Annotated in this window: 56 protein-coding genes and 1 tRNA gene (1 of these 57 running past the window's edge); 44 read left to right on the top strand and 13 right to left on the bottom strand. The window is 40.5% G+C overall.

Going from position 1 to position 57671, the window contains the following annotated elements:
- Together ACTCNA_RS04755 and ACTCNA_RS04750 are read right to left on the bottom strand one after the other, a co-directional pair.
- A protein-coding gene (locus ACTCNA_RS04755) for a GntP family permease (protein ID WP_462946755.1) crosses the window boundary here: on the bottom strand, nucleotides 1-637 show its 5' end (the start). The gene continues 710 nt to the left of window position 1, outside the view; 637 of the gene's 1347 nt are visible here — the first part of the coding sequence; it begins with the start codon at nucleotides 635-637; its stop codon lies beyond the left edge, outside the window.
- A gap of 11 nt (nucleotides 638-648) precedes the next feature.
- Nucleotides 649-1083 (bottom strand): Nif3-like dinuclear metal center hexameric protein, encoded by a 435-nt coding sequence (locus tag ACTCNA_RS04750; RefSeq protein WP_462946754.1) that lies wholly within the window; start codon nucleotides 1081-1083, stop codon nucleotides 649-651.
- A gap of 197 nt (nucleotides 1084-1280) precedes the next feature.
- On the opposite strand from ACTCNA_RS04750, the gene ACTCNA_RS04745 reads away from it, so the two are divergent.
- A complete protein-coding gene (locus ACTCNA_RS04745) occupies nucleotides 1281-2009 on the top strand; it encodes an RtcB family protein (RefSeq protein ID WP_462946753.1) in 729 nt (242 codons plus the stop codon).
- Between the two features lie 274 nt (nucleotides 2010-2283).
- Here the strand turns inward: ACTCNA_RS04745 and ACTCNA_RS04740 are convergent, their stop codons facing one another.
- Nucleotides 2284-2694: a ThuA domain-containing protein gene (locus ACTCNA_RS04740; protein WP_462946752.1), complete on the bottom strand. Its 411-nt coding sequence runs from the start codon at nucleotides 2692-2694 to the stop codon at nucleotides 2284-2286.
- 20 nt (nucleotides 2695-2714) lie between these two features.
- Here ACTCNA_RS04740 and ACTCNA_RS04735 point away from each other — a divergent pair, with 20 nt between their 5' ends.
- The 11 genes from ACTCNA_RS04735 (at nucleotide 2715) to ACTCNA_RS04685 (ending at nucleotide 11437) form a co-directional block, all read left to right on the top strand.
- On the top strand, nucleotides 2715-3509 hold the full coding sequence (locus ACTCNA_RS04735) for a hypothetical protein (protein WP_462946751.1): 795 nt from the start codon (nucleotides 2715-2717) through the stop codon (nucleotides 3507-3509).
- A 38-nt stretch (nucleotides 3510-3547) separates the two neighbouring features.
- Entirely contained in the window at nucleotides 3548-3946 is a 399-nt protein-coding gene (locus ACTCNA_RS04730) for a T9SS type A sorting domain-containing protein (RefSeq protein WP_462946750.1), read from the top strand.
- A gap of 138 nt (nucleotides 3947-4084) precedes the next feature.
- Nucleotides 4085-4366, top strand: coding sequence for a DUF2683 family protein (locus ACTCNA_RS04725; RefSeq protein WP_462946749.1), 282 nt, complete (start codon nucleotides 4085-4087; stop codon nucleotides 4364-4366).
- A gap of 2 nt (nucleotides 4367-4368) precedes the next feature.
- Nucleotides 4369-4638 carry a Txe/YoeB family addiction module toxin gene (locus tag ACTCNA_RS04720; RefSeq protein ID WP_462946748.1) on the top strand — a complete coding sequence of 90 codons (270 nt, stop codon included), beginning with the start codon at nucleotides 4369-4371 and terminating at the stop codon, nucleotides 4636-4638.
- Between the two features lie 105 nt (nucleotides 4639-4743).
- Complete coding sequence (locus tag ACTCNA_RS04715; RefSeq protein WP_462946747.1) at nucleotides 4744-5982, top strand: M48 family metallopeptidase; 1239 nt, start codon at nucleotides 4744-4746, stop codon at nucleotides 5980-5982.
- Nucleotides 5983-6134: 152 nt separating this feature from the next.
- Entirely contained in the window at nucleotides 6135-6452 is a 318-nt protein-coding gene (locus tag ACTCNA_RS04710) for a nucleotidyltransferase domain-containing protein (RefSeq protein WP_462946746.1), read from the top strand.
- Nucleotides 6449-6847 carry a HEPN domain-containing protein gene (locus tag ACTCNA_RS04705; RefSeq protein WP_462946745.1) on the top strand — a complete coding sequence of 133 codons (399 nt, stop codon included), beginning with the start codon at nucleotides 6449-6451 and terminating at the stop codon, nucleotides 6845-6847. Before ACTCNA_RS04710 ends, ACTCNA_RS04705 begins: the two co-directional genes overlap by 4 nt.
- Nucleotides 6848-6916: 69 nt before the next feature.
- On the top strand, nucleotides 6917-8173 hold the full coding sequence (locus ACTCNA_RS04700; protein ID WP_462946744.1) for a competence/damage-inducible protein A: 1257 nt from the start codon (nucleotides 6917-6919) through the stop codon (nucleotides 8171-8173).
- Nucleotides 8174-8196: 23 nt separating this feature from the next.
- Nucleotides 8197-8430, top strand: a complete 234-nt coding sequence (locus ACTCNA_RS04695) for a hypothetical protein (protein WP_462946743.1) — start codon at nucleotides 8197-8199, stop codon at nucleotides 8428-8430.
- Nucleotides 8415-8807 (top strand): type II toxin-antitoxin system VapC family toxin, encoded by a 393-nt coding sequence (locus tag ACTCNA_RS04690; RefSeq protein ID WP_462946742.1) that lies wholly within the window; start codon nucleotides 8415-8417, stop codon nucleotides 8805-8807. Before ACTCNA_RS04695 ends, ACTCNA_RS04690 begins: the two co-directional genes overlap by 16 nt.
- Nucleotides 8808-8926: 119 nt before the next feature.
- The gene (locus ACTCNA_RS04685; RefSeq protein WP_462946741.1) at nucleotides 8927-11437 is read left to right on the top strand and encodes an AsmA family protein; all 2511 of its coding nucleotides are present in this window, start codon (nucleotides 8927-8929) and stop codon (nucleotides 11435-11437) included.
- A gap of 40 nt (nucleotides 11438-11477) precedes the next feature.
- Here the strand turns inward: ACTCNA_RS04685 and ACTCNA_RS04680 are convergent, their stop codons facing one another.
- Nucleotides 11478-11762, bottom strand: a complete 285-nt coding sequence (locus ACTCNA_RS04680; RefSeq protein ID WP_462946740.1) for a hypothetical protein — start codon at nucleotides 11760-11762, stop codon at nucleotides 11478-11480.
- Nucleotides 11763-12035: 273 nt separating this feature from the next.
- Here ACTCNA_RS04680 and ACTCNA_RS04675 point away from each other — a divergent pair, with 273 nt between their 5' ends.
- The 4 genes from ACTCNA_RS04675 (at nucleotide 12036) to ACTCNA_RS04660 (ending at nucleotide 14863) form a co-directional block, all read left to right on the top strand.
- Nucleotides 12036-12725: an energy transducer TonB gene (locus ACTCNA_RS04675; RefSeq protein WP_462946739.1), complete on the top strand. Its 690-nt coding sequence runs from the start codon at nucleotides 12036-12038 to the stop codon at nucleotides 12723-12725.
- A 108-nt stretch (nucleotides 12726-12833) separates the two neighbouring features.
- On the top strand, nucleotides 12834-13220 hold the full coding sequence (locus tag ACTCNA_RS04670; RefSeq protein ID WP_462946738.1) for a BlaI/MecI/CopY family transcriptional regulator: 387 nt from the start codon (nucleotides 12834-12836) through the stop codon (nucleotides 13218-13220).
- Nucleotides 13213-14637 (top strand): TonB family protein, encoded by a 1425-nt coding sequence (locus ACTCNA_RS04665; RefSeq protein WP_462946737.1) that lies wholly within the window; start codon nucleotides 13213-13215, stop codon nucleotides 14635-14637. The genes ACTCNA_RS04670 and ACTCNA_RS04665 overlap by 8 nt, the downstream gene beginning before the upstream one ends.
- A gap of 55 nt (nucleotides 14638-14692) precedes the next feature.
- Nucleotides 14693-14863, top strand: a complete 171-nt coding sequence (locus ACTCNA_RS04660; protein ID WP_462946736.1) for a hypothetical protein — start codon at nucleotides 14693-14695, stop codon at nucleotides 14861-14863.
- A 7-nt stretch (nucleotides 14864-14870) separates the two neighbouring features.
- Here the strand turns inward: ACTCNA_RS04660 and ACTCNA_RS04655 are convergent, their stop codons facing one another.
- Nucleotides 14871-15827, bottom strand: coding sequence for a helix-turn-helix transcriptional regulator (locus tag ACTCNA_RS04655; RefSeq protein WP_462946735.1), 957 nt, complete (start codon nucleotides 15825-15827; stop codon nucleotides 14871-14873).
- 175 nt (nucleotides 15828-16002) lie between these two features.
- On the opposite strand from ACTCNA_RS04655, the gene ACTCNA_RS04650 reads away from it, so the two are divergent.
- Together ACTCNA_RS04650 and ACTCNA_RS04645 are read left to right on the top strand one after the other, a co-directional pair.
- The gene (locus ACTCNA_RS04650; protein ID WP_462946734.1) at nucleotides 16003-16704 is read left to right on the top strand and encodes a hypothetical protein; all 702 of its coding nucleotides are present in this window, start codon (nucleotides 16003-16005) and stop codon (nucleotides 16702-16704) included.
- Between the two features lie 97 nt (nucleotides 16705-16801).
- The gene (locus tag ACTCNA_RS04645) at nucleotides 16802-19693 is read left to right on the top strand and encodes a TolB family protein (RefSeq protein WP_462946733.1); all 2892 of its coding nucleotides are present in this window, start codon (nucleotides 16802-16804) and stop codon (nucleotides 19691-19693) included.
- Here the strand turns inward: ACTCNA_RS04645 and ACTCNA_RS04640 are convergent.
- Entirely contained in the window at nucleotides 19670-20725 is a 1056-nt protein-coding gene (locus tag ACTCNA_RS04640) for a metallophosphoesterase (protein WP_462946732.1), read from the bottom strand. The two genes, ACTCNA_RS04645 and ACTCNA_RS04640, sit on opposite strands and share 24 nt — an antisense overlap.
- Nucleotides 20726-21650: 925 nt before the next feature.
- Between ACTCNA_RS04640 and ACTCNA_RS04635 the strand changes: the two genes are divergently transcribed.
- From ACTCNA_RS04635 to ACTCNA_RS04590, 10 genes are all read left to right on the top strand, one after another.
- On the top strand, nucleotides 21651-22016 hold the full coding sequence (locus tag ACTCNA_RS04635) for a helix-turn-helix domain-containing protein (protein ID WP_462946731.1): 366 nt from the start codon (nucleotides 21651-21653) through the stop codon (nucleotides 22014-22016).
- Between the two features lie 344 nt (nucleotides 22017-22360).
- On the top strand, nucleotides 22361-23143 hold the full coding sequence (locus tag ACTCNA_RS04630; protein ID WP_462946730.1) for a dihydroorotate dehydrogenase electron transfer subunit: 783 nt from the start codon (nucleotides 22361-22363) through the stop codon (nucleotides 23141-23143).
- On the top strand, nucleotides 23131-24042 hold the full coding sequence (locus tag ACTCNA_RS04625; RefSeq protein WP_462946729.1) for a dihydroorotate dehydrogenase: 912 nt from the start codon (nucleotides 23131-23133) through the stop codon (nucleotides 24040-24042). Before ACTCNA_RS04630 ends, ACTCNA_RS04625 begins: the two co-directional genes overlap by 13 nt.
- Nucleotides 24043-24313: 271 nt before the next feature.
- Entirely contained in the window at nucleotides 24314-25666 is a 1353-nt protein-coding gene (locus ACTCNA_RS04620) for a dihydrolipoamide acetyltransferase family protein (protein ID WP_462946728.1), read from the top strand.
- An 8-nt stretch (nucleotides 25667-25674) separates the two neighbouring features.
- On the top strand, nucleotides 25675-27723 hold the full coding sequence (locus ACTCNA_RS04615; protein ID WP_462946727.1) for an alpha-ketoacid dehydrogenase subunit alpha/beta: 2049 nt from the start codon (nucleotides 25675-25677) through the stop codon (nucleotides 27721-27723).
- Between the two features lie 12 nt (nucleotides 27724-27735).
- Nucleotides 27736-28245: a flavodoxin gene (locus tag ACTCNA_RS04610; protein WP_462946726.1), complete on the top strand. Its 510-nt coding sequence runs from the start codon at nucleotides 27736-27738 to the stop codon at nucleotides 28243-28245.
- A 170-nt stretch (nucleotides 28246-28415) separates the two neighbouring features.
- Nucleotides 28416-28850 carry an energy transducer TonB gene (locus tag ACTCNA_RS04605; protein ID WP_462946725.1) on the top strand — a complete coding sequence of 145 codons (435 nt, stop codon included), beginning with the start codon at nucleotides 28416-28418 and terminating at the stop codon, nucleotides 28848-28850.
- 313 nt (nucleotides 28851-29163) lie between these two features.
- The gene (locus tag ACTCNA_RS04600) at nucleotides 29164-30780 is read left to right on the top strand and encodes a CTP synthase (RefSeq protein WP_462946724.1); all 1617 of its coding nucleotides are present in this window, start codon (nucleotides 29164-29166) and stop codon (nucleotides 30778-30780) included.
- Nucleotides 30773-32707 (top strand): membrane protein insertase YidC, encoded by a 1935-nt coding sequence (yidC, locus tag ACTCNA_RS04595; protein ID WP_462946723.1) that lies wholly within the window; start codon nucleotides 30773-30775, stop codon nucleotides 32705-32707. The genes ACTCNA_RS04600 and yidC overlap by 8 nt, the downstream gene beginning before the upstream one ends.
- Before the next feature lie 289 nt (nucleotides 32708-32996).
- A complete protein-coding gene (locus ACTCNA_RS04590) occupies nucleotides 32997-33380 on the top strand; it encodes a hypothetical protein (protein ID WP_462946722.1) in 384 nt (127 codons plus the stop codon).
- 68 nt (nucleotides 33381-33448) lie between these two features.
- Here the strand turns inward: ACTCNA_RS04590 and ribH are convergent, their stop codons facing one another.
- Together ribH and ACTCNA_RS04580 are read right to left on the bottom strand one after the other, a co-directional pair.
- A complete protein-coding gene (gene ribH, locus ACTCNA_RS04585) occupies nucleotides 33449-33958 on the bottom strand; it encodes a 6,7-dimethyl-8-ribityllumazine synthase (protein ID WP_462946721.1) in 510 nt (169 codons plus the stop codon).
- Between the two features lie 60 nt (nucleotides 33959-34018).
- A complete protein-coding gene (locus ACTCNA_RS04580; protein ID WP_462946720.1) occupies nucleotides 34019-34705 on the bottom strand; it encodes a tetratricopeptide repeat protein in 687 nt (228 codons plus the stop codon).
- A gap of 177 nt (nucleotides 34706-34882) precedes the next feature.
- Here ACTCNA_RS04580 and recF point away from each other — a divergent pair, with 177 nt between their 5' ends.
- Together recF and ACTCNA_RS04570 are read left to right on the top strand one after the other, a co-directional pair.
- The gene (recF, locus tag ACTCNA_RS04575) at nucleotides 34883-35992 is read left to right on the top strand and encodes a DNA replication/repair protein RecF (protein WP_462946719.1); all 1110 of its coding nucleotides are present in this window, start codon (nucleotides 34883-34885) and stop codon (nucleotides 35990-35992) included.
- On the top strand, nucleotides 35989-36279 hold the full coding sequence (locus ACTCNA_RS04570) for a DciA family protein (RefSeq protein ID WP_462946718.1): 291 nt from the start codon (nucleotides 35989-35991) through the stop codon (nucleotides 36277-36279). Before recF ends, ACTCNA_RS04570 begins: the two co-directional genes overlap by 4 nt.
- 90 nt (nucleotides 36280-36369) lie before the next feature.
- On the opposite strand, the gene ACTCNA_RS04565 is transcribed toward ACTCNA_RS04570, so the two are convergent.
- The gene (locus ACTCNA_RS04565; RefSeq protein WP_462946717.1) at nucleotides 36370-36789 is read right to left on the bottom strand and encodes a nucleoside-diphosphate kinase; all 420 of its coding nucleotides are present in this window, start codon (nucleotides 36787-36789) and stop codon (nucleotides 36370-36372) included.
- A gap of 113 nt (nucleotides 36790-36902) precedes the next feature.
- Between ACTCNA_RS04565 and ACTCNA_RS04560 the strand changes: the two genes are divergently transcribed.
- Genes ACTCNA_RS04560 through ACTCNA_RS04545 form a run of 4 tightly spaced genes read left to right on the top strand, consistent with a single transcriptional unit; the run spans nucleotide 36903 to nucleotide 40106 of the window.
- Nucleotides 36903-37937, top strand: a complete 1035-nt coding sequence (locus tag ACTCNA_RS04560; RefSeq protein ID WP_462946716.1) for a DHH family phosphoesterase — start codon at nucleotides 36903-36905, stop codon at nucleotides 37935-37937.
- Between the two features lie 12 nt (nucleotides 37938-37949).
- Nucleotides 37950-38465: an FKBP-type peptidyl-prolyl cis-trans isomerase gene (locus tag ACTCNA_RS04555; protein ID WP_462946715.1), complete on the top strand. Its 516-nt coding sequence runs from the start codon at nucleotides 37950-37952 to the stop codon at nucleotides 38463-38465.
- A gap of 27 nt (nucleotides 38466-38492) precedes the next feature.
- On the top strand, nucleotides 38493-39008 hold the full coding sequence (locus tag ACTCNA_RS04550; RefSeq protein WP_462946714.1) for an FKBP-type peptidyl-prolyl cis-trans isomerase: 516 nt from the start codon (nucleotides 38493-38495) through the stop codon (nucleotides 39006-39008).
- A gap of 30 nt (nucleotides 39009-39038) precedes the next feature.
- Complete coding sequence (locus ACTCNA_RS04545; protein ID WP_462946713.1) at nucleotides 39039-40106, top strand: NUDIX domain-containing protein; 1068 nt, start codon at nucleotides 39039-39041, stop codon at nucleotides 40104-40106.
- A 24-nt stretch (nucleotides 40107-40130) separates the two neighbouring features.
- Here the strand turns inward: ACTCNA_RS04545 and ACTCNA_RS04540 are convergent, their stop codons facing one another.
- Complete coding sequence (locus tag ACTCNA_RS04540) at nucleotides 40131-40832, bottom strand: SAM-dependent methyltransferase (RefSeq protein WP_462946712.1); 702 nt, start codon at nucleotides 40830-40832, stop codon at nucleotides 40131-40133.
- Between the two features lie 66 nt (nucleotides 40833-40898).
- Here ACTCNA_RS04540 and ACTCNA_RS04535 point away from each other — a divergent pair, with 66 nt between their 5' ends.
- The 7 genes from ACTCNA_RS04535 (at nucleotide 40899) to ACTCNA_RS04505 (ending at nucleotide 49569) form a co-directional block, all read left to right on the top strand.
- Complete coding sequence (locus tag ACTCNA_RS04535; RefSeq protein ID WP_462946711.1) at nucleotides 40899-41678, top strand: MBL fold metallo-hydrolase; 780 nt, start codon at nucleotides 40899-40901, stop codon at nucleotides 41676-41678.
- Nucleotides 41679-41937: 259 nt separating this feature from the next.
- On the top strand, nucleotides 41938-42972 hold the full coding sequence (asnA, locus tag ACTCNA_RS04530) for an aspartate--ammonia ligase (protein WP_462946710.1): 1035 nt from the start codon (nucleotides 41938-41940) through the stop codon (nucleotides 42970-42972).
- A gap of 210 nt (nucleotides 42973-43182) precedes the next feature.
- Nucleotides 43183-43256 (top strand) — tRNA-Arg (locus ACTCNA_RS04525).
- A gap of 791 nt (nucleotides 43257-44047) precedes the next feature.
- On the top strand, nucleotides 44048-45688 hold the full coding sequence (locus ACTCNA_RS04520; protein ID WP_462946709.1) for a dipeptidyl-peptidase 3 family protein: 1641 nt from the start codon (nucleotides 44048-44050) through the stop codon (nucleotides 45686-45688).
- A 179-nt stretch (nucleotides 45689-45867) separates the two neighbouring features.
- On the top strand, nucleotides 45868-47214 hold the full coding sequence (locus tag ACTCNA_RS04515; protein ID WP_462946708.1) for an MFS transporter: 1347 nt from the start codon (nucleotides 45868-45870) through the stop codon (nucleotides 47212-47214).
- Between the two features lie 31 nt (nucleotides 47215-47245).
- Nucleotides 47246-48715, top strand: coding sequence for a 3-keto-alpha-glucoside-1,2-lyase-like domain-containing protein (locus tag ACTCNA_RS04510; RefSeq protein ID WP_462946707.1), 1470 nt, complete (start codon nucleotides 47246-47248; stop codon nucleotides 48713-48715).
- 92 nt (nucleotides 48716-48807) lie between these two features.
- Entirely contained in the window at nucleotides 48808-49569 is a 762-nt protein-coding gene (locus tag ACTCNA_RS04505) for a uracil-DNA glycosylase (protein WP_462946706.1), read from the top strand.
- On the opposite strand, the gene ACTCNA_RS04500 is transcribed toward ACTCNA_RS04505, so the two are convergent.
- A complete protein-coding gene (locus tag ACTCNA_RS04500) occupies nucleotides 49566-50282 on the bottom strand; it encodes a cytidylate kinase-like family protein (protein WP_462946705.1) in 717 nt (238 codons plus the stop codon). The two genes, ACTCNA_RS04505 and ACTCNA_RS04500, sit on opposite strands and share 4 nt — an antisense overlap.
- A gap of 164 nt (nucleotides 50283-50446) precedes the next feature.
- On the opposite strand from ACTCNA_RS04500, the gene ACTCNA_RS04495 reads away from it, so the two are divergent.
- Nucleotides 50447-51835, top strand: coding sequence for an aminopeptidase P family protein (locus ACTCNA_RS04495; protein ID WP_462946704.1), 1389 nt, complete (start codon nucleotides 50447-50449; stop codon nucleotides 51833-51835).
- Between the two features lie 12 nt (nucleotides 51836-51847).
- Here ACTCNA_RS04495 and ACTCNA_RS04490 read toward each other — a convergent pair whose 3' ends face one another.
- Nucleotides 51848-52285 carry an arsenate reductase ArsC gene (locus ACTCNA_RS04490; RefSeq protein WP_462946703.1) on the bottom strand — a complete coding sequence of 146 codons (438 nt, stop codon included), beginning with the start codon at nucleotides 52283-52285 and terminating at the stop codon, nucleotides 51848-51850.
- 423 nt (nucleotides 52286-52708) lie between these two features.
- On the opposite strand from ACTCNA_RS04490, the gene ACTCNA_RS04485 reads away from it, so the two are divergent.
- A complete protein-coding gene (locus ACTCNA_RS04485; RefSeq protein WP_462946702.1) occupies nucleotides 52709-54799 on the top strand; it encodes a DUF349 domain-containing protein in 2091 nt (696 codons plus the stop codon).
- A gap of 60 nt (nucleotides 54800-54859) precedes the next feature.
- Nucleotides 54860-56974 (top strand): M3 family metallopeptidase, encoded by a 2115-nt coding sequence (locus ACTCNA_RS04480; RefSeq protein WP_462946701.1) that lies wholly within the window; start codon nucleotides 54860-54862, stop codon nucleotides 56972-56974.
- A 100-nt stretch (nucleotides 56975-57074) separates the two neighbouring features.
- Here the strand turns inward: ACTCNA_RS04480 and ACTCNA_RS04475 are convergent.
- The coding region (locus ACTCNA_RS04475; RefSeq protein WP_462946700.1) for a mechanosensitive ion channel family protein at nucleotides 57075-57671 on the bottom strand (597 nt) is incomplete at its 5' end.

Genomic DNA, 57671 nt, shown 5'->3' with positions numbered 1-57671 from the left:
CATCCTCGCTGGTTTTGTGTTTTTTGCCAATATACGAAGCCCACAACCAGCCAGTGAGCATGGCAAAAATGGCGGTTGCTGATCCGAACAGAATGACCAGTCCCAATTGATCGTTGAGTCCCAGGTTGCCTGCAGCGGCAATCGGTCCCGGAGTGGGAGGTACAAAAGTGTGGGTGGCATAAAGCCCGGTTGCCAGCGCAATAGAAAGCGTTACCGAGGGTTTCCCGGTTTTCTGTACCAGCGATTTTTTTAGCGACGAAAGAATTACATACGCCGAATCGCAAAAAACAGGAATGGAAACAATGTAGCCAATAATGGACATGGCCAGCCCCGGGAAACGTTTGCCTACCAGTTTAAGCACAAGTTCTGCCAGTTTGATGGCTGCATTCGATTTTTCGAGAATGGTACCGATTATGGTTCCCAAAACAATTACAATTCCAATGTAGGCCATAATGCTGCCAAATCCATCGGCAATAGTGAGCGCAATTTGTTCAACGGGCAATCCGGCGAGTGCCCCGGCAATATACGAAGCCAATAGCAACACGATAAACGGGTGCATTTTCAAACGGGTGGTCCCCAGGATGATAAATAGAACAGAAACAAGCAGAACGATTGTCAGCCAAAGTCCTTCAGGCATTTTTCAGATTTTTATAAGGTATTGAAATTGGCTTGGTTTTCTATGAAATGAATTGGAATGTCTTTTACAAATGTTCGCAGCCATTTGGCGCAATATTTCATTCCGGCCTCTTCCAATTTAATATGGCCGAGAAAAATGATTGCCTTCCTTTTATCTTGCTGAACCACATCGTTGGCATAAAGATAAGTTTCCCATTCGCTGGCTTCACCTGCAATCAAAACTTCAACATTTTCATTCTGAAGCATATTAATTTGCCGTTGTTCGCCCGGTGCCCCGGCCATAAAAGCTGTTTTGCTGAATTTCATTTCAGTATTGCCAATTACCCGAACAGTTGCCATGTTTAACCGGGTTTTCAGTTCGGTGGCAAATTCAGCAATCGTTGTTTCCGGAATTTCGGAAAACGTAAAAACAACCAAAAGAAGAAAACCAGGAAATTTTATTTTCATTTGCATAATCAGACAGTATTGCTTAAGGAATAAAAATAGTTGTTTTTTTACGGCTTCAAACTATTTGCAATGAAAAAAATAAAACTGCGCGGGAAAGAGTTGAAAAGGATTGGATTTACCAACGACCAGGCCATTTCGCTGGCCATTAATTTGGTAAGCAAAAAATAAAACGCAACGATAAGCTTGAAGTTCTGGAGTTGCTGGAAAAAATAAATATTGAACCCGAAAGTTACCTGGCGTATCCTGTTTTTGGAGATCTGGCCAAATTTCTTTCGGGTAAAAAATTGCTACAAAAGAAGAAAAAGAAGCCGGTACTCAACAAAACTGCTCTTGATTTTAAAATTTACGGAGAGGAGAATATCGATCCTGTGGCCATCCAACAGATGCAAACCGCCATAAAACTGCCCATTTCAGTAAAAGGCGCATTAATGCCCGATGCACATGTGGGTTACGGGCTGCCAATTGGCGGTGTGTTGGCCACATACAATTCGGTTATTCCTTACGGTGTGGGAATGGACATTGGCTGCCGGATGTGCCTTTCTGTTTTTCCGGCTTCGCCTAAAAAAATCAACGGTGAACGCGGCCGCATTAAAAATATCCTGATGAACGATACCCGCTTCGGACTGGCTGAATTCAACGATTTGGAAGAGGTTGAAATCCTTGATCGCAAGGAGTTTTCGGAGATAAAATTTCTGAAATCGTTACGCGGAAAATTTGCAAAACAGCTGGGCACTTCCGGGCACGGAAATCATTTTGTTGATGTGGGGATTGTTGAGATAAAAGCTTTTTCTGAATTGATTAATCTGCAGCCCGGAGAATATTTTGCGGTGTTGAGCCACTCCGGCTCCCGGAATTTTGGGGCAGAAATTTGCAAATACTATACGCAAATTGCCAAAGATAAACTGGATGGGGTGTTTTGTTGTTGAGGAACAGCATCAGTAACTGCAATTTCAGCATTAACTTTATTTTTCTCAGTAATTGATTTCTTGTTTGGGTGGGGGCTGCAGCTGGCAGCTATAATGAAAAGTAGGCACAGTAATAAATTCTTGATTTTCATTGCTAAAATTGTAGATATAAGTACATTTTATTCTTTTTTTCTTTTCAAAAAAACGAAAAACTTATGAAAAAGAAAAGTGGTTCAGTAATCGTTGGAAGATTTTTCTGGTTCAATCACTTTCTTTTTGAACCAGTTTTTAGGGTTTATTTGTTTTTTGTACCGGGTAAATAATTCTTTTCCAACCAGTAATACCACTCGTCGAATGTTGTGTAGGAATCCATCCCTTTAAAAGGCTTCATTGCAGGATGATTGTGGTCTTCAAAAATTACAGTGCCTTCCTGGGCTGGCGGATGCGTTTTAAAATAAGTTCCAACCAGGTTGCCATAAAATGACCATTCATATTCATGGTCGGCTGCAGCATGAATGCCAACAAATCCTTTACCTGATTTCATGAAATTTTCAAAAGCTTTTTGCTCCTGATCTTCAATCGCATCGCCGGTAGGATTCAGAAATACAGAGATATCAAAATTATTCAGAAACTTTTCATTAAAAAGAGAAGGGTCTTCGGTAGCCGTAATCACCCAGTTTTGTTTCGGACTTAAATCATACAACATTTTTAGACCCGAAGAAACTGATGCATGACAGACAGATTAGAAAAAAGGGAAAACGGAAAACAGAAATCCGCACGAATTCTGTTTCAGAGAACTTTTTTAAAAATGCAACTACCGGGTTAGTTACTTTTCTTTTTGTACTATTTTCATTGCCGCAAGTTTATGCGCAATCAAATAATCCGAATGAAGCTAAATGGAACGGCCAGGGTTATTCTCTAAAAAAAGTAGTGAGTAATCCTGCTGTTCCGAATAGTTGTTGCGCACAGTTTGTTTCAGAGTGCGAAACCGACTCGGTTGTGGTGAGTATAAGCAACGGAACGTTTGCTTCGGCAACTTTGAACGGCGCATCGCTTTCATCAGGATTTGCCGGACAAAGCAGCTTTACATTTGATACCAATTCAACATCCCCTAATTTAATTACCTGCGTAACACCCGATTCAACAGGAGTTGTGGTTATCAATTATACAGCCTATTTCTCCAATGGAGAAAAATGTGAGGAAAAAGTTGAAATGGATTGCGTAGCGCCGGAACCAACTTCCGACTGCTGCCCGGTTGTCGATTTCAAATTGCGGTGCTCATGGCCGTTCTTTAACAAGTATGTAGGTACTTTTGAGATTATCAATCCTGATCCATCCAACCCGATTTGTTCGGTTCAGATAAGTTCTTCATCGGCAGGGAGTTTTAATACTGGTAACTTGATAATTGACGGAACTGCATCAGGTCAGAGCTGGAATTCGACATCTATTCCTGCTTCAGGTACATTAAGTCCGCAGGCCGTAAATGATATGTGTCGAGGCACAATGCTTTCTTCGAACTGACTTGTCCTTACACTCCGGGAACGGATGATAAGGCTCCGATGTTTAATCTTGTATTAAAAGGCGGACTTCCGAAACTGGGTATGGCCCTGATAAGTGAAGAAGGAAATGTAATTTTCGATGCTGAAATCGATCTTGCAAATCCCGATTCTATCAATACTTCGGCTATTGATCCGGGCGAAGTTTCAGGCAAAATGTTTGAATTTATCAATCTTTATCCAAATCCGACAAATGGCTCTTTCCGCGTAACTTATGCGACAAGCGACCAACAAGATGTGGAAATCAGGGTTGTTAATCCATTAGGACAGGCCATTAAAGTGTTGAATCCCGAAGGCAATTTTACGGGGGGTCACCACAAAGATATAGATGCCCGTGATTTGGCAGGCGGAGTGTACCGGGTATTTTTTTTTCAGAAGGAGAAGTCCGAAGTAAATCAGTAGTGATTGACCGGTAAAATAAGTTTCGTCATAATCTCACTCAAAGTGAGGCTATGACTGGTTCATAGGAAAATAATTGATTCACAGTAAATAGTGTCTTTTAAAAACATATATGATTTCAGACTGGCAATTTATAGTATAATGTTAGCAGGAGTTGCACCACTTTTTTTAAATTTGTATTTAAGTAAAGAGTTCGATATTTTGAAAAACATGGAAACAATAAAAATACATCCGAAAAATAAAGAGCAACTGATTGCAATTAAGGCAATGTTAAAAGCTTTTAAAATTCCGTTTGAAAGGGCTGAAAAAGAGTCTTATAACCCTGAATTTGTTGAGAAAATAAAAGAATCGGAGAAAAATGAGGATGGGTCTGTTCTCTTAAATTCAGAAAAAGATATTGAAGATTATTTCACTAATCTTTAGAGATGGGCTACCATGTAAAAATATTACCGCAAGCACAAAGAGACATTGCCTTTTATAAAAACACCGGGAAAATAGCTTCATTCAAAAAAGTCAAAAAACTCATTTTAGAATTACGCGATCATCCAACCACCGGAACCGGGCAACCTGAAAAACTAAAATATAACCTTGCAGGTTATTGGTCGAGAAGAATTGATAAGAAAAACAGGTTAATTTATCGGATTGAAGAGGATAAAGTAATCGTGGTTGTTGTTTCTGCATTGGGGCATTATTAAAATCATTAACATAATATATAGGTGAGCGAATCTCCAAAAAGTAATCGCTTTCCGAAAAATCGCGCCGCCCAATTATTATCTTTGCACCTCACGAAAATTTAGTTTATGCACGAAATAATTTTTTGGATCATCATAGCCATTATCGTTCTCGATTTTGTTTTTGAGAATTACCTCGATTATCTGAACACTACCCGGATGAGCAAAAAACTGCCGGACGAGGTAAAAGATATTTACGATGAAGAAAAGTACAAAAAACAGCAGGCTTATCAAAAAGAGAATCAGCGTTTTGGAATGATAACCGGCACGTTCAGTTTTGTGCTGATTTTGGCCATGTTTCTTTTTTATGGTTTTGCTTATGTCGATAGTTTGGTGTGGAGCGTCACTTCAAACGCTATTTGGGCTGCTTTGCTTTTTTTCGGAATTTTAATGTTTGCTTCCGATATTCTGAATATCCCATTTTCGATTTACGACACATTTGTGATTGAAGAAAAATACGGATTCAACAAAACCACCCCCAAAACATTTGTTTTCGATAAAATAAAAGGCTGGCTGCTGGGAGCCATAATTGGCGGCGGATTGCTGGCGCTGGTAATTTTTATTTACCAGAAAACACAAAACATGTTCTGGATTTATGCCTGGCTGGTGGTAGCAGTGTTCAGCATTTTTATGTCGATGTTTTACTCCAACCTGATTGTCCCGCTTTTTAATAAACAAACCCCGCTGAAAGAAGGAGAATTGCGAAGTTCAATCGAGGATTTTGCTCAAAAAGTGGGTTTTAAACTCGACAATATTTTTGTGATTGACGGCTCCAAACGCTCTGCAAAAGCCAATGCCTATTTTACCGGTCTCGGGCCAAAAAAGCGAATTGTTTTGTACGATACATTAATCAACGACATGGAAACCGACGAACTGGTGGCTGTTCTGGCACACGAAATCGGACACTACAAAAAGAACCACATCATTCAGGGATTGATTATTTCGCTGATTCAAACCGGGATTGTGCTGTTCATTTTCTCGCTGCTAATCGACAGTCCACTGTTGAGCAAGGCACTGGGAGTGGAAGAACCAAACTTCCACATCGGGTTGATTGCTTTTGGAATTTTGTATTCACCGGTTTCGTTTGTTTTGGGAATTTTTATGAATATGCTTTCGCGGAAAAATGAATACCAGGCCGATGCGTTTGCAGCCAAAAACTACAGGCCCGAAGCGCTCGCTTCAGCGTTGAAAAAACTGTCGGTAAAAAACCTGAGCAACCTGACACCACATCCGAAATATGTTTTTTTCAACTATTCGCATCCCCCGTTGTTGGAACGATTGAATCATTTAAAAACCTTTGAAGAATAGCTTTTTAAAAGTGAAATAAATTTCATGCAATTCTACTTTTTATGTCAAACTACTGATTAAGGAGAGAATTCGATTTTTTTTGGGTTTGAACAAAAATGAACCTTATTGCATGCATGAATTTTTATATCTTTGAAATGATTTAAGTTGAAACAGTGAAAAAGGATAAAGAAAATATATTAAATAAAGTAAAAGGCATTTTAAGATCAAATGTGCCTGATGCGCGAGTTTTGCTTTACGGTTCCCGTGCAAGGGGCGATGAAAACCCCGATTCAGACTGGGATATCCTTGTAATTTTGGATAAGTCTAAAATTGAGCCATCTGATTATGAATTAATTTCTTATCCTGTTTATGAGTTAGCTTGGGAAACAGATGAACAATTCTCAGTAAAACTCTATACAAAAGATGAATGGCAAAAAAGAAGCTTTACTACATTTTATAAAAATGTTGAAAAGGAGGCTGTTATTCTATGAGTTTGTCTAATGATGAAAGAAATGCAATAGTTTCCTTTCGGGTTCAGAAAGGAAAAGATACCCTAAAAGAGGCAGAAGGAATAGCTACTTTGGAGTATTGGAATGCTGTAGCAAACAGGTTGTATTATGCTTGTTATTATGTAACAACTGCACTTCTTATTAAAAATAAGTATGCTGCTCAAACTCATCGGGGGGTAATTCATCTTTTAGGTATGCATTTTATTAAACCAGGTATAGTTACACAAGATGCCGGTAAATTTTTTTCAAAATTATATGAACTCAGGCAAACCGGTGACTATGATGATCTTTTCAATTTAACTAAAGAAGATGTTAAACCGATGATTGCTTCTGCACGAAAATATCTCAACGAATTAATCCAGCTTATTGAAGAATAAATTCCTGAAAATGAGCATTACTTTTGGATTTAAATTCCCCTTAGAACAAAATCTTAAGAAACTAAAAAAATGAAAGCAGAAATTATAACCATTGGCGATGAAATACTCATTGGCCAGATTGTGGATACCAATTCGGCTTGGATTGCCGAACAATTTAATTTGCATGGTATTGAAATCTACCAGATTACATCAGTACACGACGATAAAGAGCATATTCTTGAAGCATTAAAAAATGCAGAAGAAAAAGTTGACCTGGTTATTCTCACCGGTGGATTGGGGCCCACAAAAGACGATATTACCAAAAACGTGTTGTGTGACTATTTTAATACAAAACTGATTTTTCATGAACCGACATTTGAGCATATCAAAGAGCGATTCAAAAATCGTAAAATTGACCTGAATAAACTGAACCGCGACCAGGCGCTGATTCCTGAAAGTTGCACGGTGATTCCGAATAATGTTGGCACTGCACCCGGAATGTGGTTCGAAAAAAACGATACTATTTTTGTATCTGTGCCGGGTGTACCTTTTGAAATGAAAAACCTGGTAGAAACTGAAATTTTGCCGAGACTGGAAAGTAACGGTAAAACAAAAGCAATTTATCACAAAACGTTGCTAACACAGGGGTTACCCGAATCTATGCTGGCTCAAAAAATAGAAAAATGGGAAGACGCACTTCCGGAAAACATTAAACTGGCTTATCTTCCAAACCCAATGGCAATCAGGTTGCGGCTTTCTGCAATCGGAAAAAATAAAGAACTGCTTGAAAAACAAGTTGAAACGGAAATTGAAAAATTGAAAAAAATCATTCCGGAAAATATTTTCGGATACGATAACGAAACCTTAGCCGGGGTAATTGGTGGAATTTTGAAAAAGAACGGTAAAACTTTAGCTGTTGCTGAAAGTTGCACCGGTGGCTACATTTCGCACCTTATTACTTCTGTACCCGGCAGCTCGGAGTGGTACAAAGGTGGTGTTACTGCCTACTCCAACGAGTTGAAGCAGAATCTGCTGGGTGTTTCGGCAAATTCACTTGAAAAATTCGGCGCTGTCAGCGAACGGGTTGTCCGGGAGATGGCCGAAGGTGCCCGCCGCAACCTGAATGCGCACTTTTCAGTTGCAACCAGTGGTATTGCAGGTCCAACCGGCGGAACCACAGAAAAACCAGTAGGAACTATTTGGATTGCAGTTGCTGGCCCGGATAAAACCGTTGCCAAAAAATTTGTGTTTGGCGACAACCGCGAACGGAACATCATCCGGTCGAGCCAAACAGCTTTGCAACTTTTACGAAGGACAATACTGAACCTGCAATACAAATATTTTTGATAAATTTGTAAAAATTTGTGATAATGCAATTAACAGTGGATTTAAATATTGAGCAGTTAATTCAGATTTTAAAAAATTTGCCGGCAGATCAAAAAAGAAGAATAAAAGCTGAATTACTGGATACAGAGACAAGGAAAAATCAGATTGAGAAATCTGAATTTCAAAACTTTTTGCTGAAAGGTCCCATAATGTCTGATTCGCAATATCAGCAGTTTAAAGAAAACAGAAAAAGGATGAATCAATGGAGAACACAATAATTTGTCTTGACACATCTGTCCTAATTGATTATTATCGAAAAAAAGATAAATCAAAAAGTTTCTTTTTTGAGTTGGCTGGCAAGTATGACGAATTTGCTGTTTCAACAATTACTGAGTTTGAAGTTTATTGTGGAAGTGACGAGGAAAAGGATCTGTTTTGGGATAATTTTTTTAGAAAAGTAAATTCACTCCCTTTTGATTCTATGGCAAATAAAAAAGCAATTGAGATTGACAGACAATTAAAAAAAATCAGTAAACAGATTGATACTCCTGATTTGATGATTGCTGCAGCTGCGATTTCCAATGGATTAAAATTAGCTACACTTAATTTTAAACATTTTGGCAGAATTGAAGAATTGGAAATTGTCAGCCGATAATTCAGGATTATCACTCTTTAACACTTATTCCTATTAATTACATCCGGATTTCTCTAATTTTGAAATTGGCATCATTTTAGAAGTATGCCTGCGTTTATTTTTATAAATATGACAATAACATGAAAAAAACACTTATCATCATTGGAATAGTTGTGGTTTTGCTTATTGCATCACTGGCTGCCATCCCATTGTTTTTTAAAGAAACACTGATGGAAAAAACCAAAACCACTATCAATAAAAATGTAAATGCTGAAGTGGAATTTGCGGATCTTAAACTTTCGTTATTCCGTAATTTTCCAAAACTTACACTCGAATTGAAAGATGTTCTGGTTACTGGCAAAGGTGAATTTCGAACTGATACATTGCTGGCTATGCCTTCGTTACAGGCAAATACTCCATTGGGGAGTTTATTTAACCGGGAACAAATTGGCATTGAAGAAATTATTTTAGTGAGCCCGCAGATGAAACTTGTTGTGGGGAAAACCGGAAATGCCAACTGGGATATTGCAAAAGAAACCGGAGAAGCACCAGAACCTGCTGCAGAAGGAGGAATGAACCTTCAGCTTGAAATGATTGAAATTACCGGCGCAAATTTCATTTACGACGACCGTGATCTGAATATGCTTCTGCAGCTCGAAAACATTGATATCAATATTTCAGGAGAAATGTACGGAACAGCGGCCCAACTGCTCGCCGAGGGAACATCCGAACGACTTTCGCTGAATTATGAAGGCTCGAATTATATTTCGAACCTGGCCATTGAAACCCGCACCGTACTGAATATGGATTACGATAAAATGGATATCGAAATCCAGGAGAATGAACTGCTTGTTAACCGCCTTCCGCTGGAAGTGCTTGGCCTGATTCAGATGCCCAACGACAGCATGTTTTTCGATTTGCAGCTGAAAACAAAAGAGTCGGGGTTTGATAACTTCCTGGCTTTGGTTCCCCCCGATTACAAATCGTACCTGGAGGATATTGAAACCAGCGGAACGGCAACAATATCGGGAACGGTAAAAGGATTTTACCTCGGCGACGATTATCCTGCTCTTGACATTAAATTGGATGTGGCGGATGGCAATGTGCATTATGCCGATCTTCCCGAAGAAATCAAAAATATTTCGGCAGATGTGTCAATTGTTAAACCGCAGGGAGTGCTCGATTTAACCGAGGTAAACGTTAAAAAAGCACATACCGAAGTGAAAAACAGCCCGGTGGATTTGTCACTTGTATTGAAAAACCTGGTTAGTGATCCCTATTTCGACGGGAACTTCACAGGAAAAGTCAATTTTGATGAATTGAAAGATGCTTTGCCGCTCGACAGCGTAAATATTGCCGGATTGATAGATGCCAACCTGGTGGTGAAAGGCAACTATTCGGCCATTGAAAACGAGCAGTACGATAAAATCCGGTCAGACGGAACTGTTTTGCTCAATCAGTTCGTTTACGAATCGCCGTCACTTACCCAAAGAATTCTGGTGCCGGAAGGTAAATTTGATTTCACACCACAAACCGTTACGCTAAGCGGATTAAACATGAACATTGGACAGAGCGATTTCCGGCTGGCAGGGAATGTAACCAATTACCTGAATTATGTTTTGAAAGACGGAACCCTGGCCGGAAACCTGCAACTGAATTCTTCGCTGGTTAATTTGAATGAACTGCTTCGCCTTCAGGTAGCTGATGATTCCAGCGCGGAAGAAGTCCCGCAAACTGATGAATCAAATGAGGATACAGTTGAAGATAATGAAGAAGTTTTGGTTTTTGATGTGCCCAAAAACATTGATTTCACTTTTCAGTCTAACATTCAGCGCGTAATTTTTGAGCAGCTGCCCATCACCGACGTAAATGGCCTGATAACTGCCCGAAACGGAAAGCTTATACTCGACGGGCTGAACATGCACATGCTCAACGGCCAGCTCCAATTAACCGGTTCTTATGAAAACACACCGGAAAATCAACCGCTGTTCGATTTTGGTTTCGATTTGGCTGATATTGACATTCCTGTGGCGTTTCAAACGCTTACCAGTGTGCAAAAAATGTTTCCTATTGCCCGGCAAAGCCAGGGAAAATTCAACACCAGCCTGCAGGTTAATGGTCAGTTAAGTTCCGGCTTTGGTTTGATTGCGCCTACCATTAATGGAACCGGTGGATTCAGTACAGAAAACCTGCGGATTATTGAATCGCCCCTGTTTGACCAATTAAAAGGATTGCTCAAATCGGAACGGCTCCAGAATGTAAAGGTTGATGATTTCCAGGCTTCTGTTGAAGTAAATGACGGAACCATTCAGCTGAAACCTTTTACAACGCGTGTGGCAGGGCAGGAGACAACCATCTCCGGAAATCTTAATACGCAGAATTTACTTGATTTGAGGTTGGGTTTTAATGTTCAGCGCGAGGCATTCGGCCCCGATATTGAAAATATCCTGAAAGTATTACCCGGAGAGGAGCGCATACAATTACTGCCAGCATCAGTGCTTTTGAGTGGCCCTGTGGGAAACCCGGAAGTTAAAATCGACCTGGATGATGCCCGGGAAAAGATTACTGAGGAGATCCGGAAATCTACAAAAGACGATTTACAGAAATCGTTGAACAAGATAGGAGAAGGGCTTAAGGATTTATTTAAATAGCCAGAAATCGCACGTATTTGCTTGCTTCTGGTATGCCCGTTTACCTTCCGGCTTTCTTTATCGTTTTTGAAATATACTTCCAGTATTTTTCATGAAATTTTCTGCCTTCTTTTCCAATAATTTTGTGATAAGTCCGGGGCTCATCATCGGGCTTGAATTTTAATTCTTCCGAAAATATATTGTATTCAAACAACCTGTTTTCATTCAGGTTGCCCCTGAACTCATGCAGTTTGAAATGATGGTAACCGTTTTCTTCGATGAATTCCCGGCTTTTTTCAAAATCGTAATTTTGGTTTTCATACTCGAAAACTGAATGCTGCTTCAAATATAGATTTATGCTCAAAACATTACAATAATGAACCTAAAACATTTTCGTTAAACTAAAAAATTAGTTTTGGTTATAGTTGATAATGAGCTATTTGCGATAAAATATTTCAATAAACTAACAATTTAGTTTGAAAACTAAAATATTAGTTTTATATTTGAAACAAGAAAATAAAAGCTGGTTGACCACAAGGAGTAGAGGAGAGAAACAATCCGAATTGCATTGAAAGTAGAAATGTACTTCAGTTTAAATGATTTTTTAAAACTAAGAATTATGGAAACAAAAAAATCGAACAAAGCAGACCTCGAAAGCAAGCGGAACACCTTTTTTTTAACCGGGCTTGTAATAGCATTGTCGCTGACCATGCTGGCCTTTAACTGGAAAGTTAACCCCGGCAAAGTAGAATCGCTCGGCATTTTGGTGTCAGAGGAAGTGGAGGAGGAGATTGTACCAATAACGCGTGCACCCGAGGTGAAACCACCGCCACCTCCGCCACCGCCAAAAGTTGTGGAGGTGCTGAATATTGTGGAAGATGATGTGGAAATAGAAGATGATCTTGTGATTCAGGATTCGGAAGCCGACGATAAAACAATTGTCGATATTCAACCGGTTTTGGAAACGCATGAAGAGGAGGAGGATGAAGAGGAGGAAATTTTCTATTTCGCAGAGGATCCGGCGGAATTTCCGGGAGGTGACAGAGCACTGTACAAATACATTAATGATGCAGTTAACTATCCTATAATAGCCCAGGAGAACGGCATTCAGGGGAAAGTGTATGTGAAATTTGTAGTGAACGAGCAGGGTGCCGTAAGCAATGCCGAAATTTTACGAGGAGTTGACCAGTCGCTAAATGAGGAGGCCCTGCGGGTTATAAACAGTTTGCCCAATTTTAAACCCGGTAAACAGCGTGGAAAACCGGTTAAGGTTTATTACAACGCGGTGATTAATTTTCAATTACAATAACATTTTACATGGTGATTGAAAATTATTTCCGGGTCAACTAATTTTTTAGTTTGCAGGCACAATTTTTGTGGCCAATAGTTTAGATTTAAAATTGGTAATCAGAATAAAATGAAAGAACTTACAAAAGCGGAAGAACAGGTGATGCAGTTGCTTTGGCAAAAAGAAAAGGCGTTTGTAAAAGATTTGGTTGGAGAAATGCCAGAGCCGAAGCCGGCATACAACACGGTTTCTACCATTGTTCGCATTTTGGAGAAAAAAGGGTTTGTGGGGCACACAGCCTACGGAAAAACCCATGAATACCATCCGCTTGTCTCAAAAAAAGAGTACACCCGCTCGTTTATGAAAAACTTTATGCGTAACTATTTCAGCGGTTCGTTTAAAGAGATGGTTTCATTTTTTGCCAAACAGGATAACATGAGCCTTTCGGATTTAAATGAACTGATGGACGACGTGAAGCGCGATTTGGAAAACGAAAATTCAGAAAAAAATGAATAGCACAGTTAATTTTATACTGGAATCCGGTATTAGCCTCTCGTTGCTGGCCACTATTTACGTAATTTTTCTGCGTAAAGAGACGTTTTTCAGGTTGAACCGCTTGTTTTTGCTGGGCTCGCTTTTATTTTCTGTAGTGTTGCCATTTCTCAAATTCAGGGTGTACGAACCACAACCGGTAATGCTTTCGGAAATAACAGTTACGCCGTATCGTAACGTGCTGGAATCAGTTACCATTTACGGACAGGATTTATCGGTAACCGTTGAACAGGCCGTGCTTTCAACCACTTTGCTGATTTGGATATACCTTGCGGGCGTGGCCTTTTTCCTCGGAAGGTTTCTATTTCGCGTGGCTCAAATTGTAGTTGTCATTCTTAAAAATCAGGTTCAAAAGCACGACCGTTTTAACCTGGTAATTCTGGAAAAAGAGTGCAGCCCGTTTTCTTTCATGAACTATGTTTTCGTGAGCCGCCCGTTACAAAACAGCGAAGGCTACGACCGCATGATGGCGCACGAAATGGAACACATTAAACAGGGGCATTCGCTCGATGTATTAATCCTTGAACTGCTCACTGCCTTTCAGTGGTTTAATCCGTTTATGTGGATGTTGCGCCGCGCCATTCGCGAGAACCACGAGTTTCTGGCCGATCAGGCGGTGCTTGGCTCCGGTGTAAAACGCGGCTATTACAAAAAACTTTTATTGAACCAGTTTGCCGGTGGCCAGCTGGTTTTAACCAATAATTTCAATTATTCACTAATTAAAAACCGAATTAAAATGATGTCAAAAATGAAATCTTCGAAAATAGCTAACGTGAAAATTATTTTGGGCGTTTTTACCGCCCTTGCATTGATAGTATTTTTTGCCTGCGAGCAGAAAGAAACAATGGAGCTGGAGGAACCAATAGTTGATGAAAATGTAGTTACAATAAAATCTACGCTCCTGGAGGATGGCCGAATGAAAATTGAGGGGACTGCGGAAAACATGGAGGAGTTTACAAAACGCTACTCCGACGTAAACAGTTTTAAAATTGAAACCGATAGCCTGGGAAATGTCTTTTTGGTTCAGAAAGAAGAAGAAACACCGAAATCACTCGACACCGATGCTGATGTATTCTTCATCGTGGAAGAAATGCCGGAGTTTCCTGGTGGAGAAATGGCTTTGCGTAAGTACATTGCAAATAATATTGAGTACCCGAAGGTAGCCCAGGATAATGGTATTCAGGGAAAAGTATATGTTACTTTCGTGGTTTCAAAAGATGGCAGCGTGGCCAATGCCAGAATTGCCCGCGGGGTTGATCCTGCACTCGACAAAGAAGCTTTGCGCGTGGTAAACAGCCTGCCCAAATGGATGCCCGGTAAACAGCGTGGAGAGAATGTGAACGTGAGCTACACCGTACCGATAAATTTTGCGCTTCAATAAAGATAAATTTTGCGCTTCAATAAAGTTGAAAGGTTGAGTTGCCCTTCCCGTGAAAGTGATGAGTCTGCAAATGAAACTGGTTTTCTCTTTCACAGGAAGGGCAATTCAGTTTAACCTCAACTATTACCAGATTTATTTGAAAGAGGGCGGGGAAGAAGCAAAGAATGTGACCTATGCCCTCACCCGTATTGAGCGCATTAAAGAAGATATGTTTTTTGAAGATTGATCCGCGGTTAAAAATCGTTTAATCCGGTTTTGTCGCGTACCAGATTGGCCAGCTGAACACGGCTTTTTACGTCGGTTTTCGTATATATTCTATGCGTGTGATCTTTAACGGTTTGAAGCGTTATAAAAAGTTTTCCGGCGATGGCTTTGTTGGTTTTCCCGGTACAAATTTCCCGAACAATTTCTGCTTCCCGCTTCGAAATTTCATATTTCAAGCAAAACGATTCAAAATCAATGTTTTTAGTTTCCGTGGCATTTACATGAGCCAGGTATTTCAATCTGACCGGGAAAACAACACTGGCACCAAATAATGCCAGCAAAGCTAAGTTTGTTGAAACAAAACCGAAAGCATCGAAAAAGATCAGCAAAAAAGTATAAAGGACTACACCGGAAAAATAGATAAAAAAAGTTTTCTGCAATTCTTTCTTTGGAAAAGGGGTATTTGCACTCTTGTTGGGTTTCACAAAAGGCAAAATCAACACAGTATGCACAATAAAGTTAAAACCAGCCAATGCCCAAACAATTGATATGTCAGGCTCTCCCGGAAGCTGAATGTAATTATTCTGAATAGCAAATGTGAGCAAGAGCAAAGTTCCGATAAATCCGATGAAATAAACATAACCAACCGTTTTCGGAATTTTATAATTATTCAGGTTGAAGCCGAATTTCAGCAACATGTACCAGCTCACAATTAAAAACGGGGTGCCCAAAACAGGCACGTAAAATGCAAGTTTGCTGGTTAGTTCGGTGCTCAAATTAATATCGGCAATAATTTCCCGGATGGCCAGGTTGCCCCATATTCCGTAAAGAAAGAAAGAGAAAAGAAAAATTTGGTGGTACAGTAAAATTTGCAGCACTGGTTTTTTCAGTCTGTGAAAACACTGGTACGAAACAAGCGTGCCAATAACTGCCAATCCGGTAGTTGCGATAAAAGTGGCCAGGTACGAAAAATACTCAATAAACATTTTATGGTTTACTACTTTGGTAGTGGATACAAATCTAACGAATTGCCGCTGTTGTTGCTGCCTACCAAAGTAGTGAATATTTAAAATCCAACCAAAGTAGGAAGGATATTTTTTAGAGAAGGCCTACATTTGAATCAACAATGCGGGAAAACAGAAAATTTTAAAATCTTGGAAAATGGAAAAAGAAAAACATTACAATTTAGTGCCTTCGGTTGGTGGGAGTTTTAGTTACGGCTGGCGTACCATGTTCGGAAAACCGTTTTTGCCCCTTTTACTGGCCGTAATTATTGCCGTACTTTTGAACGGACCGTTGAGTGTAAATTACCAGGTTGACAACGGAAACTGGATGGATTTTGTGTGGGTAATGCCCGCTGCAATATTCGGCTTGGCCTACGGATTCCTTTTTCTTCCGGTAATTACTTACGGAGAGAAATACATGTTTTTGAAAGGTATGCGCGACGAAGAAACAAAAATAAAAGTTTTGTTTGACGGATTTAGAAGCAAATACCTGCAAATTGTTTTGGCCAATTTGATTGTAGTTGCACTAACAGTAATTGGGTTAGTACTATTAATTGTACCGGGAATAATTGTTGGCTGCCGCCTGGCATTTGTGCCCTACTTGGTAATGGACAAAGATTTGGAAGCCATGCAGGCCGTGGAAAAAAGCTGGCAAATGACCAGGGGCCACGGCTGGAAAGTATTCTGGATAGCAATTGTGTCCATCTTTGTTATTATTGCCGGGTTAATTGCGTTTGTTGTTGGGGTTGTTATTTCAAAAATGTGGATTCATGCGGCTTTTGCAACACTTTATCAATCGGTTTTAAACCAGAGCGATGATGAAAATCCAATTCCGATTCTGGGGGTGAATGAAGTATAAACAAAGAAATATTAATAATGAAGAAGCCCGGAATTTTCCGGGCTTTTTGTTTTATGTGAATTTCTTTGTTCGTATTTTGGAAGCCTAATTTTTAGGAATGAAGAAAACGTTATTACTGATATTTTTTTATTGGATTTCGAACCTGGCATTTGCCCAGTACTTCCAAACGGGACAGGACCCGGCTTCCATAAAATGGCGACAGATTAATACAGAAAATTTTCAGCTCATTTATCCTGATTATTATGAAGAACAGGCACAGGAGCTGGCCGGAAAACTGGAAGCTGTTTACAATTATGGTTCTTATTCGCTAAACCATAAACCACGGAAAATATCGGTAATACTTCACACACAAACGGTTAAATCGAACGGGCTGGTAGCCTGGGCACCCAAACGTGCTGAGTTTTATACCACGCCACATCAGGAAATTTATCCGCAGGACTGGCTCGAACAACTGGCACTGCACGAATTCCGTCATGTTGTTCAGGTAGATAAGGTGAACAGTCTGCTACCCGGAATTGTAAAAGCTGTACTTGGGCAGCAAGGAACTGCGCTGATTTTTGGCGGGTATCTGCCCTGGTGGCTTATTGAAGGCGATGCAGTTGTTACTGAAACAGCATTAAGTGACTATGGCCGCGGCCGATTCCCTTCATTTTTGATGGAACACCGCGCACAAGTGGTTGAGAAAGGCGTGTTTAGTTACGACAAAGCCTATCTCGGTTCGTATCGCGATTTTGTGCCCAACCATTACAAACTGGGTTACTACATGGTGGGAAGTGCACGCGCAAAATATGGCACTGGCCTGTGGGAGAAAGTTTTAAACAGAGTGGGAAACAAGCCATTTTCTGTTTTTCCGGTAAACCAGGCACTTAAAAAAGAAACCGGGTTGAAAAAGAAAACGCTCTACAAATCGGTTTTCAACTATCTGCAATCGGATTGGATTGCTTCTGATGAGCGTTACGAACCATCCGAATTTGAGCCTGTAACTTCTCTGCCAAAATATTTTGCAAGTTATAACTACAATCATTGGTTAAATGATTCAACGTTGTTAACCTATAAAACTTCTTATGATGAAATTCCTTCTTTCAACAAAATTGATCTGAACGGCAACGAAGAAAAAATTTTCAAACCCGGGCCAATTTTTAATGAATCGGTTTCGTACTCCGGTGAATGGATTCTTTGGTCGGAGCAAATACCGGATTTGAGGTGGGAACACAGCGGAAAATCGCTATTGAGGTTGTATAATTCAAAAACAGGCAGGCTGCTCGAAATAAAACCTGAATTTAAGAGTTTCAGTCCGGCACTTTCAAAAGATAAAAAGAAACTTGTGGTGGTGGAAACCGATTTCTCAAACAACTATTACCTTTCGGTTTATTCCGTTCCGCAAGGCAAACTAATTGAGCGTTTTCAGTCCAGTGAAAATAACTACTTTTTTTCGCCGGTGTGGCTAAACGACAATGAAGTTGCTGCCATAACACTTTCAACAAAAGGAAAACGACTGGCAAAAGTTAATTTTCAAAATAATGAAATGGAGCAACTGCTGGATGAAGATTTGGGAGATTTGAAACATTTGGTTCCTGCTGGTGATTACTTGTATTTCGTCAGTTCCTATTCAGCAAAAAACAGTTTGTACAGGTATAACTTTTCAACCCGGTTGGTTGAACAAGTTTATGAGCCGCGCTTTGGGATTGAATCGCCGGCTGTTTCGGCAGATGGTTCAAAAATAGTTTTAAGCGATTACACTGCTGATGGTTTTCGTTTGATTTCAATTCCTGCCGAATCAGATAATACAATTCCGCTTTCAGAAATAAAAAAAGGTCAATATCCGCTGGCAGAAGCATTATCGGAGCAGGAAAGCGGGAAACCCGATTTTAGTGGAACAGACGCGGTCAAATATAATTCAAAGAAATACAGCAAACCGGCACATTTGTTTAATTTTCACAGTTGGGCCCCGCTGTTCATCGATGCCGGAGCGTACGATATTTCGCCGGGAGTCAGCCTGATGTCGCAAAACAAACTGGGAACCGCCGAAACGGTTTTGGGCTATAAATGGGATATTGCTGAAAAATCTGGTCAGTTTTACGGAAATTACACGTTTCAGGGCTGGTACCCAAAATTTGATTTTGAACTGACCAGCGGAAACAGAAGATCAAAATATTTACAAATTGAACAAACCACCGACCGGAATGGAAATATCATCAGCCAGGATACAACCCGTCAGGAATTTACGTGGGGGGAATTGCAGGCAGGTTCAGGAATCCGTTTTCCTTTTAATTTAAGTAAAGGCAAGTTTAACCGGTATTTTCAGCCTGAAGTACAATACAATTTTACATCGTATAAAAGGCACAATTCAACTCCCGACAGATTTACCAACGGAAATTTCCACACGTTAAGTTACCGGTTTTACTACCACCAGTTTTTACGAAAAAGTTACCATGACATGTATCCTGATTTTGGCTTTGTGCTCGATGGTGCTTACCGGCATTCAGTGGCTGGCTCACTAAATCCGGGAAATATGTGGGCTTTGCAATCGGTAATTTATGTGCCGGGATTATTAAACTCACATGGAATAAAATTGTATGGCGGAACGCAAAAAACAAGTAATGACGGTACGCTTGGGTTTTCCGACATGATCAGGTATGCACGCAACTGGGGAAAAATAAATACCACGGGCTTGTCAACTGTGGGCATTGATTATAAATTTCCGCTTTTTTATCCCGATTGGAACCTGGGTAGTTTATTGTATGTCCGTCGGGTAAAAATGGCGTTATTTGGCGACTTCTCGCGGCTAAAAGGAAATTTTTATCACAATGGGGAAATTTCCGGAACTTTTGTGAAAGACATCTCCTCCTTTGGTACCGAAATTACTTCGGATGTTAATTTCCTCCGGTTTTATGCTCCGGCAGATATCGGGTTGCGGGCGGCATGGATTCCCGAAATGAAAGATGTTTATTTCGATTTTCTCTTTTCAATCGACCTCACCTCTTTTTAATGTGAAAACCGTTATTTCAGGCCGCATGTCGAGCCGCCAGGGAATTCCCACCGAACCTAATCCCGTGTTTACATACAAAACCGATGAACCTTTGCGATACAACCCGCCCCAGTATTTACTTGTGAGACATGCCAGGCTGAAAGGAATTCCTGCTGGTTTTAAGCCCCATTGCCATCCGTGCGTGTGTCCCGACAATGTTAATTCTATACTTTTTTTGCCTTCAACCTGGCTTTCCCAGTGGGCCGGATCGTGTGTCATTAAAATTGTGAAGGCTTCTTCCGGTACTCCCTGCAGTGCTTTTCCCAGATCGGCATACTGCGGAAACGGCGGATGCCCCCAGTTTTCAACCCCTACCAGAAAAATGGAGTCATTTCCCGCTTTAATCACCGTATGCTGATTATTTAAAAGCGTGAAACCGGTTTCATTCAAAACCGAAATAATTCCTTCGAGGTTGGCTTGCTTTTCTTTGGGGCTTTCCCAATCGGTATAGTCCCCATAATCATGATTTCCCAATATAGAATAGGAAAGGCTGAGGTCACCCATATCCTTTAAAACCGGCAAAAAACCATTGGTCTCCGTTTGGAAATTGTTAACCAAATCCCCTGTAAACAGGAGTAGGTCTGTATCCATTTCATCAATTTTTGCTTTAGTTTTTTCCAGGAGTTTATTCGATTTTAACATTCCTCCAATGTGCAAATCCGAAAATTGGACGATACGGTAATTATCAAAATTTTCCGGCAGGTTTTGATAATTCAAAGTAATTTCTTTTACAGTTATTCTTTGTTTTCCAATTATAATACCATAAAGTAAACTAATCCCCAATCCTGCAGAAATTACAACACCTGCCAGCGAAATTATTATTGATTTCTTGTCAAAAAACCAATGCAAAACAAAAGCCAGTGCATTTGGAAAATTGAAAATGAAAAAGGTAAACAGGATAGCATTAAAGTAAAAATAAATGGGGTAGTTGGTAGCATTTCGGGGTTGGTTCGGGTAGATATACAAAGAAATAAATCCTAAAATAATTATCACATTTAAAAACCATAATGAACGCTTGAGCAATCTTTTGTTATTCTGCAAAAAAATTACAGTTAGATTTTTTATTGATCCTCCGGCTAACAATAAATAAAAAATGATAAAAAATAGAATATAGAGTATTTGAAATGATCGCATGCTGTTTAAAACTAAATTTTACTTTTGAACGAATTTCCTTTCACCTATTACTGTATTGTGTATCAACTATTTTAACTCAAAAAAGAGTACTTTTAAATTCGTGAGAATTGAATATTTCAATTTAATCGTACAAATATACGTAAACAGGCCAAAGAAAAATGATGATAGGGCATTGAAATAACCATTCCGGATATTTTTATAAATTGAATTATATAAGAATTACCCTGATTCTTTTATTCTCCAGGTTAACATTTCTAAAAGAAACATGAAGCTGACAAGTGGGAGCGTGTGTTTAATTGTAAACTTATTATTGGTCAGAAAGCAGTATTGAAGTGATACAAATGTACATTCAAAAATTCATATTTAGTTTTTTAGAAAAATGAGCAAGCTCGAGGCCCAAACTCATTTTTATCTCAAATGTAATTAAATATAATCTAAATATAATCATTAAATAAAAAATTATAAAGTTCATAATTCCAATGATTTAAACATATTTGTTTAAAGTGGTTTGTAGGTTTCTGGTATTTACGAATGCTCATAACGGTTAATTCATTTTAAACAACGACTTAAATTGTTGTAACCCAGCTGAAAGCAAAGATTTTATTAAAGTAAATTATAGATTTCATTATTTGTATTTACTATCTGTATATCAGCAAGTTAGTTAAATGTAAAAAAGCGAGGGAAAATATTTAATCCGACAGCATTTATTAAATATTCTGAAAAATTTTAGGAAATAAAAATATATGTAATTACATTTGTATAGATTAAATGTGTATTTGTTGAAATGAAAGATCGCATAAAAAAGGTAATTGATTACAAAGGCATATCAGCTGGTGAATTAGCTGATTTACTTGATGTTCAGCGTTCGAATATTTCGCATATACTAAATGGCAGAAACAAACCAGGGGCTGTTTTTATCGAAAGATTTCTGCTTACATTTCCAGATGTAAACGCCCGCTGGCTGCTTACAGGCAAAGAAGATATGCTCAACACAACATCTAACAGTACAGTTAAGGCTACTTCCGCCACGACTGATAACACTTCAAATAAAATTGATGCTGAAATCACTGGTAATCAAATTGAAAATAAGGTTGAAAAGGTAATACTACTTTATTCTGACGGTACTTTTACATCTTATACCTCCAATTAATTACTCTTAATTATTCACATTTATATTTCTTACTTTGATTTATGATTTATGGTAACAGGGTCCTTTTTTACATTTGTAGAATCATGTTGCAGAACATAAAATAAATTGTTACAAAAATGAACAGTAATTTAAAATATTGTTTTACATTTGTATTGTTCTTAAACAATGACGAGATGATAATTTAAATATATTGATTTCTCGATTTACAAGCCCTAAGATTTTTAATTACAATTACAGAAGAGGGATCGTTACCAGTTAGCGGTCCTTTTTTTTTATTAAGTTTCTTCAATTTCAAATTTCCTGAAAATAAAATAAAGCTATCTTTGCAGGTAAATATTTAGGATATGGGCAAAAAGGCAGTAGGTGATTTTACTGTAATTTCAAATAGAAAGCTAAATCAATCAAATTTTCTCATAAGGCTTGCAGCTCCAAGTAGTTTGCCAGATATTTTACCGGGTCAGTTTGTCAATGTTGATATCAAAAATGCGAAAGAAATATTCCTGCGCCGTCCGTTTTCCGTTTTCGAAATAGATTATTCCAATAACACGTTATCTCTTATTGTAAAAATCCTGGGCAGAGGTTCAAAAGTACTTACTGAAATTAAAGAAGGGGATAAAATCAGTCTTATTTATCCGCTGGGGAAAAATTTTACAATTCCGTCAGCTAATGAGAGAATACTTGCTGTTGGAGGGGGCAGCGGAGTGGCACCTTTGCTGTTTCTGGCAAAAGAATCAAAATTAAAACCAGAAAATGTTGATATAATCCTGGGAGCCCGCAGCGCTGAAGATCACATCCAGGTTGACGAGTATCAAAAATATGCAAATTTACATTTTACAACCGAAGATGGTACGCTGGGAGCGAAAGGTTTTGTTACCCATCATCCTGTTTTCCTGGAAAAACTGAATTTATACGATAAAATTTATGCCTGCGGCCCTGATGCAATGATGAAAGCAGTTGCCAAAGCAGCAAAAGCTGCAGGTGTTTTTTGTGAAGTGTCGCTCGAAAACCTGATGGCTTGTGGCTTTGGCGTTTGCTTGTGCTGTATTGAACCAACCCAACATGGTAACAAATGTGTATGCACTGACGGTCCGGTGTTTAATATTAATGATTTGAAATGGCAGATTTAAGTGTAAAAATACATGAACTGAATTTAAAAAATCCGGTAATGCTCGCTTCAGGAACATGCGGATTTGCTGAAGAAATTAATGATTTTTATGATGTTTCGCAGGTGGGAGGTATTTTCCTGAAGGGAACAACTTTGCGCAATCGCGATGGCAACGAATATCCCCGAATGGCTGAAACAGCTTCAGGAATGTTAAATGCTGTTGGCCTGCAAAATAAAGGAGTTGATTATTTCATCGAAACTACTTACCCCAAAATAAAGGATTACAACACGCCGCTTATTGTAAACGTGAACGGCTCTACCGTAGAAGAATACATTGAATTAACTGAAAAGATTAATGAGCTGGACAAAATTCCGGCTATTGAATTAAATATTTCATGCCCCAATGTTAAGGAAGGCGGAATGGCATTTGGGATTACCTGTCCGGGAGCTGAAGCTGTTACCAGGGAAGTGCGAAGGGTATATAACAAAACTTTAATAGTTAAGCTTTCGCCCAACGTGACAGATATAGCTGAAATAGCTAAAGCCGTGGAAGGTCAGGGAGCAGACAGTGTGTCGCTGGTAAATACTTTTCTGGGAATGGCAATTGATTCGGCAACACGTAAACCTCTTCTTTCAACCGTAACAGGAGGACTTTCTGGGCCTGCAATTAAACCAATTGCCCTGCGAATGGTTTGGCAGGTTGCGCAGGCTGTAAAAATTCCGGTAATTGGTATTGGCGGTATTATGAACACTGCCGATGCCATCGAATTCATGCTGGCCGGTGCATCGGCTGTTCAGGTTGGAACCGGATTATTTAAAAATCCGTTCATCCCTCTTGAAATTATTGAAGGCATGAAAAAATACCTGGAAGAGCATAAATTAAACAACATCACCGACTTAACTGGTAGTTTACAAATGTAAACACCCTTGTTTTCATTTTTTTTCAAAACTTTTTAAATATACATTCTCAGACAAATATTCGGTTTCAATAAACATTTTCAGGGTTAATTATACCATTGTTTATATAGTAGCAATTTCTGTATTGTTGTTTTTCTTTCAGATTGTCACTTTCTTTTTGTATTTTCAGAGGTTCAATAAATGAAGGATAACGAATTAAATTGCAATGTGAACATTTCAATTTATATCATGTTTAATAAAGCGAATATTACAATAAATAAAAAACTAAAACAATATGTCGAAATTTGAAATAGTAATGCCAAAACTTGGAGAAAGCATCCAGGAAGGCACCATTACCAAATGGTTTGTAAAGGAAGGTGATACTATCGAGGAGGATGATATGCTTTTTGAGGTAGCTACCGACAAAGTAGATTCAGAAATACCTTCCCCTGTGGATGGTGTTATATCTAAAATTTTTCATGAAACGGACAGTCTTGTACCAGTAGGTGAGGTGGTTGCAATAGTGGAAATGGAAGGTGAAGACGGCGATGATGATGAAATGGACGAAAAAGCTGATAAACAGCCTGTAAAAGAAGAAGCCGCTGAAGAAGATAAAAAAGAGGATAAATCAGCCGATGAAAGTAAAAAAGATACTTGGGATTCAGAAAAAGCTTCGGGGGAATCAGTTGACAAAAGCAGGGAAAAATCAAATCGGTTTTATTCACCCCTTGTAAAAACAATAGCAAAAGAGGAGAATATTTCGCTCGACGAACTGGAAACGATTGAAGGTTCAGGAGCAAACGGAAGGGTGCAGAAAAAAGACCTTCTGGATTATATTGAAAACAAGAAAAAATCGAAACCTTCAGAAGCAAAAACGGAGGAAAAAGCTGCAGCTCCGGCACCGGAGAAAAAAGCCGCTCCACCGGTTACAGTAAACGAGGGGGATGAAGTAGTTGAGATGGACCGTGTGCGGAAGATGATTGCTGACCACATGGTGATGTCAAAACAGGTTTCACCACATGTTACATCTGTAATTGAAGCTGACGTTACTGACATCGTTCAGTGGAGAAACAAAAATAAAGAGGCTTTCCAGAAGAAACACGGTGAGAAAATTACTTTCATGCCGTTTTTCATTGAAGCAGCCGCCGCTGCCCTGGCCGAATTTCCGCAGGTTAATTCATCGGTTGACGGTGATAAAATTATTTTACGAAAACATATAAATATTGGAATTGCAGTTGCAAAACCCGATGGAAACCTTATTGTACCTGTAGTTAGGGATGCCGAGCAGAAAAACCTGGTGGGGTTGACCAAAGAGTTGAACCGCCTGGCCGATGCCGCACGCAATAATAAACTGAAACCGGAAGAAATCCAGGGGGGCACATTCTCCATTACCAATTTTGGCACATTTAAAAATATAATTGGCACGCCAATTATAAACCAGCCGCAGGCAGCGATTCTGGCAACCGGAAACATCGAGAAAAAACCGGCCGTACTTGAAACACCGTCGGGAGATGTAATTGCAATAAGGCACAAAATGTTCCTCTCGCTGTCATACGACCACCGTGTGGTTGACGGAGCACTTGGAGGCGCATTTTTGCACAAAATTGCTGAAACCCTTGAAAAATTTGATATTAATCGTTCAATCTGAGAAATAATATGCAAGATTTAAAAGTACCCAAAAATCATACTATTAAAAAAACGCCGAAGAAAACACTTGAAAAGTGGTATCGGTTAATGACCATTGGCCGCGCTATCGACGACAAAGCACCCAATTATCTGAAACAGGCCATTGGCTGGTCGTACCATGCTCCCTATGCGGGACATGATGGCATTCAACTGGCAGTGGGACAGGTTTTCGAGCAGAAAAAAGACCACATGTTCCTCTACTACCGCGACATGCTTACCGCTTTATCTTCGGGGTTGACAACCGAAGAGGTAATCCTGAACGGTATTTCCAAAGCAACGGATCCCTCCAGCGGGGGCCGGCACATGTCGAATCACTTTGCCAAGCCCGAGTGGAACATACACAGTGTATCGTCACTCACCGGAAACCATACGCTGCATGCAGTTGGTGTGGCCAGGGCCATAAAATACTACGGTGAAAAAGCTGTTGCAATCAGCAACCAGGGCGAATCTTCAGTAAGTGAAGGGTTTGTTTATGAAGCTTATAACGGGGCTGATAAAGAAGAACTCCCTGTGATTTTTGTTATCCAGGATAATGGTTACGGAATTTCAGTTCCCAAAAAAGACCAGACAGCCCAGCGGAAAGTGGCCAATAATTTTTCCGGATTTAAACATCTCCGGATTATGCACTGCAACGGAAAAGATGTATTCGACTCGATGAATACGATGGAAGAAGCGAAAAAGTATGCCATCGAAAACAGCAGGCCGGTAATTGTACAGGCCAACTGCGTGCGCATTCATTCGCATTCCAATTCCGATAACCATCAACTTTACAGAAGTGATACGGAAAGAAACTATGTGGTAAAGTACGATCCGCTGGAAAAATTCAGGAGGATGCTCCTCCGTTACGAAAGGTTTACAGAAGAGGAGTTGCAGGAAATAGAAGAAGCCACTAAACAGGAAATTAAAAAAGCGCATAAATCGGCTTTAAAAGCACCGGATCCCAAACCCGAATCAATTTACGATTTTGTTTTGCCGGAGCCTTACAAAGCCGAAAGATACCCTGACGGCACCCATAATGAAGAAGGGGAAAAGAAAAAAATGATTACAGCACTCAACGAAACCCTGAAAGCTGAATTCAAAGAAAATCCGGATACTTTCCTTTACGGCCAGGACATGGCCAATAAAGATAAAGGTGGAATTTTCAATGTATCAAAAGGATTGCAACAGGAATTTGGTAAAAAACGTGTTTTTAATGCACCAATCGCTGAAGATTTCATTGTTGGCACAGCCAACGGTATGTCAAGATACAATAAAAAAATCAGGGTAGTTGTTGAAGGTGCTGAATTTGCCGATTACTTCTGGCCGGCAATGGAACAGTATGTTGAAGCAAGTCACGATTACTGGAGGTCGAACGGGAAATTTGCCCCTAACATTGTCATTCGTCTTGCCTCGGGAGGCTACATCGGCGGTGGTTTGTATCATTCACAAAGCATTGAAGGATCCCTGGTTTCTATACCTGGTGTGCGTATTGTTTATCCGTCCTTTGCCGACGATGCAGCAGGCCTGCTGCGCACGGCAATCCGCTCAGAAGGCCCCACTATGTTTATGGAGCCCAAAGCACTGTACCAAAACCCAAAAGCCGCAACAGTTGTGCCCGAAGATTTCGAGGTGCCTTTCGGTAAGGCACGCGTTCGCAGAAAAGGGAAAGATCTCACTATTATCACTTACGGAAACGCAACTCATTTTAGCCTCGAAACAGCTGAAAAACTAAGCGAAGATGGTTATGATGTGGAAGTGCTTGACCTGCGTTCGCTCATTCCGCTCGACGAAGAGGCAGTTTTAGAATCAGTAAGTAAAACCAACAAAGTGCTGATTGCACACGAAGACAAAGTATTTGGCGGGTTCGGAGGTGAAATCAGCGCGCTGATAACCGAGAAAGCATTTGAATACCTGGATGCACCCGTGCGAAGGGTAGGTTCTACTTTTACACCTGTGGGCTTCCATAAAGCATTGGAAAAGGCAATTTTGCCCGATACACAAAGGATTTATGATGCAGCTAAAAAATTGTTAGAATATTAAAACAGATTAATAATGAGTAAAAAAACAGCCATAATTTATAGCTTTCATACCCAAAAATCGAAGAAAGTATCAGAAAAAATTATCGATGCTTTTGGTAAATCGAAGATAGAAGAAGTTAATGCCGAGGAAGTTAATAAAGAAGTACTCGAAAAATACGATAATTTTATTTTGAGCGCACCTACCTGGTTCGACGGTGAACTGCCCAATTACTGGGATGAGTTTGTACCTGACATGGAAGAGATGGATTTGAAAGATAAAAAATTTGCTATTTTCGGGTTGGGCGACCAAAAAGGATATCCCGAGAATTTTTGCGATGCTATCGGTATTTTAGCCGAAATCATTGAAGATTGCGGAGGTAAAGTAATTGGACACACTCCGGTGGAAGGTTACACTTTTGAATCATCAAAAGCCCAGCGTGGCGACACATTTGTTGGATTGCCCATCGACCAGGAAAACCAGGCGAGGATGACCTCTAATCGCATAAAAAAATGGGTGGAACAGCTTAATAAGGAATTCGGGTAATTTCCACAAACAACATTAAAATGAGGCTGTTTGCACTTCTCGCAGGCAGCCTTTTTTTATCTTCCTCAGCCAACGGCTTAACGGAATTCAAAATTTCGAAAAAATCTAATGCGATAATCCGCAGGCCTTTTCATCTGATTTTTTGTTACTTTGATAAAAATAGTATTGAAATGAACCAGCATCAACGAAAAAAGAAGTTCTTAAAATTCCCCGAGTACCCGGGGGGTAAAGAAGCATTCAAAAAATACATAAAAGAAACCCTGAAGTATCCTGAAGAAGCCTTGCAGGAAAAGGTGGAAGGGATTGTGCAGCTTTCCGCCGCGATTGATGATAACGGCAATGTATTGGATGTTACGGTTGAAAAAGGACTTGGTTCAGGTTGCGACGAAGAGGCCGTAAGACTGATTGAAAACGTTCAGTTTGGCGGTGTGAAAAATCGTGGGGTCAGACTAAAAACAAGGAAAAAGTTCAGGATTGAATTCAAACTTCCCAAAGGCAAAAGTTTGAAATACACCGTTAAAAAATCGCCAAAAAATAAGGAAGCCCAAAATCCAAAATCAAAAGGATATACCTATTCAATTAATTTAAAATCACCATTTAATTAACTGAATAACAGGATAGTTTACATTTGTATCGAGTATAATTCACATTTGTTTACAGTATTCTTTCTTTAGGTTTAGGTAATTTTTGAAACGAAGCTATCCTTGGTTAAACATTGAGTCGGATATTCCGAATTAGTTGTTTATAGTTTTAGAATATTCAAAAGAAATCAAATTGATTATTGTTAATCAGTTTTTGATAAAAATGTGTGTTGTGTTACTTTATTTAAACCATAATCCAATTTCATCAGGGTTTAGTTTTCAGATAAGTTTTATTCATTAATTTTGTGGCTTTTGAAAAACGTTAAAACTTTTAAAATTGTCTGATACAAGATACATATTCGTAACCGGAGGGGTAACTTCTTCGCTGGGCAAAGGAATTTTAGCCTCTTCACTGGCAAAATTACTCCAATCGAGGGGCTACAGTGTAACCATCCAGAAACTTGATCCTTATATCAATATCGATCCGGGAACCCTTAATCCGTATGAACATGGCGAATGTTTTGTTACTGAGGACGGTGCAGAAACCGATTTGGATTTGGGGCATTATGAGCGGTTCTTAAACGAAGCGACATCACAGGCGAACAATGTTACCACCGGAAGGATTTATCAGTCGGTAATCAGTAAAGAAAGGCACGGCGACTATCTGGGCAAAACGGTCCAGATTATTCCGCATATTACTGATGAAATTAAACGTCGGATAAAAATTCTCGGGCAAAAAAAGAAATACGATATTGTTATCACCGAAATTGGTGGTACTGTTGGCGACATCGAGTCGCTGCCCTACATTGAGGCAGTCAGGCAGTTAAAACGCGAACTGGGTTCCAGGGCACTGGTGATTCATCTCACGCTGGTTCCTTACCTGGCAGCAACCGGAGAGCTGAAAACAAAACCGACTCAGCATTCTGTAAAACTGTTGCTCGAAGCCGGTATTCAGCCAGATATCCTGGTACTTCGCACCGAACATGAAATTGATACCACAATACGTGAGAAAGTGGCTTTATTCTGCAACGTAGATATGGATGCAGTTGTGCAGTCGGTAAATGTACCTACCATCTATGAGGTGCCGCTTAAAATGCTTGCAGAAAAGCTCGATATTACTGCGCTGAAAAAACTTGGACTAACCATAAATGAAGAAATTGATTTAAGCGCATGGAACGATTTCCTGGATAAATTAAAAAACCTGAAATATTCAGTTACCATTGGTTTAATCGGAAAATACGTGGAATTGCGCGATGCATATAAATCAATAGCCGAAGCCCTGGTACACGCCGGAGCTGTTAATTATTGCGATGTAAATATTGAATGGATCCATTCCGAATCGCTTCAGGCTGATAACCTGGAAGAATCACTTTCCGGTTTAAACGGAATAATTGTTGCCCCGGGGTTTGGGCACCGCGGAATGGACGGTAAAATCCATGCCGCCAGTTATGCCCGCGAAAATAACATTCCATATCTGGGAATTTGCCTCGGCATGCAGGTTGCGGTTATTGAATTTGCCCAAAATGTATTGAACCTGAACGGGGCCGATTCAACAGAAATGAACCCCAAAACGCCTTTTCCGGTTATTGACTTGATGGAACACCAAAAAGGTATTACCGATTATGGCGGAACAATGCGATTGGGAGCGTATGAATGCCGGATTATTGAACCCGATTCGAATGCCGGAAGAGCATACAATAAATTAACGGTTTACGAGCGGCACCGCCACCGTTATGAATTTAACGATGCGTTCAGGGAACAATTCCGGGAAGCTGGCATGATTCCGGTTGGTATAAACCCTGAAACCGATTTGGTAGAGATTGTTGAAATTCCAAAACACAAATGGTTTGTGGGCGTTCAGTTTCACCCCGAATATAAAAGCACCGTGCTAAACCCGCATCCGCTTTTTGTTGACTTTATTAAAAATTCGTTAGTTAAAGAAAAAAATGGATAAAAATTCTATAATTGGCATCATTCTCATTTTTGGGATACTGATCATATTTTCAATCATGAACCAACCCTCGGAAGAGGATATTGAAGCTGCCAAACGACGACGCGATTCCATTGCCCAGGTTGAAGCTGAAAAAAAGGCATTGGAACAGCAACAAGCCGAACAGCAGAGTGAAGAAACACTATCAGAAACCGCTTTGCCTGATGCGATTAATGCTGATGCTGATGCTGAATTGCAACAAAAAATTGATGAATTTGGCGTTTTTGGTAAAGCAGCTATTGGCGAACAGGAATTTTATACCATTGAAAATAACCTGCTGAAAATAACCTTAACCAACAAAGGCGGAAGGATTTATTCCGTAGAACTGAAAGATTACCAGACGCACGATTCGCTTCCACTCATTCTTTTTGATGGCGACGAGACACTATTCGGGTTAAGCTTTTTTGCCCAAAACCGAAGTATCCAAACCGATCAGTTATTTTTCGAACCTTCGTTTAACCAGCAATCCATCGTTGTTTCAGGACCGGAAGTTCCAACCGGAAACGAAGGCCGCCTGAAATTTAACAACGAAAATCCCGGCGAAGAAAAATCGGCGGTTTTTCGGCTGGAAGTGGCACCAGGCAGGTACATGGAATATGTTTACACACTGAAACACAACTCTTTTATGATTGATTTTGATGTGAACCTGCAGGGAATGGAGCAGTACATTGCAGCCAATCAATCGTACCTGAATTTCACCTGGTCGTTTGATGTGCCGCGCCAGGAACGTCCCTCGCGATTTGGGGAGGACCGCTATACCAACATCAACTACAAGTTTTTTGAGGATGATGTGGATGAATTGTCAAAAAACAAATCGGACGAAGAAGACCTGACAACACGCGTGAAATGGATTGGATTCAAACAGCTCTTTTTCAATTCAACAATCATTGCGGAAGAGGCGTTTCCAAATGCATACGTTCGTTCCGAAAAATATGAGGAGGACCCTGAATACCTGGCCAATTTTCATGCTGATATTGCCTTTCCGTACCAGGGTACACCAAACGAAAGCATGGACATGCAAATATATTTTGGCCCCAACCACTACCAGACACTTCGCCAGTACGATATGGATCTCGAGCGACTGGTTTACCTGGGATATGCCATTGTGAGACCGGTTAATAAATACATTATTATTCCCATATTTAACTTCCTGCGGAAATACATTTCCAATTTCGGTATAATTATTTTAGTGCTTACCGTATTGATTAAAACGGTTCTCTTCCCGTTCACTTACAAATCCTACGTATCGCAGGCAAAAATGCGGGTACTGAAACCTGAAATTGACGAAATCAATAAGAAAATTCCCAAGGATAAGGCCATGGAAAGGCAGCAGGCAACCATGAACCTCTACAAAAAAGCGGGAGTAAATCCCATGGGGGGATGTTTACCAATGCTGTTGCAGTTTCCAATCCTTATTGCCATGTTCTTTTTCTATCCGAACTCAATTGAGCTGCGGCAGGAGAGTTTCCTTTGGGCCCATGATTTATCTACATACGATTCAATAATGAATCTCCCGTTTGAGATTCCGTTTTACGGCGATCATGTCAGTCTCTTCTGCTTGCTGATGACAGTAACCACAATTATATCAACAAGACTGAACCAGCAGGCTACCTCCTCGCAGGGAATGCCCGGAATGAAAACAATGATGTACATTATGCCGGTAATGTTCCTCTTCATTCTGAATAACTATTCATCAGGGTTGAGCTATTACTATTTCCTGGCCAACGTAATTACAATCGGTCAAACCTACATTATTCGCTCAACTATCGATGAGAGTAAAATCAGGGCGCAGTTACAGGTGAATAAAAAGAAACCGGTGAAAAAATCGAAATTTCAAAAACGACTGGAAGAAGTGGCCAAACAAAAAGGAATGCAGCCACCTAAAAAATAAAAATATCATTTTCATAAATTAATGCCGGTTTAGCAGATTACTGAACCGGCATTCTTTTTATATCAACAATTCATTAAGGTAGTGTTTGAAACCAGGCAGTTTAAAGCCTGTGTTTCAATCTTTTGTTTATATTGGGCATTTCTGCTAATTGTAAAATTTAGTCAAGGTTATTTCAAGGGTTTTGGTATTGGTTTTATTTCTGCTGTCCTTTTTTCATTTATTCTGGTTCAGTATTAAACTATTTTCTTCCGGGGGAGTCATAACACTATAAATATTAAAAAATCAAGAGATGAAAAAGTTTGGAATTATATTGTTGTCGATTATGCTGGTTTCCCTGGCGGGAATAGCTCAGCCCCGTGGCCAACGGAATTTTGACCCTGAACAAATGGCCAGGCATCAGACCGATATGTTGAAAGACACGCTTGCATTGAACGAGGAACAGGAACAAAAGGTTTATGAACTAAATCTTGAAGCCGGGCAAAAAATGAGTGCCCTTCGCGATGAGATTCAGGGTAGTGACGCTGGAGCAATTCGCGAAAAAATGGGTGAGATTAGAGCGGAGCAAAATGAAAAAATGAAAGAAATCCTCACCGAAGAGCAATGGGCAAAATATGAAAAATACCTTGAAAACATGAGAGCACGCTGGCAACAGCGCAGGGATGGAAGGCGATAGTTTTTTTATAATAGTTTAGTTTGGTTTAAAGAGGATTTGTGAATGCAGATCCTCTTTTTTTGCAAAAATCAGAAACCAGCCCTTTTGGCTTTTTTCCTGAATTGTTGTTTCAAATCAACCATTTTAATGGCTGTAACTGCTGCTTCGTCGCCTTTGTTGCCATGTTTGCCCCCGGCACGGTCCAGCGCCTGTTGCTGGGTATTGGTGGTTAAAACACCAAACACAAAAGGTTTGTTGAATTTCAGGTTTAAATCAACGGTGCCTTTGGTAACGCCCTCGCATATAAAGTCGAAATGACGGGTTTCACCCTGGGTAACGCATCCGAGCAAAAGTACGGCATCAATGTTATCCATTTCGGCAAAATACTGTGCCCCCAGCGGCAATTCAAAACTTCCGGGAACAAATTTTACTTTAATGTTTTCATCACTCGCCCCGTGCTTTTTCAGGGTATTAACTGCACCTTCGGCCAGTGCCGATGTAACTTCAAGGTTCCACTCGGCCACAACAATTCCAAACCGCATATTTTCTGCTGAAGGAACCGATTTTGTATCGTATTGCGAAAGATCTTTTGTTGCCATTTCTTATAAATAAAAAACCTCTCAAAATAGAGGGGCTGAAAATTATCTTATCAAAATAACTTAACCCAGCTTTACTTCAACCCGTGAAATATATTTTTCAATATTCCGGCCTTCTGTCGAATCCGGGTATTTCTGTTTAATTTCTTTATAAAGCGCCAGCGCGTCTTCCAGTTCATCCATCGACTCAAGCAAATTGGCAGCTTTCATCATGTAAATGGGCGAAGTCAGCTCATTATCATTCATTGAATACGCTTTTTGGTAATGTTTCAGCGCTTCATCGGTCATCCCCAGTTCCAGCTTGGCATCGCCTTTGGCACCTTCTGCAATAGGCCCAAGCAATAAATCTTTGGTTTCGAAATCATTCAGGTAATCCAGTGCATCTTCATACTGCCCCAGGTGCAGGTACGAAATACCTGTGTAGTATTTTGCCAGGTTGGCCGACTTGGTCATTCCGTAATCGTCAATGATATCCAGAAAACCGAGGTAGTTGCCATCACCGTTTATGGCCAGGTTAAACGAGTCTTTTTCAAAATAGCTCTCGGCCATGAACATTTGCGACTGTGCTTCCTCCTGGCGTGGCTGCAAATAAAATTTACTGAAACTTAAATAAGCAACAACCAGTAAAATAATTGCACCAACCGCGTAAGTAATGGGCTTTTGGTTTTCTTCAATAAAACGTTCAGTTTTCGTTAACGCGCTCTCAAGTTCCTGTAAATTGTCATCTTGCTGAGCTTTCTTCTTTGCCATGTCCTTCTTTTTCAAATTGTGCCGCAAAAATAGCTTTTTTTTATAAACCACATGGAAAATGGGAGTATAAATTTGAATATTAATCGACAGGAAATTGTTAATAACACGAATTTGTTATTTGTTCTCAAAAACCTTCGAAAATTCGTTAGTTTTGTCCTTTTGATACCAGGAGGTTTAATGATGTACATTGAAGAGATTTCAATTGTAAATTTTAAGAACCTGAAAGATGTTCAGGTTGTATTTTCGCCCAGGCTAAATTGCTTGATAGGGAATAACGGGGCAGGTAAAACCAACCTGATGGATGCCGTTTATTACCTTTCGTTTTGCAAAAGTTTTTTTACTGCCGTGGATCAGTTTAATATTAACCACGATGAGCAGTTTTTTATGCTCAACGGAAACTACAAACGGCTGAGTTCGAGCGAAAATATTACCTGCGGTTTGAAAAAAGGCCAGAAAAAACAGTTTAAACGTAACTCGAAAATTTACAAACGGCTGGCCGAACACATTGGCTTGCTGCCGCTGGTGATGATTACCCCTTCGGATGTGAACCTGATTTTGGGTGGCAGCGACGAACGCCGAAAATTCATGGACGGCGTGATTTCCCAGTTTAACCAGAATTACCTCGACGATTTGCTGAAGTATAACCGCGCTTTGCAGCAAAGAAATAACCTGTTGAAGCAGTTTGCTGCCGAGCGCTATTTTGAGGATGAACTGCTCTCGGTGTGGGACAACCAGCTAATTGAATACGGAACGCGAATTCACGCCGAGCGACAAAAATTCGTTAAAAAATTAATACCGGTTTTTCAGCAGTATTATTCCTACATTTCGCAGGGAAATGAAAAAGTGGGGCTAACGCACCAGTCTGATTTGTACGAGCACGATTTTGAAAAACTACTCAACGATTCGTTGCCCAAAGATCGGTTGGTGCAATACACATCGGCAGGTGTTCACAAAGATGATCTGGTATTCAATATTGATGAATTTCCGATTAAAAAACTGGGGTCGCAGGGGCAGAAAAAAACTTACCTCGTGGCGCTTAAGCTGGCCCAATTCGATTTCATAAAAGAAATTTCGGGAATGCACCCGATTTTGCTGCTCGACGATATTTTCGATAAACTCGACAGCAACCGGGTGGAACAAATTGTAAAACTAGTGTCTGACAAACAGTTCGGGCAGATTTTTATCACTGACACCAACCGCGAACACCTCGATGTAATTCTGGAAAAAATTAATACCGGATACCGTATTTTTCAGGTCAACGCTGGAAAAATTGAACTGAAACAATGAGAAGAAGCAATACACAATCACTGGCCGAAGCACTGCACAGCTACATCAAAGAAATGAGGATGGAGCGCAAACTGAAAGAGGTGGACGTTGTGCAGTCGTGGGAAGAAGCCCTGGGGAAAACCATTGCAAGGTACACGCGCAATATTTATTTGTCAAAAGGTATTTTATTTGTTGAAGTAAGTTCGCCTGTTGTAAAAAACGAGTTGCTGATGATGCGTGAAGACATCAGAAAACGTTTGAATGACTTAGCAGGAGAGGAGATGGTTACCAAAATTGTATTCAAATAAAATTTCAAAAAAAAGAGATGCACAACTGCACATCTCTTCGTATTTCTGAATTAATTGTTTCTTGAGAAATTTCAGGGAATTTACGGGCTTTTAAAATCTTTCCAGTTTCGAAAAGAAAAATTCAGCTTCAACTTTTGCATTTTCATCGCTGTCGGAACCGTGTACGGCATTTTGCTGAAGGCTGGTCCCATACAGTTTCCTGATGGTCCCCTCTTCGGCATTTTCAGGGTTGGTAGCACCAATAAAATTCCGGAATGCCTCCACTGCGTTTTCTTTTTCAAGCAACATCGCCACTATGGGGCCCGAACTCATAAAGTTAACCAGCGATTCGTAAAACGGTTTTCCCTTGTGCACAGCATAAAAAGTACCGGCTTGTTGCGGGGAAAGTTGCGTTAACTTCATGGCTTTAATGGTAAAGCCTGCTTCGTTTATCATTTTTAAAATTGCCCCGGTGTAATTTTTTTTGAATGCCGTGGGTTTAATCATTGTCAGTGTCAGGTTTCCTGCCATATTGCTATCGTTTTTAAATTTCTAATAGTTCGCAATATTAACAAAAATTGGGAAGAATAGCCTTTGCGCCCGATTGAGTTTTTTTATCTTTGTCAATTCAAATTTTGATGATTTTGGAAAATACTGGAAATGAGATTTTTACATCAATCGGGGAGGTTTTGAAATCAAAGCCTGGAAACGTGGTAATTGTACCACACGAAAACCCCGATGGTGATGCAATTGGCTCGGCAATAGGACTGGGTGAAATACTGTGCAATTTTGGGCACAGCGTGAAAATCATTAGTCCGAATGACTATCCCGCCTTTTTGAAATGGTTTTCAACCGAAATTGAAATCCTGATTTATGAGCGTAAAAAGAAACGGGCCAAAAGCATTATTGAAAATGCCGGAATACTGATTTGCGTTGATTTTAACGAACCCAAACGCGCTGCCAAAATGGAGGATATCCTCACCGGTTTTTCAAAACCTTCCATAATGATAGATCATCATCCGAACCCGGGCAACTGTGCTGATTATCTCGTTTCCGAGCCCAAATACAGCTCAACCGCTGAATTGATTTTCGACTTGATGAAAAAAATTGGACTGGACAATTACATCAACCAGGCATCAGCCGAGGCGCTTTTTACAGGAATAATGACCGATACCGGTTCGTTTAGTCACAATATTTCAAATCCCAATACTTTTGAAGTCATTGCAAAATTGATTGGAAAAGGAATTAATCCGGAAAAAATTCAGGCCAATATTTACCATAATTATTCGGCCAAGCGCATGAAACTGCTTGGGTATTGCCTGAATGAAAAAATGGAAATATTTCCGGAACACCGGGCGGCCTTGATTTATATATCGCAAAAAGAACTGGAAGAATTTGAATTTCAGCCAGGTGATACCGAGGGATTTGTAAATTATCCGCTGTCGGTAAATAATATTGTTTTCAGTGCGTTGTTTATTGAAAAGAAGGATTACGTCAAAGCTTCGTTCCGGTCGAAAGGAGATTTTCCGGCCAACTCTTTTTCAGAAAAATATTTTAATGGCGGAGGCCACCTGAACGCGGCTGGCGGAGAATCAAAACAAACTTTGCAGGAAACAATTGAAAAGTTCAGGCAACTTTTAGATGAGTATAAGCATCTGTTATTGAAAACGGAAATTTAAAGACAAACAAAAATGAAGACAAAAGTACTATTTATGCTTATTGCCGGGGTGTTTTCAACACTCTTCATGTCGTCGTGCCTCGACACTAAAGACGAAAGAGAAGTAAACACAGCAGCTATTGAAAAAGAAAAGTTAAAAACCTATCTCGATTCCCTGGTTGCACAGGGACACGATATCGATACCACCGAAATGGGAATTTATTATGTGAGAATTGAAGAAGGCGAAGGTGATTTTGCCCAGCCGGGCGATACTCTCACTGTGGGATATGCCGGTTATTTTATCGGCGGAACCATGTTCGATTCCTCTGAAATAAACTCGGAAGATGGTAAAATGGAATTTGTTTTGGAAAATCCGCCGTTCATTGCCGGCTGGGACGATGTGATGAAAGTGATGAACGAAGGCGCGAAAATTCAGGCTATGGTTCCTTCTGAATTTGCTTACGGGAGCGAAGGATATGGAATTATTCCTCCTTACGAAACACTGGTTTTTGTAATTGAACTGTTTGATATAAAACCTTCACAAGAATAATTTAGAATTTTTTAAAACTAAAAGTTAATGAAACGCATAGTAACCGGATTGATTTTGACATTTTTTGCCGTTGCTTTTTTTGCTTGCAAAGAGAATGATTTTGAAAAGCAAAGAGAAAATGAATTGAAGAAACTGGATGAATTTATCCGGAGCACTTATCCTGAATTGGAACCTAACGCTACAGGTTTGTACTACAAAGAGCTGGAACAGGGGACAGGGGATACAATAAAAATTGGCGACGAGGTGCAGATATTTTTTGATATATGGACCCTCGACAGTACGCATGTTACAGGCACAGGTCGTTACGAGCCTCTGGAAATGATAGTCCAGCATCCCAACAACCTAAGTTCCGGAGCTCAATATATTGAGCAAATGAGAAGTTTGAATGAAGCGCTTACCTACATGCAAACGGGTACCAAATCATTACTGATTTTTGACTCACAGCTTGGGTTTGGCCAATATGGAGCGTCGGGAGTTGGCGGTTTTACGCCACTAATTATGGAAGTGGAAGTTTATAAAGTGTACCCTGCGGAAATTCCGTAAGAAGAATAACCATCCAAACCTTTTTTCCTGATGTCCAGGGCCGAATTTCTTAAAAAACTACTTCCGGGATTTATTCCGCTTTTTGTTTTTATTGCAGCGGACGAAATCTGGGGCACCAAAACCGGGCTTTTTGTTGCAGTGGGAGTGGGTGTACTGCAAATGGCCTGGGTGGGCTTCAAAGAAAAAAAGTTCGATAAGTTTATTCTTTTCGATACATTGTTGTTGGTGATTCTCGGCGGTGTTTCTGTTTTACTCGAAAACGATCTGTTTTTCAAACTCAAACCCGGGCTGATTGAACTCATTCTGGTTGCAATTCTTGGAGTTTCAGCATTTTCACAATTAAATATTATTGGGTTAATGGGCAAACGCTACATGAAAGGCGTGCAATATACCGAAGCCCAGTTGGCACAAATGCGGAAAAGCCTGAAATCGTTGTTCTTTATTTTTGCTGCCCATACGCTGCTGGTTTTTTACGCAACCTTTTTCATGAGCAAAGAGGCCTGGGCATTTATTAGCGGTGGACTTTTTTACATTCTGTTTGCGGTTTACTTTTTTTATGAGTTTTTAAATCAGAAGAAGAAACTGAAAAAAGCAGAAGATGAAGAGTGGGTTCCGTTGGTGGACGAGAAAGGCAAAATTACCGGACAGGCACCACGCAGCCAGGTGCATAATGGAAGCAAAATGTTACATCCGGTTGTGCACATGCAGGTTATAAACCCGAAGCGAGCGATTCTGCTCCAAAAACGCCCCCATTCAAAACTCATTCAACCCGGGAAATGGGATACTGCCGTTGGAGGCCACATTTCAGCAGGCGAAACACTTGAAAAGGCATTGGAGAGGGAGGCTTTTGAAGAAATAGGGTTGAAAGGTTTTTCGGCCAGTTTAAAGAAAGTGTACAAATGGGAATCGGAGGTGGAAGCCGAACTCGTTTATCTTTTTTATACACATGATTTCAAAAATTACCGGGTTCATTCTGACGAAGTGGAAGAAGCCAGGTTCTGGACACCCGGACAGATTGAGAAACAGCTCGGAAATGGAGTTTTTACCCCCAATTTTGAGTATGAATTTCAACTGCTAAAAGATGCCCGTCTCATCTGATTACCACATAATTTTTATTTCCTCTCAATAACCAATTAAAAAGATAGCCGGCTGTTTATGCAAATCGGGCACACCCTTTTTCCATTCGCCAATTGGCCTGGTGGCAATAAATTCATTTTCGCCCGTAAGGTTGGCGGCAATGCAGAGCAATGTGGCAGACGAACACATTTTCATTAAATCTTTTATCAACTGATTGTTGCGGTAAGGAGTTTCAATAAAAATTTGCGTTTGTTGTTCAATTTTGGCTTTGTTCTCGAGAACTTTTACTGCCTTACAACGCTCGGAAGATTTAACCGGCAAATAGCCGTTAAATGCAAAATTCTGGCCATTGAGCCCCGATGCCATTAGTGAAAGGATTATTGACGAGGGGCCGGTTAACGGCACCACTTCCATTCTTTTTTGGTGTGCAATTTTCACAATTTCTGCTCCGGGGTCGGCCACACCCGGGCACCCGGCTTCCGAAATTACCGCAATATCTTCGCCTTTTTCCAGGGGATTTAAAAAGGAAGGAATTTCGCTGGATGATGTGTGTTTGTTGAGTTCGAAAAAGGTAAGTTCATCAATTTCAAGGTCCTGGTTCACCTGCTTCATAAACCTGCGGGCAGTGCGGATATTTTCAACTATAAAATACCGGGTTTGGGTTAATACCGGTAAAACACGTGCAGGCAGCACATTCTGCCAGTCGCCTTCGCTAAGTAAATTGGGAATGAGATACAGTTTTGCCATACAATAACTTTTTTGTAAAAATAAGGATAATCACGGTTTAGCCACAGCAATTATTAAATTTGCAGGATGCGCCATCAAAATTTAAAAATTGAAGCAACATTTCTGGGCACCGGAACTTCGCAAGGGGTGCCGGTCATTGCCTGCGATTGCCCGGTTTGCAGTTCAACAGACGAAAAGGATAAAAGGTTACGTTCCTCGTTGCTACTGAAAATAAACGGCCACAATTTTGTTATCGATGCCGGCCCAGATTTCAGGCAACAAATGTTACGCGAGAGAATAAAAACCCTGCGTGCCATACTGATAACGCACGAACATGCCGATCACATCCTGGGACTGGACGACATTCGCTCCTTTAACTGGGTGCAAAAACATCCTACCGATATTTATGCCGAAAAGCGGGTGCAGGAATCCATTAAACGAATTTTCGACTACGTATTTTCAGAAAATAAATACCCGGGAATTCCTGAAATGAAGCTTCATTCAATTGGAGAAACCCCCTTTGAAATAGAAAATATCCGGTTTACACCTATTCGTTGTTACCACCACAAATTGCCTGTTTTAGGCTTTAGGGTAGGGGATTTAACTTATGTGACCGACACAAATTATATTCCGGAAAAAGAAATGGAAAAAATTGCAGGTTCACGCATTTTTATTGTGAATGCGCTGCGTAAAGAGAAACACTTGTCGCATTTTAATTTGGAGCAGGCCCTTGAAGTCATCGAAACCATTCAACCCGAAAAAGCTTTTCTCACTCATGCAAGCCACGGTTTTGGCAAGCACCGTGATATTCAGGCCCAGCTACCTGAAAATGTGTTTATGGGATACGACGGGTTAAAAATAATATAATTACAGGCATTACCAGGTTAAACCACTTCGAAATTTTAACCAAATATAAACGCGGAATATTTCTTTTTAGCCCTACTATAAAATGAAGCCACAAAAATAGCAATCCGTTTCAATCTGATTATTTTTATATTTTACGATAACATTATTTTTTATTTCAAATTAAAATCAATTATTATGAAAGTTTATTGGTTTATTTTCTTTCAAAATGAAACCAAAATGCTATTTTTGCAAACTTTAGTTAGAAGAAAAATTAATAAGTATGAAACTTTTTATTCCAAAAGATTACCAGTCAGTGTTGAATGTTGCCCAAACAGAGCAGGCCATTAAAATGCTTAAAGACTTTTTCCAGTTGAACCTGGCTTCGGAATTGCGGTTGCGCCGTGTTACCGCGCCGCTTTTTGTAAAGCAGGGCACTGGCATTAACGACGATCTGAACGGCATTGAACGCCCGGTCTCTTTCCCGATGAAAGAGTTGAACGACCAGGTAGCTGAGATTGTGCAATCGCTGGCTAAATGGAAACGCCTGGCGCTGGCCGACCTTGAAATAAAAGAAGGTTACGGGTTGTACACCGATATGAATGCCATCCGCCCCGATGAAGAACTGACCAATATCCACTCGCTGTATGTGGACCAGTGGGATTGGGAACGGGTAATTTCAAAAGAAGAGCGCAACCTTGATTTTTTGAAAAAAATTGTGCGAAAAATTTATTCTGTGATTGTGCGTACTGAGTTTCAGGTATCGGACAGTTACCCGGAGATAAAACCTGAATTGCCCGAAGAAATTACATTTATTCACACGGAAGAGCTGGCCCAAAAATATCCGGATTTGACACCTTTTGAGCGTGAAAAAAAGGCTGCTAATGAGTACGGGGCAATATTTGTAATCGGTATCGGCGGTGAGCTGCCCGATGGCAAAATTCACGACGGTCGCGCACCCGATTATGACGACTGGAACTCGCCAACTGTAAACGGCTACAAGGGACTGAACGGTGATATTATTTTATGGAACAATGTCCTCGAACGTGCTTTCGAGATTTCCTCAATGGGCATCCGTGTTGACCCGGAAACACTGCTTGAACAATTAAAAATAAGAGGCCAGGAAGAACGCAAAGAGCTGATGTGGCACAAAATGCTGCTCAACGACAAATTGCCCCTCACCATTGGTGGTGGAATAGGGCAGTCGCGCCTGTGCATGTATTTCCTGCGAAAAGCCCATATCGGTGAAATTCAGTCGAGTATCTGGCCCAATGAAATGATTGAAAAATGTAAAGCAAACGGGATACACCTGTTGTGATGCCCAAAGTACAAATTTCAAAAGACAATTAAATTCCAAAACTCAAGAATTCCAAATTTTAATATTTTTCATTTTGAAATTTATTGTGATTTGTTATTTGTTATTTGTGATTTGTTATTTGTTATTTGCAATTCGAATCATGTTTTTTGTGGTTTGCTATTTGCTATTTGGAGTTTGAATCCTATCTTTGTCCCCGCTAAAATAAAGGCTGCCCCGGTAGCTCAGTTGGATAGAGCAACTGCCTTCTAAGCAGTAGGTCATGGGTTCGAATCCCGTCCGGGGTACAGTGTAAAGCAAAGAAAAACCGCTACAGTCAAAAGATGCAGCGGTTTTTTAATGTTCGATTCGGACAGTTTCAGGATTTTTATCATTTTGTCTGCCTTTTTACAAGGCTGAATATGGTTCCAACATAATGGAGAGTGCGGATATGGTGCCCATATGGAAGCCCCCGACGGCAAAATTTGAATCATGGCGTGCCATGTCCCGTGAAGACAAAGAAAAAGTAAGGGAGTTGATTCGTGCTTTCACATACAACCTGGCACTGCAGCTGAAAAACTGGTGCGAATTGTTTTATTTTTTTTTGCTAATGCTTACTCTGTCGCTGCACAAGCAATGACGCAGTGATCGTCGAAAGAGTTTGTCGTAGTACAAATGAATAGATTTTTTCAACGAACAAAAAGAGATGATGTTCAAACAACAAATGCATGACGTACTCGTATTTTTTTTACCTTTGAGACAAATAATACCACTGAAGGTTTTCTATGACTATGGAAATTGATTCTGTGATTTATCTTTATATATTATTAAAAAAGAGAACGTTATCGATTCTTTTATTTTGCGAATTCTACGTGGAATAAATTAGCCAAAACTTTTTCTTTATATTTTTTAAAATTCCACAAAAAGAGTAATTGAAGGCCAAAATTCAGTAACTTTAATTAAGGTTGGATATTCAACACAGTTAAGCGAAATTTAATGACTGGTAAGAGAGCAAATAAAAAAAGACCTTAATGTTGTATTATGGTAAATTTTGCTTTCCTTTTTGTAATTTTGGTTTCTAAATTAACCGTAATAAAAAATGAAGAAGACACTTATCGTTTTATTGACAGTGCTGTTCGTATGGGCATGTAGCACTGATTCAAAAAAAGAAGAACAAAAAGAAGTTAAATCTGAAATACAACAAAAAGTGGAAGAATTTGCACCGTTTAAACTCACAACCGATTTGAGTGTACTCACCGAGACAGAAAAACAAATGCTGCCATTGTTGCTGGAAACAGCAAGAATTATGGATGAAATTTTCTGGATGGAAGCATTTGGCGACAAAGACGAACTCTTTCAGGAAGAAATGGACCAGCACACCAAAAAATTCCTTGAAATTAATTACGGCCCCTGGGAAAGGCTCAATAACAACGAACCTTTTCTGGAAGGTTATGGACCAAAACCGGCCGGTGCCAATTTCTATCCGGCCGACATGACCAAAGAAGAGTTTGAAGCCTGGGATGATGATTCAAAAACAAGTCAATATACCCTGATTCGCCGAAGCGAAGACGGAAGTTTGAAATCGATTCCTTACCACGTCGCATTTGAAGAACAAGTAAAAAAGGCTGTTGATTTAATTAATCAGGCTGCTGAGCTGGCAGAAGATCCGGGATTAAAAAATTACCTGGAAAAAAGGGCAGAAGCATTGCTTACCGACGAATATTACGAGAGCGATGTGGCCTGGATGGAAATGAAAAACAATACCATTGAATTTATTGTGGGCCCAATTGAAAATTACGAAGACCAGCTTTACGGGTACAAAACAGCTCACGAATCTTTCATTCTAATAAAAGACAAGGAGTGGAGCGAGAAACTGGTGAAGTTTGCAGCGTTGCTGCCCGGTTTACAAAAAGACCTTCCGGTAGAGCAAAAATACAAAGCCGAAACGCCCGGCATGGATTCCGACATGAATGTGTACGATGCCATTTATTATGGTGGCGATTGCAACGCGGGCAGTAAAACTATTGCCATAAACCTGCCCAACGACGAGCGCGTGCGCGAAAACAAAGGCAGCCGGAAACTGCAGCTCAAAAACTCCATGCAGGCCAAATTCGATAAAATTCTGGTCCCCATTTCTGAATTGCTGATTGCCGAAGATCAGCGCCAACATGTTAAATTTGATGCTTTCTTTGAAAATACCATGTTTCACGAAGTGGCTCACGGACTTGGATTGGGAAACACTGTGGATCAGAGTTCTACTGTTCGCGAGGCATTAAAAGAAACCTACACTTCTATTGAAGAAAGCAAGGCAGACATTCTGGGTCTTTGGTGTGTTTACCGGCTCAACGAAATGGGCGAGCTGGATGAAAAAGATATGATGGACAATTTTGTAACCTTCATGGCAGGTATTTTCCGCTCGGTGCGTTTTGGAGCAGCCAGCGCCCACGGTAAAGCCAACATGATGCGGTTTTATTATTTTCAGGAAAAAGGGGCTTTTGAACGCGATGAAACCACAGGTACTTACCGCGTGAATTTTGAAAAAATGAAACAGGCCATGCTCGATTTGTCGGAAACCGTTTTAACTATCCAGGGTGATGGCGATTATGAAAAAGCGAAACAAATGATTGAGGAGAAAGGATTTATCCGCGAAGCGCTGCAAAAAGACCTCGGCCGGATTAATGAAGCCGGCATTCCGCGTGACATTGTTTTTGAACAGGGTGCCGAAGTCCTCGGATTATAATCTTTTACAAAGTAAATTTCATCAATAATTCAGCCGGAGGAGCATAAATCTTCCGGCTGAATTTGTTTTTGGGCTTCCCAATCTTTAGTCAAGGTTAAACTTCTGTGTATTCAGTTTGTTGGCATCGTTTATTTGATACTTGTTCTGCTGATACGGTATTTTTGTAAAAATTTTTCTGAATGAGAATTAAAAAGCGCTGGAATACCATTCCGTTCGATCCCCGTAAAATCCCGTTTTTTTACGGATGGGTTATACTTTTTGCATCGGTGTTTGGAGTTTTGGTAAGTGCACCCGGCCAAACCGTCGGGGTTTCCACTTTTACCGATTACCTGATTGAAGCAATAGGCATCAACCGAAATCAGTTGAGTACAGCTTATATGATCGGTACCATAACCTCCTCGTTTATTTTAACCTGGGCCGGGAGAATGTACGATAAATATGGTGCACGCTGGACAGCCATGGCCGCTTCGCTTTTGCTTGCTTTTGTGCTTGTTTTGCTAAGCCAGTCGGATAGATTGATCGGTTTGTTTGCAGCAGATACTGGTTCAACCATTTTCACCGGCACTGCTATTGCCGTAATGATGTTTCTGTTTTTCATGCTTAGGTTTTCGGGACAAGGCGTGCTGACAATGGTTTCACGCAATATGCTCATGCAGTGGTTTGCAGCCCGGCGCGGCATGGTAAACGGCATTTTATCGGTTTTTGTGGCACTTGGTTTTTCTGTTACCCCGCTTACATTCGACTGGCTCATCCAGGGCACATCGTGGAGAATGGCCTGGCTGCTGATGGCGGGTGGAATTGGAATCGTTTTTACACTTTTCGCATTTTTCTTCTTCCGTGATAATCCCGAAGACCTTGGGATGTTACCCGACGGTGAAAAAAACGATGCCCGCAAAAATGATGTAACAATCAAAGCATTTAAGCAGTATAACCTGTCCGAAGCACGTAAAACGTTTACTTTCTGGCTTTATGCAATTCCGCTGGCACTGTATTCATTATACATTACCGGGTTCACGTTTCACCTGGTTTCTATTTTTGAAGCTGTTGACATGGACCGCGAAAAAGCACTGGCTGTTTTCATTCCTGTTTCATTCCTGTCTGTTGGAATTTCGTTGGTGGGGGGATGGATTAGCGACAGTATCCGCTTAAAGTACCTGCTCTATTTTGTGCTTTCCGGCGAGTTGATTGCCCTGTTTTCGCTGGGGAATCTGAATGACGGTATTTTTTATTACGGGTTCATTCTTGGTCACGGAATGGCAAGCGGGTTGTTTAACGTGCTGATGACAGTTACATGGCCCAGGTTTTACGGGCGCAAACACCTCGGGGGAATTACCGGTTTTGTAATGTCGCTCATTGTTTTTGCAAGTGCCCTGGGCCCTGTGTTGTTCAGCTTCTCATACACCCGCCTGGGAAGTTATAGTTATGCATTTTTCGGGTTTGCTGTTATTATTGTAATCTTACTTTTTTTGGCCTGGAAAGGAAATAATCCGCAGGATAAATTGCAAAATGAGAAATCATTTGATTAGTTTTGATTTTTTAAAAACCTAATATATCAAGATGAAACGAATAACTATTTTACAGATTTTAGCTGTTGCGCTGATATTTACGGCTTGCAGCCCGTCGATGAAAACCGGCGAATGGGTTTCAGTTTTCGACGGAGAAACCCTGAAAGGCTGGAAAAAATCGGCCGAGAATCCAGAAAGTATTACCGTAGAAAACGGTGCCATTAAATGCGCAGGTCCGCCTGCTCACCTTTTTTACGACGGCAAATTGAAGAATTTTGAATTTGAAACCGAAGTGAAAACCCTGGAACATTCCAATTCCGGAATTTTTATTCATACTGAATACCAGGAAGAAGGATGGCCATCAAAAGGCTACGAAATTCAGGTAAACAATTCGTACCGCGGCTCAGAAGAAAATCCCGAACGCCGCAAAACCGGAAGTGTTTACAACATCCGGAATGTGTACTATCCGCTGGTTAAAGACAACGAGTGGTTCACCATGCGCATCAAAGTGGTTGAAAACCACATTGAAGTTTTTGTTAACGATGTAAAAGTGAACGATTACATCGAGCCTGAAAATCCGTGGAGACCCGAAGGCCAGGAAAACGTGAAGCTCAGCGAGGGCACTTTTGCCCTTCAGGCACACGATCCGGAAAGCACCACTTTTTTCCGGAATATCAGGGTAAAGGCATTGCCTGAAGGAGAAAAAAAAGAACCAGAAGTTAAAAAAGAATGGGATACAACTGTTACACAACTCATGTATGCCGGCTTTCCGCTCGTCGATTATCACGTTCACCTTAAAGGCGGACTGACACTTGACGAGGTGGTTGAAAACTCGCAGCGGCTCGGAATAAATTACGGCATTGCACCCAATTGCGGCCTTCACTTTCCGGTAACCGATGATGAATCGTTGAATGAATACATGGAAGATGTGGCCGGCAGCCCAACTTTTAAAGGAATGCAGGCCGAGGGCAGGGAATGGATTACGCTTTTTTCGCCAGAAGCAGTGGCCAAATTCGACTATGTGTTTACCGATGCCATGACATTTACTGACAGCAAAGGCCGCCGGAACCGGATTTGGATTCCCGAAGAAGTCTGGGTGGACGACGAGCAGCAATTCATGGAACAACTCGTGGGAAAAATTGAAGCCATATTTTCGCAGGAACCCGTCGATATTTATGTCAACCCCACCGTTTTGCCGGCCGTTATCGAAGATAACTACGACGAACTCTGGACCAAAGAACGCATGCAACGTGTAATCGATGTGTTGGCAGAAAACAATATTGCATTGGAAATTAATGCCCGGTATAAACTTCCAAAGCCTGAAATGATTAAAATGGCGAAAGAGGCCGGGGTAAAATTTTCATTTGGCACAAACAATACCGGCAGCGATTTGGGCCGGCTGGAATATTGCATTGAAATGATTGAAGAGTGCCAACTCACTCCCAACGATATGTTCGAAATAAAACCCGATGCAAAAAAACCTGTAAATGTAAAGGGTTTACCCGACGAAATAACAGGATAATTTTATTGAACAACCGGGAATGCCTGAAAAACGATTTTACTATTTTAAATAGCAAGCTGTTCTTTTCAGGCATTCTTTTTTTATTATTACCAATGCAATCTGAATTTTTAAACCAAATATCAGTTCACAAAAACTGGGAGCCATTTCTTACCCCGGAAACCCGAAATCAGATTTTACAAATTGAAGGAACCGTTTTAGCTGGAGAGATCAATCCCGCATCAAAAAATGTGTTGCGTTTTTTGGAGTTTCCGCTCGGTTCTGCCAAAGTAATCATCCTCGGGCAGGATCCTTATCCTCAACCCGGAGTTGCTACCGGCCGTGCTTTCGAAGTGGGGAACCTGCAATCGTGGAACCAGCCTTTCAAAAACATTTCACTGAAAAATATTTTGCGGGCCATTTACAAAGCTTACACAGGGAAGGTGATAAAATTCAGTGGGCTAAAAGAAAAATTCGATAACGAATTTCCGGTATTGCCTCCCGATAAGCTGTTTGCCCATTGGGAAAAAGAAGGAGTATTATTGTTGAACACGTCATTCACCTGCAGTCCCGGGAAACCCGGTTCGCACCGGAAAAACTGGGAAGATTTTACTTTTACTTTACTTGAATTTATTCAAAATAATGCAGAACAGGCAACCTGGTTTTTATGGGGGAACCATGCCCTTGAAGCCACTAAAAATTTGAAACTGCCAAACAGTATTTTCACCATGCATCCTATGATGTGTTACGATTTGCCGGGGAGGGACAGCGACTTTTTATTCGGCACACAAAATTCTTTTGAACCATTTATTGGAGAAATCGACTGGACCGGTTTTAAACTTCAAAAAGGAGTAAAACCAACCGCAACGTTGTTTTAGTAGTAATTTATCCGGGTACTGTAATCTTTTAGTATTTCTTTTTTCTCGATAGCCAGTTCTATCAGGTCGATGGTTTTTTCATCGTCGAAAGAAGCACGGTTGATAAATAAATCGAAACAATCTTCCTCGCAGGATACATTTCCTATCGATTTTCTGAAAGCCAATCTTTCTTTCTCCACCTTTTCAATAAATTCAATGGCTTCTTCGCGGTTTAAATGATTGTTTTCAATAATAGTTTTAATGCGGTATTCGAGCGGGGCAACAAAGCGCAGGTGAAGTGCATTTTTTATATCCCGGGCAATAAAATGACCGGCACGGCCAACGATGATGCAAAACCCGTCGAAGGCAAATGTCCGGATAACTTCGGTAACCGTTTTCACCACTTTCTTCTCGCTTTTAAAACGGCGGGTGCCAAAAGCATTCAGGATATCATTAAATATATATTTATCCTGTTTTAAAATCCGTCTGACTTTTTCCGGCTCAAGGTCCAGCTCTTTGGCGCTTTCGTGAAAAACCTCTTTGCTCAATACTTTCCAATCACGCTCCATATTATTTTTGTTGAGGCTGGTGGCAAGTTTATTGGCCAGTTTTACCCCGTTGCAACCAACTTCGCGCGAAATAGATATAATGGGCCCCGGTGGACCACTGATTTGTTTACTAAACTTGTCCGTTCCCATTCGTTTATTCAAATATGTCAATAATGCGTTACTCATTTTTATGCTTTTGGACTAAAATACAATATTTCACTCAAATAAATTATGTTATAAAAAATATTATTGCTTCAAATTATGCAGTTTTTACAAAAAAATTAATTCTCCATATAATTGGAAAAAGTTTATACTATCTTCGTATGTTAGCAATAAAAAATTTTAAAACTATGTTTGAAAAGAGTATTTATAGTAACCGGAGAAATAAATTAAAAGATAAAATTCAGCAGGGGATAGGCCTTTTTATGGGGAATGAAGAATCGCCCATGAACTATTTGGGAAACACCTACCATTTCAGGCAAGACAGTTCATTTCTTTATTTCTTCGGACTCGATTTTCCGGGGCTTGCAGGAGCAATTGATTTTGACACCGGCGAAGAATATATTTTTGGCGACGATGTAGATATTGATGATATTATCTGGATGGGGCCGCAGGTCAGCATTCAGGAAAATGCAGAAAAAGCAGGGGTTAAAAATTCAGCCCCTACGGCAAAACTGGGTAGTTTTTTGTCCGATGCCATCGGGAAAGGCCGAAAAATTCATTTTCTGCCGCCTTATCGTGGTGAAAATATTCTGAGGCTTCAGGAGTTGCTGGGAATTTCTACAGCAAATATCAGGGACTCGGTTTCAACCGAATTGATAAAAGCAATTGTTGCCATTCGTTCAGTTAAAGAACCTTGTGAAATTGAAGAAATTAAAGCCGCCTGTACTACCGGGTATGAAATGCATGTAACCGCAATGAAAATGGCTCAGCCCGGCGTGTGGGAACAAAAAATTGCCGGTACCATCGAAGGGATCGCTGCCGCTGGCGGAAGCATGATTTCATTTCCGATTATTTTGTCGCAGAATGGCGAAACACTGCATAATCACGACCATTCACAATATTTAAAGGAAGGCCGGCTGATGTTGACCGATGCCGGGGCAGAAACCTCAATGCATTATGCTTCCGACTTTACCCGGACTGTTCCGGTGGGTGGAAAATTTTCCCAAAAGCAGCGTGAAATTTACGAAATAGTTCTTGCGGCCAATAACGAAGCACATAAACTGACTGCCCCAGGGGTTACTTACAAGTCGGTTCATATTGCTGTTGCCGGTGTAATCGCATCAGGACTAAAAGACCTCGGTATTATGAAAGGTGATGTAAAAGAGGCTGTGAATAATGGGGCCCATGCACTTTTCTTCCCGCATGGCCTGGGACACATGATAGGACTTGATGTGCACGACATGGAAGACCTTGGCCAGATTTATGTTGGCTACGACGACGAAATCCGCCCTTCAAATCAGTTTGGGCTAACAGCACTTCGTTTTGCGAAAAGGCTGGAACCGGGATATGTCGTTACCAACGAACCAGGTGTGTATTTCATCCCGGCATTAATTGACAAATGGAAAAGCGAAAAAATAAATACTGATTTTATTGATTTTGAAAAACTGGATGCATACCGCGACTTTGGGGGAATCAGGCTCGAAGATGATGTTTTGGTTACTTCATCCGGTAGTGAAATAATTGGGGAACGAATTCCAATTGAGCCGGATAAAATTGAAGAGATAATTTCAAGATAACGTTAAAAGCAGCTACACACGCTGCTTTTTCTGTTTTTTCAGAATATTGTGGTAAAAATAATCCATCTCGGTTTTTATCTCATCTCTGATTTCGCGGCACTTTTCCCTGATTTCATTTTCATCGTCAGATTTTTCATAAGGATTATGGAACCCCAGGTGCATTTTTCTTTTGTATTTAATCGGTGGTATTTTCAGCTCTTCGTTGGTGCCGTCGCCAACAGTAATCAAATAATCAAATTCCATATCCTGAAATTCAGAATAATTTCGGGGTTTATGTTGTGAAAGGTTAATTCCAATTTCTTTCATTACCTCAATGGCAATGTCGCTCACATGATCAACCGGATCAATGCCCGCCGATAAAATTTCAAGGTCATCGTCGTAACTCTTTAAAATAGCTTCTGCCATCTGGCTCCTGCATGAATTTTGGTTGCTCAAAAAAAAGATTTTCATTCCGAAAAAGATTTTAAGTTCAATACTGATTTTACTCTGCTTTATTTCCGCGCTTAAAGTAAAAAAAATAACTATTTTCTGTTAAATTAACAATGCCACAAGACATGTTATGTGTTGAAAATTAATTTTTGCAGATGTTTTGCAACATAAGCTAAGAACACATGATAAAAAAATCATCAACATTGCCGATTTTTGATAACCTTGAAACTGATGAAAAATAATTCACAAACAACTTCGGATAGAACTTTTGATGATTGTGTGCTTATAAACAAAATTTTACATTCGAAAAATGTAACCCCGGTACATGTTGTATCTATCACATTTTATTTTAAAATCTTTGAGTATTAGTGTGTAAATGTCTATTTTCGTAACGAGAAAAAAGTATGCACACCATTTGGTAATGGTATTTTAAATTATTTGTAGATGGAACCTAAAGATCTGAAAAACCCTGAAGGGTTAAAAAGTACGCAAAAAACAATCGCTGAAAAGGATGATAACATCAAAAAGCCTGAAGAGGTTGTCAACGCAGAAAATTCGACAAAAAACACGGAGGACAAGGGAGGGGAGGCTGAAAAAAGCACTGTCCCCGACGAACAGGCTTTGAATGAACAAAAAGAGAAAGAGCCCGAATCTAAAGTGGGAAATCAGGATCCTGGTGAATCAAAAGTCCCGAATGAAACAGAAGAGTCAGAACACATAACTTCTGAAGCTTCAACCGAACCTCAAAAAGAGACTTCTTCAAAAAAAGATAAAAAAGAAGCCGAACCGCAAAAACAAAAAGAGAAACCCGATTACAACAAATATACCCAGGTTGAACTTGTTAACGCCCTGCGCGAAATTCTGCAAGAGGATGATTATTACAGCATAAAAGATGAAGTAGAAGCCGTAAAAGCAGCTTTTTACAAACAAGTAAAAGACGAAGCAGAACAGCAAAAGAAAAATTTTATCGAGGAAGGCGGCGATGAGTCTGAATTCAAACCCGGGAAAAGTCCTTACGAAGAAGATATAAAAGATTTGCTAAAACGCTACCGGCATCTCAGAACTGAACACAACAAAAAGCTGGAGCAGGAAAAAGAAGTCAATCTTCAGTTAAAATACGAGGTAATTGAAGAAATTAAAAGTTTGCTCAACAAGGAAGAATCAATTAATAAAACCTTCCAGGATTTCAGGGATTTGCAGCATCGCTGGCGGGAAATTGGACTGGTTCCGCAGTCGAAAGTAAAAGACTTGTGGGAAACCTACCATTTTCATGTTGAAAATTTTTATGACTACATAAAAATCAACAAAGAGCTGCGCGATCTGGATTTAAAGAAAAACCTGGAAATGAAAATCCGGCTTTGCGAGCAGGCCGAAGAACTTTTGCTGGAACCCAATATCATCAAGGCTTTTAATGCCCTTCAGAAACTTCATGAACGCTGGCGGGAAATTGGCCCCGTTCCGCGGGAAAACAAAGACGATTTGTGGGACAGGTTTAAGGCTTCCACTGCCAAAATAAACAAAAAACACCAGGAATATTTTGACAAGCGAAAAGCCGAGCAAAAGAAAAACCTGGAAGCCAAACGTGCATTGTGCGAGCAGGTTGAAGAAATTAATGAGCTGGATTTGAACACCCACAAAGAGTGGGGCGAAAAATCAAAGGAAGTCATTAATATCCAGAAAGTTTGGCGCACCATCGGGTTTGCGCCGCGCAAAGACAATAACAAAATTTATGACCGGTTCCGTAAGGCCTGCGATTCGTTTTTTGATGCCAAACGTGAATTTTATGCCAAAAACAAGGAGCTGCAACAAAATAACCTGCAACTGAAAATTGATTTGTGCATGCAGGCCGAAGCGCTGAAAGACAGTACCGACTGGCGAAAAACCACCCAGGATTTTATAAATATCCAGAAGCAGTGGAAAGAAATTGGTCCTGTTCCGCGCAAACAGTCCGATGCCATCTGGAAACGTTTCAGGGCAGCTTGCGACCATTTCTTCAACAAAAAATCGGATCATTTCTCCAATCTCGATTCAGAGCAGGTGGAAAACCTTAAAAAGAAAGAACAACTTATTAAAGATGTCGAAAGCTTTGGATCGAAAGGTGATGTGGATGAGAACCTGAAAAACCTGAAAGATTTTCAACGCCGCTGGACGGAAATCGGACATGTGCCCATTAAAAAGAAAGATCAGATTCAGAAACAGTTCAGAGATGCTATTAATAAGCTGTTCGACGATTTGAATATTGACGAATCGAAACGTAACCTGCTCAATTTCCGCACTAAAATGGCTTCATTTTCAGAAACTTCGCGGGGCCAAAACAAAATGCAGTTTGAGCGCGATAAGTACATGAGTAAACTCAAGCAGCTTGAAAACGACCTGGTGCTGCTCGACAATAATGTTGGCTTTTTTGCCAAATCGAAAAATGCCGAATCGCTTATTGAAGATGTGAACAGGAAAATTGAGCAAACAAAAGAGAAAATTGAGTTTTTGAAGGAGAAAATCAGGGTAATCGACGAAATGGACGATTCTGAAGAATAGTTCCTTCATAGAATAGAAATTGGTTATTTTCGGGGCAAAATTAAATTCAAAATACAAAAAATGAAAAAATTATTAATTGGAACTTTTGTGCTGGCACTGGCTTTTGGGGCCTGCCAAAATCAACAAAAAGGATCGGATACTGATATGGAAAACCCGTTTTTTAAGGAGTGGACAACTCCGCATGGCGTACCGCCATTTGATGAAATTACCGAAGAACACTTTGTTCCGGCTGTAAAAGAAGGCATTGAACAACAGGCTGCTGAGATTGAGGCCATCGCTGCCAACTCGTCTGAGCCAACGTTCGAAAACACCATTTTGGCACTCGACAAATCGGGCGAACTGCTCGACAAGGTGACCGGCACATTTTACCCGCTGAACTCGGCCAATACCAACGAAGATATGCAGGCCATTGCCCGCGAAATTTCGCCGTTGCTCACCCAGCACCGCGATAACATTTCGCTGAATCCCGAACTGTTTGAAAAAATTAAAGCGGTTTACCAAAAACGCAACGATTTAAACCTCGATAAAGAACAACTCCGGGTTACTGAAAAATATTACGATGATTTTGTAAGAAACGGAGCTAACCTTTCGGATGAAGATCAGGAAACACTGCGCGGGTTGAATGAAAAGCTTTCGAAACTGAGTTTGGAGTTTGGCGAAAACCTGCTGGCCGAAACCAATAAAAACTTCAAACTGGTAATTGATAACGAAGAAGACCTGGCCGGTTTGCCCGACGATGTTATCGCCCGTGCAGCCGACGATGCCAAAGCTTTTGGCGAAGATGGCAAGTGGGTATTCACCCTGGCTAAACCCAGCATGATTCCATTCTTACAATATGCTGAAAACCGCGACTTGCGTGAAAAATTATATCGCGGTTATTTTATGAGGGGCAATAACAACGATGAATTCGACAATAAAGAAATTATTAAACAAATAGTTCAACTGCGCGACGAGAAGGCTGAATTGCTTGGATTCAACAACTATGCTGAATACATTATTGATGTGAACATGGCCAAAACTCCGGATGCTGTTTACGATTTTCTGATGCAGCTCTGGAACCCGGCTATGGACATGGCCAAAAAAGATGTGGAAGAAATGCAGGCTATTATCGACAGCGAGGGTGGCGATTTTGAACTGGCATCGTGGGACTGGTGGTATTACATTGAAAAACTGCGCAAGCAAAAGTTCGATCTCGACGAAGCTGAGCTTAAACAATATTTCACTCTCGAAAATGCCAAAAAAGGTATTTTCTATGTGGCTAAAAACCTTTACGGATTGCAGTTTAAAAAACGCGACTGGCCAACGTACCACGAAGAAGCCGAAGTTTACGAAGTTTTGGAAGCCGACGGATCGCACCTTGGCGTGTTGTACATGGATTTTCACCCGCGCGACGGCAAAAGGGTAGGAGCCTGGTCAACCGGTTTCAGAAGTGCCACTTACCGCGACGGCGTTCGCATACCAAGAATTGGTTCCATAGTGATGAACTTCACACGCCCTTCGGGAGACACTCCTGCTTTGCTTAGCTTCGACGAGGTAAGCACCCTCTTCCACGAGTTTGGGCACGCGCTTCACGGACTGTTCTCTGACGGTCCGTACGACCGAACTGCCGGTACTGTTCCGCGCGATTTTGTTGAACTTCCTTCGCAAATTATGGAGAACTGGGCAGCCGAGCCTGAAGTGATGAAAGTGTATGCCAAACATTATAAAACCGGCGAACCAATTCCTGACGAGTTAATTGAAAAACTCCAGTTGAGCAGCAAATTCAACCAGGGTTTTATTACCGGTGAATATGTGGCAGCTTCTCTGCTCGACATGGATTACCACACCACGGAAAACCCGGTTATTGACGATGTAAATGCTTTTGAAAAAGCGTCGATGGACCGCATTGGACTGATAGATGAAATTTTACCACGTTACCGCAGCACCTACTTTTCGCATATTTTCAGCGGCGGGTATTCTGCCGGGTATTACGTTTATTACTGGGCCGGCGTGCTCGATACCGATGCTTATGCAGCGTTTAAGGAAACCGGCGATGTTTTCAACCCGGAAGTGGCTGCAAAATTCCGCACGCTGCTTGAAAAATGCGGGGCTGATGAAGGGATGGAAGTTTACAAAAATTTCCGCGGAAAAGAACCTTCGATCGATCCGTTCCTCGAGAAAAAGGGGCTGAAATAAAAAAGTTGACAGTTGCCAAAAATGAGTTGGCAAAAAGCAATAGGCAGTTGGCAAATTCAAATTTTTGCCAACTGCTTTTTTTTTTGCCTATTGCCAATTTTTATTTTTTTACCTCTACCGGAAATGACTTGGTTTCGGCTCCCGAATAAAGCGTCACATGCGGGAAGGGGATTTCAATTTCTTCTTTATTAAATGTTGTTTTTATTTCCTGAAAAACACTGTTTTTTACCAAACGAAAATTGTCTTTTTCAAACCAAACGCCAAAAAGAATTTCAATGCCGCTGGTGCCGAAGTTAGTGAACAAAACCAATGGTTCAGGCTCGTCGAGGCAAAGTGGGTTGTTTTTGGCAACACTTAAAAGCAGATTTTTTACTTTGTCCAGGTTTTCTTTGTAGGCTACATTTACGGTAAAGTCCATGCGCCTGACGGGGAAGCGTGTAACATTGGTGAGGTCGCTGCTGATGACAGTTTGATTGGGCACACGAATCAACACATTGTCAAAGGTTTTTATTTTTATCGAAAGCAGATCGATGCTGTAAACCGTGCCCGATTTATCGCCCAGCCGCACCACATCGCCAATTTCGAACGATTTTTCGGAAACCAGGAAAAAACCGCTGACAATATTACCGATGCTGGTTTGCGAGGCAATACCCACAACAATTCCGATTACACCGGCAGCTCCGAAAACGGCTGTCAA

This window comes from Tangfeifania sp. (assembly GCF_055108615.1).
Note: the sequence above shows the minus strand (reverse complement) of the source record. Positions and strands in the feature narration are given on the sequence as shown.

What these genes read in the sequence shown, in the direction of transcription:
- ACTCNA_RS04485 (WP_462946702.1), top strand. Translation starts at nt 52,709, where the DNA reads ATGGAACCTAAAGATCTGAAAAACCCTGAAGGGTTAAAAAGTACGCAA.
- ACTCNA_RS04565 (WP_462946717.1), bottom strand. Translation starts at nt 36,789, where the DNA reads ATGGCAGGAAACCTGACACTGACAATGATTAAACCCACGGCATTCAAA.
- ACTCNA_RS04695 (WP_462946743.1), top strand. Translation starts at nt 8,197, where the DNA reads ATGCAATTAACAGTGGATTTAAATATTGAGCAGTTAATTCAGATTTTA.
- ACTCNA_RS04490 (WP_462946703.1), bottom strand. Translation starts at nt 52,285, where the DNA reads ATGAAAATCTTTTTTTTGAGCAACCAAAATTCATGCAGGAGCCAGATG.
- ACTCNA_RS04495 (WP_462946704.1), top strand. Translation starts at nt 50,447, where the DNA reads ATGTTTGAAAAGAGTATTTATAGTAACCGGAGAAATAAATTAAAAGAT.
- ACTCNA_RS04620 (WP_462946728.1), top strand. Translation starts at nt 24,314, where the DNA reads ATGTCGAAATTTGAAATAGTAATGCCAAAACTTGGAGAAAGCATCCAG.
- asnA (WP_462946710.1), top strand. Translation starts at nt 41,938, where the DNA reads ATGAAACTTTTTATTCCAAAAGATTACCAGTCAGTGTTGAATGTTGCC.
- ACTCNA_RS04700 (WP_462946744.1), top strand. Translation starts at nt 6,917, where the DNA reads ATGAAAGCAGAAATTATAACCATTGGCGATGAAATACTCATTGGCCAG.
- ACTCNA_RS04550 (WP_462946714.1), top strand. Translation starts at nt 38,493, where the DNA reads ATGAAACGCATAGTAACCGGATTGATTTTGACATTTTTTGCCGTTGCT.
- ACTCNA_RS04655 (WP_462946735.1), bottom strand. Translation starts at nt 15,827, where the DNA reads ATGTTTATTGAGTATTTTTCGTACCTGGCCACTTTTATCGCAACTACC.
- ACTCNA_RS04580 (WP_462946720.1), bottom strand. Translation starts at nt 34,705, where the DNA reads ATGGCAAAGAAGAAAGCTCAGCAAGATGACAATTTACAGGAACTTGAG.
- ACTCNA_RS04610 (WP_462946726.1), top strand. Translation starts at nt 27,736, where the DNA reads ATGAGTAAAAAAACAGCCATAATTTATAGCTTTCATACCCAAAAATCG.
- ACTCNA_RS04750 (WP_462946754.1), bottom strand. Translation starts at nt 1,083, where the DNA reads ATGAAAATAAAATTTCCTGGTTTTCTTCTTTTGGTTGTTTTTACGTTT.
- ACTCNA_RS04670 (WP_462946738.1), top strand. Translation starts at nt 12,834, where the DNA reads ATGAAAGAACTTACAAAAGCGGAAGAACAGGTGATGCAGTTGCTTTGG.
- ACTCNA_RS04725 (WP_462946749.1), top strand. Translation starts at nt 4,085, where the DNA reads ATGTTAGCAGGAGTTGCACCACTTTTTTTAAATTTGTATTTAAGTAAA.
- ACTCNA_RS04570 (WP_462946718.1), top strand. Translation starts at nt 35,989, where the DNA reads ATGAGAAGAAGCAATACACAATCACTGGCCGAAGCACTGCACAGCTAC.
- yidC (WP_462946723.1), top strand. Translation starts at nt 30,773, where the DNA reads ATGGATAAAAATTCTATAATTGGCATCATTCTCATTTTTGGGATACTG.
- ACTCNA_RS04500 (WP_462946705.1), bottom strand. Translation starts at nt 50,282, where the DNA reads ATGAGTAACGCATTATTGACATATTTGAATAAACGAATGGGAACGGAC.
- ACTCNA_RS04510 (WP_462946707.1), top strand. Translation starts at nt 47,246, where the DNA reads ATGAAACGAATAACTATTTTACAGATTTTAGCTGTTGCGCTGATATTT.
- ACTCNA_RS04505 (WP_462946706.1), top strand. Translation starts at nt 48,808, where the DNA reads ATGCAATCTGAATTTTTAAACCAAATATCAGTTCACAAAAACTGGGAG.
- ACTCNA_RS04690 (WP_462946742.1), top strand. Translation starts at nt 8,415, where the DNA reads ATGGAGAACACAATAATTTGTCTTGACACATCTGTCCTAATTGATTAT.
- ACTCNA_RS04605 (WP_462946725.1), top strand. Translation starts at nt 28,416, where the DNA reads ATGAACCAGCATCAACGAAAAAAGAAGTTCTTAAAATTCCCCGAGTAC.
- ACTCNA_RS04520 (WP_462946709.1), top strand. Translation starts at nt 44,048, where the DNA reads ATGAAGAAGACACTTATCGTTTTATTGACAGTGCTGTTCGTATGGGCA.
- ACTCNA_RS04665 (WP_462946737.1), top strand. Translation starts at nt 13,213, where the DNA reads ATGAATAGCACAGTTAATTTTATACTGGAATCCGGTATTAGCCTCTCG.
- ACTCNA_RS04480 (WP_462946701.1), top strand. Translation starts at nt 54,860, where the DNA reads ATGAAAAAATTATTAATTGGAACTTTTGTGCTGGCACTGGCTTTTGGG.
- ACTCNA_RS04740 (WP_462946752.1), bottom strand. Translation starts at nt 2,694, where the DNA reads ATGTTGTATGATTTAAGTCCGAAACAAAACTGGGTGATTACGGCTACC.
- ACTCNA_RS04615 (WP_462946727.1), top strand. Translation starts at nt 25,675, where the DNA reads ATGCAAGATTTAAAAGTACCCAAAAATCATACTATTAAAAAAACGCCG.
- ACTCNA_RS04735 (WP_462946751.1), top strand. Translation starts at nt 2,715, where the DNA reads ATGCATGACAGACAGATTAGAAAAAAGGGAAAACGGAAAACAGAAATC.
- ACTCNA_RS04545 (WP_462946713.1), top strand. Translation starts at nt 39,039, where the DNA reads ATGTCCAGGGCCGAATTTCTTAAAAAACTACTTCCGGGATTTATTCCG.
- ACTCNA_RS04630 (WP_462946730.1), top strand. Translation starts at nt 22,361, where the DNA reads ATGGGCAAAAAGGCAGTAGGTGATTTTACTGTAATTTCAAATAGAAAG.
- ACTCNA_RS04715 (WP_462946747.1), top strand. Translation starts at nt 4,744, where the DNA reads ATGCACGAAATAATTTTTTGGATCATCATAGCCATTATCGTTCTCGAT.
- ACTCNA_RS04515 (WP_462946708.1), top strand. Translation starts at nt 45,868, where the DNA reads ATGAGAATTAAAAAGCGCTGGAATACCATTCCGTTCGATCCCCGTAAA.
- ribH (WP_462946721.1), bottom strand. Translation starts at nt 33,958, where the DNA reads ATGGCAACAAAAGATCTTTCGCAATACGATACAAAATCGGTTCCTTCA.
- ACTCNA_RS04625 (WP_462946729.1), top strand. Translation starts at nt 23,131, where the DNA reads ATGGCAGATTTAAGTGTAAAAATACATGAACTGAATTTAAAAAATCCG.
- ACTCNA_RS04555 (WP_462946715.1), top strand. Translation starts at nt 37,950, where the DNA reads ATGAAGACAAAAGTACTATTTATGCTTATTGCCGGGGTGTTTTCAACA.
- ACTCNA_RS04590 (WP_462946722.1), top strand. Translation starts at nt 32,997, where the DNA reads ATGAAAAAGTTTGGAATTATATTGTTGTCGATTATGCTGGTTTCCCTG.
- recF (WP_462946719.1), top strand. Translation starts at nt 34,883, where the DNA reads ATGATGTACATTGAAGAGATTTCAATTGTAAATTTTAAGAACCTGAAA.
- ACTCNA_RS04675 (WP_462946739.1), top strand. Translation starts at nt 12,036, where the DNA reads ATGGAAACAAAAAAATCGAACAAAGCAGACCTCGAAAGCAAGCGGAAC.
- ACTCNA_RS04720 (WP_462946748.1), top strand. Translation starts at nt 4,369, where the DNA reads ATGGGCTACCATGTAAAAATATTACCGCAAGCACAAAGAGACATTGCC.
- ACTCNA_RS04685 (WP_462946741.1), top strand. Translation starts at nt 8,927, where the DNA reads ATGAAAAAAACACTTATCATCATTGGAATAGTTGTGGTTTTGCTTATT.
- ACTCNA_RS04645 (WP_462946733.1), top strand. Translation starts at nt 16,802, where the DNA reads ATGAAGAAAACGTTATTACTGATATTTTTTTATTGGATTTCGAACCTG.
- ACTCNA_RS04535 (WP_462946711.1), top strand. Translation starts at nt 40,899, where the DNA reads ATGCGCCATCAAAATTTAAAAATTGAAGCAACATTTCTGGGCACCGGA.
- ACTCNA_RS04730 (WP_462946750.1), top strand. Translation starts at nt 3,548, where the DNA reads ATGTTTAATCTTGTATTAAAAGGCGGACTTCCGAAACTGGGTATGGCC.
- ACTCNA_RS04540 (WP_462946712.1), bottom strand. Translation starts at nt 40,832, where the DNA reads ATGGCAAAACTGTATCTCATTCCCAATTTACTTAGCGAAGGCGACTGG.
- ACTCNA_RS04705 (WP_462946745.1), top strand. Translation starts at nt 6,449, where the DNA reads ATGAGTTTGTCTAATGATGAAAGAAATGCAATAGTTTCCTTTCGGGTT.
- ACTCNA_RS04635 (WP_462946731.1), top strand. Translation starts at nt 21,651, where the DNA reads ATGAAAGATCGCATAAAAAAGGTAATTGATTACAAAGGCATATCAGCT.
- ACTCNA_RS04650 (WP_462946734.1), top strand. Translation starts at nt 16,003, where the DNA reads ATGGAAAAAGAAAAACATTACAATTTAGTGCCTTCGGTTGGTGGGAGT.